Genomic DNA, 54,898 nt, shown 5'->3' on the forward strand with positions numbered 1-54,898 from the left:
CGCCGTGAGCAAGACCAAGCCTGCCGAGGCCTTGCGCGAAGCGTACGCCGCCGGCCTGCGTGACTTTGGCGAGAATTACCTGCAGGAAGCCTTGGGCAAACAGCTCGACCTGGCCGACCTGCCCTTGATCTGGCACTTCATCGGCCCCATTCAATCGAACAAGACTCGGGCGATTGCCGAGCATTTCGACTGGGTGCACTCCGTGGATCGCCTGAAAATCGCTCAACGCCTGTCCGAACAGCGCCCGGCCGAGTTGCCGCCGCTGAACATCTGCATTCAGGTCAACGTCAGCGGTGAAGCCAGCAAATCTGGCTGCACCCCGGCCGATCTGCCGGCATTGGCCGAGGCCATCAACGCGTTACCGCGCCTGAAGCTGCGCGGCTTGATGGCGATTCCCGAGCCGACTGAAGACCGCGCCGAGCAAGACGCGGCCTTCGCCGCCGTGCAGAAATTGCAGGCGAGCCTCGGCTTACCACTCGACACACTGTCCATGGGCATGAGCCACGACCTTGAGTCGGCCATTGCCCAAGGCGCCACTTGGGTTCGTATCGGTACGGCCCTGTTTGGCGCCCGTGATTATTCCCAGTCTTGAACGTTTCCAGATAAGGACCACACATGAGCAACACACGTATTGCGTTTATCGGTGCGGGCAACATGGCGGCCAGTTTGATCGGCGGCCTGCGCGCCAAGGGTCTGGAAGCGGCGCAGATCCGCGCCAGCGACCCGGGTGTAGAAACCCGCGCCAAGGTCAGCGCCGAACACGGCATCGAAACCTTTGCCGACAACGCCCAGGCCATCGACGGCGTCGATGTGATTGTGCTGGCAGTCAAGCCGCAGGCGATGAAAGCCGTGTGCGAGGCGCTTCGCCCAAGCCTGAAGCCGAATCAACTGGTGGTCTCCATCGCTGCCGGCATCACTTGCGCGAGCATGACCGCCTGGCTCGGCGAGCAGCCGATCGTGCGCTGCATGCCGAACACCCCGGCGCTGCTGCGTCAGGGCGTCAGCGGTCTGTACGCGACCAGCGAAGTGACTGCCGAGCAGCGTCAGCAAGCCGAAGAGCTGTTGTCCGCCGTTGGCATCGCGCTGTGGCTCGACGAAGAGCAGCAGCTCGACGCGGTCACCGCGGTGTCCGGTTCCGGCCCGGCGTACTTCTTCCTGCTGATCGAAGCGATGACCGCCGCCGGCGTCAAACTCGGCCTGCCGAAAGACGTCGCTGAACAGCTGACCCTGCAGACCGCACTCGGCGCCGCACACATGGCTGTTTCCAGTGATGTTGATGCTGCCGAACTGCGTCGTCGCGTGACCTCGCCAAATGGCACCACAGAAGCTGCGATCAAATCATTCCAGGCCAATGGCTTCGAAGCCCTGGTCGAAACCGCACTCGGCGCCGCCGCGCACCGCTCGGCCGAAATGGCCGAACAACTGGGCAAATAAGGAGCCTTACATGATTGGATTGAACACTGCAGCGGTTTACGTGCTGCAAACCCTCGGCAGCTTGTACCTGCTGATCGTGCTGCTGCGTTTCGTGCTGCAATTGGTGCGGGCGAACTTCTACAACCCGCTGTGCCAGTTCATCGTCAAAGCGACCCAGCCACTGCTCAAGCCGCTGCGTCGAATCATCCCGAGCCTGTTCGGCCTCGACATGTCGTCGCTGGTATTGGCGATTCTGGTGCAACTGGCGCTGATGGCGCTGACCCTGCTGCTGACTTACGGCACCACCGGTAACCCGCTGCAACTGTTCATCTGGTCGATCATTGGCGTGACCGCGCTGTTCCTGAAGATTTTCTTCTTCGCCCTGATCATCAGCGTGATCCTCTCGTGGGTCGCACCAGGCAGCCACAACCCGGGTGCTGAGCTGGTCAACCAGATCTGCGAGCCAGCGCTGGCACCGTTCCGCAAAATTCTGCCAAACCTTGGCGGTCTGGATCTGTCGCCGATCTTCGCCTTCCTCGCGCTGAAGCTGATCGACATGCTGGTGATCAACAATCTGGCGGCGATGACGATGATGCCGGAAATCCTCCGCCTGCTGATGTGAGCTGGTTCCGTTGGGACGGTGACGACTTGATCCTCGAGTGTCACCTGCAACCGGCAGCCCGCAGCGATGACTTCGCCGGGCTGCACGGTGATCGTTTGAAGATCCGCCTGACCGCGCCGCCGGTCGAGGGCAAGGCCAATGCTTGTCTGATGGGCTTTCTGGCCAAGGCGTTTGGCGTTTCGAAAAGCCAGGTCAGTTTGCTCAGTGGCGAGCTGAACCGGCAGAAACGGGTGAAGATCTGCTCGCCGAAGAAGTTGCCGGATTTGCCTGACCTAATGCGCTGATCGTTCCCACGCTCCGCGTGGGAATGCATCCCGGGACGCTCCGCGTCCCCCGCCGAAGCGGACGCGGAGCGTCCAATGAGGCATTCCCACGCAGAGCGTGGGAACGAGCGCAGGTAGTTGCTTGCCGCTAACCCCCCCGGTCTTTAGACTTACGCCTCATTTCAACGAGAGCAGGGTCGATGCCAACTGCCTTTCCCCCCGATTCTGTTGGTCTGGTGACGCCGCAAACCGCGCACTTCAGCGAACCGCTGGCGCTGGCCTGTGGCCGTTCGCTGGCCGCCTATGACCTGATCTACGAAACCTACGGCACGCTGAACGCGCAAGCGAGCAACGCCGTACTGATTTGCCATGCCTTGTCCGGCCACCACCACGCTGCCGGCTATCACAGCGTCGACGACCGCAAGCCCGGTTGGTGGGACAGCTGCATCGGCCCCGGCAAACCGATCGACACCAGCAAGTTCTTCGTGGTCAGCCTGAACAACCTCGGCGGCTGCAACGGCTCCACCGGCCCGAGCAGCATCAACCCGGAGACCGGCAAGCCGTTCGGTGCCGACTTCCCGGTACTCACCGTGGAAGACTGGGTGCACAGCCAGGCGCATCTCGCCGACCTGCTCGGCATCGGCCAGTGGGCGGCAGTGATCGGCGGCAGTCTCGGCGGCATGCAGGCGTTGCAATGGACGATCACCTATCCAGATCGCGTGCGTCACTGCCTGGCCATCGCCTCGGCGCCGAAGCTGTCGGCGCAGAACATCGCTTTCAACGAAGTCGCGCGTCAGGCGATCCTCACTGACCCGGAATTCCACGGCGGCTCGTTCCAGGAAGCGGGCGTGATTCCCAAGCGCGGCTTGATGCTGGCGCGCATGGTCGGCCACATCACTTACCTGTCCGACGATTCGATGGGCGAGAAATTCGGCCGTGGCCTGAAGAGCGAGAAGCTCAACTACGACTTCCACAGTGTCGAGTTCCAGGTCGAAAGTTACCTGCGTTATCAGGGCGAAGAGTTCTCCGGACGCTTCGACGCCAACACTTATCTGTTGATGACCAAGGCGCTGGATTACTTCGATCCGGCGGCGAACTTCGACGATGACCTGGCGAAAACCTTTGCAAACGCCACGGCCAGGTTCTGCGTGATGTCATTCACCACGGACTGGCGCTTTTCCCCGGCACGTTCGCGAGAGCTGGTGGATGCGTTGATGGCCGCGCGCAAAGACGTCAGCTATCTGGAAATCGACGCACCGCAGGGCCACGACGCCTTCCTGATTCCGATCCCGCGCTACTTGCAGGCGTTCGGCAATTACATGAACCGCATCACGTTGTGAGAAAGCCATGAGAGCTGATCTGGAAATCATCCAGGAATGGATCCCCGCCGGCAGCCGCGTCCTCGACCTCGGTTGCGGTGACGGCGAGCTGCTGACCTGGCTGCGCGACAACAAGAACGTCACCGGTTATGGCCTGGAAAACGACGCCGACAACATCGCCGAGTGCGTGGCCAAAGGCATCAACGTCATCGAGCAGGATCTGGACAAGGGGCTGGGCAACTTCGCCAGCAACAGTTTCGACATCGTCGTCATGACCCAGGCCCTGCAAGCCGTGCACTACCCGGACAAGATCCTCGACGAAATGCTCCGGGTCGGCCGCCAATGCATCATCACTTTCCCCAACTTCGGCCACTGGCGCTGCCGCTGGTATCTGGCGAGCAAGGGCCGCATGCCAGTTTCCGAGTTTCTGCCATACACCTGGTACAACACGCCGAACATCCACTTCTGCACCTTCGAAGATTTTGAAGAACTTTGCCGCGAACGTGATGCGAAGGTCATTGATCGGCTTGCCGTGGATCAACAGCACCGCCACGGGTGGGCCAGTAAGCTATGGCCTAATCTGTTAGGTGAGATCGGTATCTACCGCGTCAGCAGCCCGCAGCTTGCAGACCACAAAGTCGCGGTCTGAGCCACGTCATTTCGAGGAGCACGATCATGGGTCGTTTAGCGTTGTTGTTATTGACTGCCTGCCTGAGCGCCAGCGCGCTGGCGGCCGACGTCATCAAAGGCGAGCGTCAGGAAACCTTTGGCGACGTGACGGTGCACTACAACACTTTCAACTCGACGTACCTGCAACCGGACATCGCCAAGGCCGCAGAGCTGATCCGCAGCAAGAATCAGGGCGTGATCAATGTCTCGGTGATCAAGGACGGCAAACCGCTGGTCGCCAGCGTCACTGGCACGGTCAAAGACCTGACCAGCCAGAGCGTGACGCTGAATTTCCGCCAGGTGACCGAACAAGGCGCGGTGTACTACATCGCCCAGTATCCGGTGGAACAGCAGGAAACCCGCACCTTTGAAATCAAGGTGCAGAACGGCGACAAGATCAATACCATCAATTTCAACCAAGAACTCTTTCCCGGCGAATGATGAACATCAAGCAGCTTGTACTGGCCAGCCATAACGCCGGCAAACTCAAAGAACTCCAGGCCATGCTCGGCGAATCGGTGCAACTGCGCTCGATTGGCGAGTGGAGCAAGGTCGAGCCGGAAGAAACCGGCCTGTCGTTCGTCGAGAACGCCATTCTCAAGGCGCGCAACGCCGCACGTATTTCCGGATTGCCGGCGCTGGCCGACGATTCCGGTCTGGCGGTGGACTTTCTTGGCGGTGCGCCGGGCATCTATTCGGCGCGTTATGCCGACGGCAAAGGCGATGCGGCGAACAACGCCAAACTGCTCGATGCGCTGAAAGATGTCCCGGAAGCCGGGCGCGGTGCGCAGTTTGTTTGCGTGCTGGCGCTGGTGCGTCACGCCGATGATCCGTTGCCGATCCTCTGCGAAGGCCTGTGGCACGGGCGCATCCTTACCGCTGCCAGCGGTGAGCACGGTTTTGGTTATGACCCGCTGTTCTGGGTGCCGGAACGTGACGTGTCCAGCGCCGAACTGAGCCCGGCCGACAAGAACCAGATCAGCCACCGCGCCCGTGCAATGGATCTGCTGCGCCAGCGTCTGGGCTTGAAATGACCCGTGATTCTTCTGCGTCGTCGCTGATCGTCGGCGGCGCCGCCTCTTCGCCTCGGGCGCCGTTGCCGACGCTGCCGCCCTTGGCGCTGTACATCCACATCCCGTGGTGTGTGCGCAAATGCCCTTATTGCGATTTCAACTCGCACACCGCCAGCCCGGTGCTGCCGGAGCAGGAATACGTCGACGCCTTGCTGGCCGATCTCGATCTGGACCTGCATGCGGTTTACGGCCGTGAAATCAGCTCGATCTTCTTTGGCGGCGGTACGCCAAGCCTGTTCAGTGCAGAAGCACTTGGGCGTTTGCTCGAAGGCGTCGAGCAGCGCATTCCGTTTGCCCACGACATTGAAATCACCCTGGAGGCCAACCCGGGCACGTTCGAGCAAGAGAAGTTTGTCGCCTACCGCAAGCTGGGGATCAATCGCCTGTCGATCGGTATCCAGAGCTTCCAGCAGGAAAAGCTCAAGGCGCTCGGGCGGATTCACAACGGTGACGAAGCCGTGCGCGCCGCCGGCATGGCGCGGCAGGCCGGGTTCGATAACTTCAACCTCGACTTGATGCACGGCTTGCCGGATCAGTCGCTCGACGATGCCTTGAGCGATCTGCGCCAGGCCATCGAACTGAATCCGACGCACATCTCCTGGTATCAGCTGACACTGGAGCCGAACACAGTGTTCTGGAATCAGCCGCCGGTGCTGCCGGAGGACGATACGTTGTGGGACATTCAAGAAGCTGGGCAGGCGTTGCTGGCCGAGCACGGTTACGCGCAGTACGAAGTGTCCGCGTATGCACAGGCCAGTCGCCCGGCGCGGCATAACCTCAATTACTGGAGTTTTGGCGACTTCATCGGCATTGGCGCGGGTGCGCATGGCAAGCTCAGCCATCCCGACGGGCGCATCGTGCGCACTTGGAAAACCCGTTTGCCGAAGGACTATCTGAATCCGGCAAAAAGCTTCCAGGCTGGCGAAAAGGCGCTGACCAATGACGAGATGCCGTTCGAGTTTCTGATGAACGCTTTGCGCCTGACCGCTGGCGTCGAATCGCGCCTGTATCCGGAGCGTACCGGGCTGTCGCTGGAAAGCCTCGCCGAAGGCCGGGCAGCGGCAGAACAAAGCGGTCTGTTGCAGGTCGAACCGTCACGTCTGGCGGCCACCGAGCGCGGACAGCTGTTCCTCAACGACTTGCTGCAACAATTTCTGAACTGATTTCAGTGCTAAGGGAAAACGCATGGATTTGATACTCGACCTGCTCGCCACCGTATCCCGCTGGAGCCGCAGCAACCTCTCGGAAATCGCCCTGGCGCTGGTCGGCTGCCTGCTGGTGCTGTTCGGCGCCGACTTCAAAGGCTGGGTCGAGCAACGCCTGGGCAGCATCGCCGGCGCTTTGCGCATACCGCTGATGTCGCTGCTGTGCGTGATCGGCAGCGGCGCAGCACTGATCTACGCCACGCCGTGGGTGATCAAGGGCTTGAGCCAATTCAACAACTACAGCCTGGCGCCAGTGTTGTTGGTAGTCCTCGTCCTCATCGGCGTAGTCGCCGACCGCCGCTAACCCCAAGAAAAAACTGTTTTGATCGTTCCCATGCTCCGCGTGGGAATGCCTCAATGGACGCTCTGCGTCCGCTGTGGGACGCAGAGCGTCCCGGGCAGCATTCCCACGCAGAGCGTGGGAACGATCATAGCGTGATGTTTAAGCGAGTTTTTCGAACTTCAGGTCCCAGACGCCATGGCCAAGACGTTCGCCGCGGCGTTCGAACTTGGTGATCGGGCGTTCGGCCGGGCGTGGCACGCACTTGCCGTCTTCGGCGAGGTTGCGGTAGCCCGGGGCGACGTTCATCACTTCCAGCATGTATTCGGCATACGGTTCCCAGTCGGTGGCCATGTGCAGAATGCCGCCAACCTTCAACTTGCTGCGCACCAGTTCAGCGAACGAGGCCTGAACGATACGACGCTTGTGGTGACGGCTCTTGTGCCACGGATCCGGGAAAAACAGCATCAGGCGATCGAGGCTGTTGTCGGCGATGCAGCGGTTGAGCACTTCGATCGCGTCGCAATCGTAGACCCGCAGGTTGGTCAGACCTTGCGTCAGCACGCCATTGAGCAGCGCGCCGACACCCGGACGGTGAACCTCAACGCCAATGAAATCCTGATCCGGTGCCGCCGCAGCCATTTCCAGCAGCGAGTGGCCCATGCCGAAACCGATCTCCAGCGAGCGCGGTGCCGAACGGCCGAACACCTGATCGTAATCCACCGGCGCGTCGGCCAGCGGCAGGACGAACAGCGGCGTGCCCTGATCCAGACCTTTTTGCTGGCCTTCGGTCATGCGCCCGGCGCGCATCACGAAACTCTTGATGCGGCGGTGTTGGCGCTCGTCGCCTTCTTCCGTCTGGATAGGCGTGTCGTTCGATTCAGTCATCAATGGCTCTTACTTGATCAGACCATCCAGCGGCGAAGAGGCGCTGGCATAGAGTTTTTTCGGCATACGGCCAGCGAGGTAGGCTAGACGGCCTGCAACGATGGCGTGTTTCATGGCTTCAGCCATCATCACCGGTTGCTGGGCGTGAGCGATGGCCGAGTTCATCAGCACCGCATCGCAACCCAGTTCCATGGCGATGGTTGCGTCGGACGCAGTGCCGACACCGGCATCGACCAACACAGGGATTTTCGCTTCTTCGAGGATGATCTGCAGGTTGTACGGGTTGCAGATCCCCAGGCCGGAACCGATCAGACCGGCCAGCGGCATCACCGCGATGCAGCCGATTTCCGCCAGCTGACGGGCGATGATCGGGTCATCGCTGGTGTAGACCATCACGTCGAAACCTTCCTTGACCAGCGTTTCCGCGGCCTTGAGGGTTTCGATGACATTGGGGAACAGGGTCTTCTGGTCAGCCAGCACTTCCAGCTTCACCAGGTTGTGGCCATCGAGCAGCTCACGGGCCAGGCGGCAGGTGCGCACGGCTTCGATGGCGTCGTAGCAACCGGCGGTGTTGGGCAGGAAGGTGTAGCGATCCGGCGACAGCACGTCGAGCAGGTTCGGCTCGCCTTCGATCTGACCGAGGTTGGTGCGGCGCACGGCGAAGGTGACGATCTCGGCACCCGAGGCTTCGATGGCCTGGCGGGTTTCTTCCATGTCACGGTACTTGCCGGTACCGACCAGCAAACGCGACTGGTAAGTACGACCGGCCAGCACAAAAGGCTTGTCGCTACGAACGATGCTCATGGGGAATCCTCTTTAGGGGTGAGGGTCTTGCAGAATTCTGTGCCCTTGCGGGCCGCCCGACTAGCCGCCGCCGATGGCGTGCACGACTTCGACGTTGTCACCGTCGTTGAGCGTGGTGTCGGCATGCTGGCTGCGCGGGACGATATCCAGATTGAGTTCGACTGCCACCCGGCGTCCGGTCAGTTCCAGACGGGTGATCAGGGCCGCAACGGTCTCGCCGTCGGGCAGTTCAAGGGATTCACCGTTCAACTGAATGCGCATGCGCAATGCCGCCATCATTTTTAGGGGCTGGCATTCTAGCCCGATCAGTCAGGCTGACCCAAGCCATTCGTCTTGAAAGCGCTTGCTCCGCGCAAATGCCTGTCTACGCGGCCAACTGTAGGAGCTGCCGCAGGCGGCTCCTACCGGGAACAGTTAGATCAGATCAGGCGCCAGGCGGGAACAGTTTCAGATCAGGCCAGGCGCCAGGCGCCAGGCGGGAACAGTTTCAGATCAGGCCAGGCGCCAGGCGCCAGGCGGCGAGGCCCAGGCATAGCCAGCCGATCAGGAATGCCAGGCCACCGAACGGAGTGATGATCCCGAGTTTGCTGATACCGGTGGTGGTCAGCACATACAGGCTGCCCGAGAACAACAGGATGCCGACGGTGAACGACACGCCAGCCCAGGTCACCAGTCGCCCCTGAACGTGCGTGGCCAGCAGCGCGACGCCGAACAGCGCCAGCGTGTGTACCAACTGATAGGTAACGCCGGTATGGAAAATCGTCAGGTATTCGGGGGTCAGGCGGTTTTTCAGGCCGTGGGCGGCAAATGCGCCCAGCGCCACACCGGTGAAACCGAAAAAAGCGGCCAGCATCAAAAAGCCACGCAGCATGGGGAACTCCAGTCAGTCTCGATCGGCAGGGTCTGTATAATGGCCCGCTCCACGGGTTCGGCCAAGCCATCTCTATGCTGCGTACTATTTTCCGTCGTCTCACGAAGGCCCTGCTCTGGTTCGCGGGTGGCAGCGTCTTGCTGGTGCTGGTGTTTCGCTTCGTGCCGCCGCCGGGCACGGCGCTGATGGTCGAACGCAAGGTCGAATCCTGGGTCGACGGCGAGCCGATTGACCTGCAACGCACATGGAAGCCGTGGGACGAAATCTCCGACGACCTCAAGGTCGCGGTCATGGCTGGCGAGGATCAGAAGTTTCCCGAGCACTGGGGTTTTGACTTCAGTGCGATCCAGGCAGCGCTTGCCCATAACGAACTAGGCGGCTCGATTCGCGGCGCCAGCACTTTGAGCCAGCAAGTGTCGAAGAACCTGTTTCTCTGGGCCGGTCGCAGCTATCTGCGCAAAGGCCTCGAAGCCTGGTTTACCGCGCTGATCGAGGTGTTCTGGCCCAAGCAGCGGATTCTTGAGGTGTACCTGAACAGCGTCGAGTGGGATGACGGAGTGTTTGGGGCCGAAGCCGCGGCCCGCCATCACTTTGGCGTGAGCGCGAAGTCGTTGTCACGCCAGCAGGCGAGTTATCTGGCGGCTGTGTTGCCCAATCCGCGTGTCTGGAGTGCCAGCCACCCGACCGCTTATGTTTCGCGCCGGGCCGGGTGGATTCGGCAGCAGATGAGTCAGTTAGGTGGTGACAGTTATTTGCTGGGGCTCAACGATTCGCGGCGGGCACCTTGGTCGCAGTGATTTAACAGCAAAAGATCGCAGCCTGCGGCAGCTCCTACATGGGAATGCGGCCACCTGTAGGAGTTGCCGCAGGCTGCGATCTTTTGATCTTCCAACAAAAACGCCCCGATCATCGCTGATCGGGGCGTTTTTTATTGCCTGCTCGCCGGTTATGCGGCGATCGACAACTTGAGCTTGTTCATCGCGCTCTTCTCGAGCTGACGGATCCGCTCGGCCGACACGTTGTACTTCTGCGCCAGGTCGTGCAGCGTGGCTTTTTCTTCTGCCAACCAACGCTGGTAGAGGATGTCGCGGCTACGTTCGTCCAGCACTTCCAGCGCTTCGTGCAGGTTGTGGTTGGAGTTGTCGCTCCAGTCGGCATCTTCCAGTTGACGGGCCGGATCATACCGGTGGTCTTCCAGATAGTTGGCCGGCGACTGGAAAGCGCTGTCGTCGTCGGCTTCAGCAGCCGGGTCGAAGGCCATGTCATGGCCGGTCAGACGACTTTCCATCTCGCGCACTTCCCGCGGCTCGACGCCGAGGCTTTCCGCCACACGGTGGACTTCCTCGTTGTTCAGCCACGCCAGGCGTTTCTTCTGGCTGCGCAGGTTGAAGAACAGCTTGCGCTGGGCCTTGGTGGTCGCGACTTTCACAATGCGCCAGTTGCGCAGGATGAACTCGTGAATTTCCGCCTTGATCCAGTGCACGGCGAACGACACCAGACGCACACCCATTTCCGGGTTGAAACGCTTCACGGCCTTCATCAGGCCGACGTTACCTTCCTGGATCAGGTCAGCCTGAGCCAGACCGTAGCCGGAATAGCTACGGGCGATATGTACGACAAAACGCAGGTGGGCGAGCACCATCTGCCGAGCCGCCCCCAAATCCTGCTCATAGTAGAGACTCTCGGCCAGTTCACGCTCCTGCTCCGGCGTCAGCAATGGAATGCTGTTGACGGTGTGCACGTAAGCTTCCAGGTTCGCACCCGGAACCAACGCATACGCAGGCTGCAAAGAATTGGTCATACGAAAAAACCTCCCACTTACATACTCGTGCCTCTCGGCACTGCGAAAAATTGACCGGGAATTCAAGTACAAGTTCCCAAAAAAACCGCAAGGCCAATCACGCGCAAAAAAAGATTCTACTTCGGCGCCAGCTCCCTGAGATGGCGTGCGACTGCAATCCATGCACCGATATAACCCAACAGCACCGCGCCAAGCAAGAGCGACAGACCGTCGGCAACTGGCACTCCGGCCAGAGCGAAATCACTGCCGTACAAGCCGGCCAGCCCAACCACTGCATCGTTCAGCCAGTTCAAGCCAAATGCCAACAGACCCCAGGACAGTAGCCCTGCACCGAAGCCATACAACGCGCCCATATAAAGGAAAGGACGCCGCACATAGCTGTCAGTGCCGCCGACGAGTTTAATCACTTCTATCTCGGTGCGGCGGTTTTCAATATGAAGACGAATGGTATTGCCTATCACCAAAAGTAATGCAGAAACCAGCAACACCGTCAGACCGAAGACAAAACGATCGCCAAGCTTGAGGATGGCGGCCAGACGCTCGACCCAGACTAGATCAAGTTGCGCCTGTTGTACCTTCGGCAGCTCGGAAAGTTTTTGTCTTAATGCTTCCAGCGTCGGCTTGTCGACTTCGTTCGGGGTGACCAGCACCACGCCCGGCAACGGGTTCTCCGGCAGCTCGCGCAGGGCTTCGCCCAGGCCTGACTGCTGCTGGAACTCTTCCAGCGCCTGATCGCGACCGACATATTCAGCGTCAGCTACGCCGGGCATGCCTTTGATCTGTTCGCGCAACGCTTCACCCTGCTGCGGGCTGGCGTCGAGTTGCAGATACAGCGAAATCTGCGCCGCACGCTGCCAGGAGCCGCCGAGGCGCTCGACATTGTTGAGCAGCAGTGACAAGCCCATCGGCAAGCTCAGCGCCACAGCCATCACCATGCAGGTGAAGAAACTGCCGATCGGTTGTTTGCCGAGACGACGCAGGCTGTCGAGCAGGCTGGCGCGATGGCTTTCGATCCATGCACGGAACAGCGTGGCGAAGTCCGGGCCGTCGTCATCGTCGTGTTTTTTCTTCTTCGGTGGCTGCGGATCGGCGGCTTTCGGGGCCACGCGCTCGGAAACCTTCGGACTGCGTGTCGCACTCATACGCCGGCCTCCCCGTCGCCGATCAAGCGGCCACGTTGCAGGGTCAGCATGCGATGGCGCATGCGCGCGATCAGTGCGAGGTCGTGACTGGCGATCAGCACGCTGGTGCCGAGACGGTTGATGTCTTCGAACACGCCCATGATCTCGGCCGCCAGACGCGGGTCGAGGTTACCGGTCGGTTCGTCCGCCAGCAGCAAGGCCGGACGGTGGACGATGGCGCGGGCAATGCCGACGCGCTGTTGCTGACCGGTGGACAAGTCGCCCGGGTACAGATCGGTTTTATCCGACAGCGCCACGCGCTCCAGCGCCGAATCGACGCGCTTGGCGATTTCGGCCTTGGACAGCCCGAGAATCTGCAGCGGCAACGCGACGTTGTTGAACACCGTGCGATCGAACAGCAACTGGTGGTTCTGGAACACCACGCCGATCTGCCGGCGCAGGAACGGAATCTGCGCGTTGCTGATGGTGCTCAGGTCTTGCCCGGCCAGCAGCAGTTTGCCGCTGGTCGGACGTTCCATCGCCAGCAGCAGGCGCAACAAGGTGGATTTACCGGCGCCGGAGTGACCGGTGACAAACAAGAACTCGCCACGACGGACTCGAAAGCTCAGCTCATGCAAGCCGACGTGACCGTTCGGGTAGCGCTTACCGACCTGTTCGAAACGAATCATGAACGCTCCCGCTCGGCAAACAGTGCCTGGACAAAGGGTTCGGCTTCAAAGGTACGCAAATCGTCGATGCCTTCACCGACGCCGATGTAGCGGATCGGCAGGCCGAATTGCTTGGCCAGGGCGAAGATCACCCCGCCCTTGGCCGTGCCGTCGAGCTTGGTCAGCGCCAGGCCGGTCAGTTCGACGGTCTGGTTGAATTGCTTGGCCTGGTTGATGGCGTTCTGGCCAGTACCGGCGTCGAGCACCAACAGCACTTCGTGCGGTGCGTCGGCGTCGAGCTTGCCGATCACCCGGCGAACCTTTTTCAGTTCTTCCATCAGGTTGTCTTTGGTGTGCAGACGACCGGCGGTGTCGGCGATCAACACGTCGATGCCACGGGCCTTGGCGGCCTGCACGGCGTCGAAGATCACCGAAGCCGAGTCGGCGCCAGTGTGCTGGGCAATCACCGGGATCTTGTTGCGCTCACCCCAGACCTGCAATTGCTCCACGGCGGCGGCGCGGAAGGTGTCACCGGCGGCGAGCATGACTTTCTTGCCTTCCAGTTGCAGCTTCTTCGCCAGTTTGCCGATGGTGGTGGTCTTGCCAGCGCCGTTGACGCCAACCACCAGAATCACGAATGGCTTGTTCTGCGAGACGATTTTCAGCGGTTGTTCGACCGGTTTGAGCATCGCGGCCAGTTCGGCTTGCAGGGATTTGTACAGGGCGTCGGCGTCGGCCAATTCCTTACGAGCAACCTTCTGGGTCAGGCGCTGGATGATCTGCGTGGTGGCTTCGACACCCACGTCGGCGGTGAGCAGACGGGTTTCGAGGTCATCAAGCAGATCGTCGTCGATGGTTTTGCGGCCGAGGAACAGGCTGGCCATGCCCTCGCCGATGCTGGCGCTGGTTTTCGACAGGCCTTGTTTCAGGCGGGCGAAGAAACCGGCTTTGGATTCTTCGGTGCGCGGGGCTTCGACGGGCGCTTCAGCGAGCACTTCGACCGGCACAACTGGCGTAGCGGCGACAGGTGCAGGTGCAGGCTGTTGAATGACCGGGGCAACAGGGGCGACAACTACTGGAGTAACAGGCTCGGGAACGATAGTTTCAGCGACTACAGGTTCTGCAATAACAGGTGCTGCAGCAACCGGCGCAGGCTCAACAATCGGCTCAACTACACCTGCAACTGCGGGAGCGACTTCGGCCACGAACGCAGGCGCAGGAATCACTGGCGTGATGTGCGGCGCAGCCTCTTCAACCAGTGCCACCGGCTCTTCGGCCACCGGCAATGTCAGCCACGGCGCGGCTGCCGGAGTCAGCGGCAATTCAGCCGCCACAGGCGCTTCAGGCGCAGGCTCGGGCTCAACCGGTTGCAACACCGGCTCGGCAAGCGGCAGCACAATCGGTGCCGGCTCTTCTTCTATTACCGGAGCAGGTTCCGGCGCAGGCTCGGGAATCGCGGGCGGCTGTTCGACGACGGGTTCCTGCGGTTTCTTACGCAGCCATCCGAACAGGCTTTTCTTCTCGCCAGCCGCAGCTGGGGTCTTCTTGTCGTCGTTGGAACCAAACATGGAGGACGGCTATCTCACGGTAGCGACGCGCCATAAGGGCGCCCCGGCAAATAAATATTCGATGCAGAACAGACTGTGTTTCATCCAGCTTGTTCACGCGCAACATTTTGTCGAGGCGCCACAGGCACCTCAAAGGTCGATTAATACGAAGGACTGGAACGGCATCGTCGGCGAAAACGCAGAGTTTAGCTGACAAACTCAAAGCTTCTGCCGGGAACCCATACAACCTATCGACCGATCAGTGGCTTGATAGGCGTGGCCGCCAGTAAAACGGATCAGTATCCTAGCACCTCCTCGCCCGCCTAGGCTAAGACCAAGCGGGCAGCCCAACAGGTTAAAAAACGAATGAATGCTCTAGCCCGCCGCGCCGCAGGCCTGCTGCTCAGCACAGTCTGCCTGCCCCTTTCGGCCCTGGCGGCCGACCCGCAACCGACTCACGAATTCACCCTCGACAACGGCCTCAAGGTCGTCGTGCGCGAAGATCATCGCGCGCCGGTGGTGGTCTCGCAGGTCTGGTACAAGGTCGGTTCCAGCTACGAAACCCCGGGCCAGACCGGTCTGTCTCACGCGCTTGAGCACATGATGTTCAAGGGCAGCGAGAAAGTCGGACCCGGCGAAGCGTCGCTGATCCTGCGCGATCTGGGCGCCGAAGAGAACGCCTTCACCAGCGACGACTTCACCGCTTATTACCAGGTGCTGGCCCGCGACCGTCTGGGCGTGGCGTTTGAACTGGAAGCCGACCGCATGGCTAACCTGCGCCTGCCGGCCGACGAGTTCGCCAAGGAAATCGAAGTCATCAAGGAAGAGCGCCGTTTGCGCACCGATGACAAGCCGATGTCCAAGGCTTACGAGCGCTACAAGGCCATGGCCTACCCGGCCAGCGGCTACCACACGCCGACCATCGGCTGGATGGCTGACCTCGACCGCATGAAGGTCGAAGAGCTGCGCCACTGGTACCAATCCTGGTACGTGCCGAACAACGCCACGCTGGTGGTGGTGGGCGACGTCACCCCGGACGAAGTGAAAACCCTCGCCCAACGCTATTTCGGCCCGATCGCCAAGCGCGATGTGCCGCCCGCAAAAATACCGCTGGAACTGGCCGAACCCGGCGAACGCCAGATCACCCTGCACGTGCAGACGCAACTGCCTAGCCTGATGCTCGGTTTCAACGTGCCAAGCATCGCCACCGCTGAAGACAAGCGCTCGGTCAACGCCCTGCGCCTGATCTCGGCACTGCTCGACGGCGGTTACAGCGGTCGCATCCCGACACAACTGGAGCGCGGCGAAGAGCTGGTCTCCGGCGGCTCCTCGAACTACGACGCCTACACCCGTGGCGACAGCCTGTTCACCCTGTCGGCAACGCCCAATACGCAGAAGAAAAAGACCATGGCGCAAGCCGAGGCTGGTTTGTGGAAACTGCTGAAACAGCTGAAAACCACCGCGCCGTCCGCTGAAGAACTGGAACGCGTGCGTGCGCAAGTGATCGCCGGTCTGGTCTTCGAACGTGATTCGATCACCAGTCAGGCCACGGCGATCGGCCAATTGGAAACGGTCGGCCTGTCGTGGAAGCTGATGGACACCGAACTCGCCGATCTGGAAAGCGTGACTCCGCAAGACATCCAGAACGCCGCCAAGCTGTATTTCACCCGCGAACGTCTCAGCGTCGCCCACGTCCTGCCACTGGAGACGACTCATGAGTGAGCGCAAAACCCCTCGTTTGATGCTGCTCGGCCTGATCGCCATTGCGGTGATCGGCTCGACCGCTCTCTATCTGTCGCCAAGCGCTGACAGCAAGGCCAGCGAAGCCCTCGACAACGCCAAAACCCAGCAGAAGCTGCAATCGCTGGCCGAACTCGACGGCAAGGCCCCGGCCAGCCGCAAGCTTGATGTGCAAACCTGGAGCACCGCCGAAGGCGCCAAGGTGCTGTTCGTCGAAGCCCATGAACTGCCGATGTTCGACATGCGCCTGATTTTCGCCGCCGGCAGCAGCCAGGACGGCAGCGCGTCGGGTCTGGCAGTGCTGACCAACGCGATGCTCAACGAAGGTGTCGCCGGCAAAGACGTCGGCGCCATCGCGCAGGGTTTTGAAGGTCTGGGTGCGGATTTCGGCAACGGTGCTTTCAAGGACATGGCGCTGGCTTCGCTGCGCAGCCTGAGTGCTGCCGATAAACGTGAACCGGCGCTGAAGCTGTTCTCGGAAGTCATCGGCAAACCGACCTTCCCGGCCGACTCGTTCGCGCGCATCAAGAACCAGATGCTCGCCGGTTTCGAATACCAGAAACAGAACCCCGGCAAACTCGCCAGCCTCGAGCTGATGAAGCGTCTGTACGGCGATCACCCGTACGCGCATTCGAGCGACGGCAATCCGCAAAGCGTGCCGAAGATCACCCTCGCGCAATTGCGTGAGTTCCACGCCAAGGCCTACGCCGCTGGCAACGTGGTGATCGCGCTGGTCGGTGATCTGTCTCGCGCAGAAGCCGAGGCGATTGCCAATCAGGTCTCCTCTGCGCTGCCCAAAGGCCCGGCGCTGGCGAAGATCGCGCAACCGCAGGAACCGCAAGCCAGCGTCAATCACATCGAGTTTCCGTCGAAGCAAACCAACCTGCTGCTCGCGCAACTGGGCATCGACCGTGACGATCCGGATTACGCCGCGCTGTCGATGGGCAACCAGATCCTCGGTGGCGGCGGTTTCGGCACACGCCTGATGAGTGAAGTGCGCGAGAAACGCGGCCTGACTTACGGCGTGTATTCGGGTTTCAGCCCGATGCAGGCGCGCGGCCCGTTCATGATCAATCTGCAGACCCGCGCAGAAATGAGTGAAGGCACCCTGAAACTGGTGCAGGACGTACTCGCCGAGTATCTGAAAACCGGGCCGACACAGAAAGAACTCGACGACGCCAAACGCGAGCTCGCCGGCAGCTTCCCGCTGTCCACCGCGAGCAATGCCGATATCGTCGGCCAACTCGGCGCGATGGGCTTCTATAATCTGCCGCTGAGCTATCTGGACGACTTCATGCGTCAGTCGCAAAGCCTGACCGTGGAACAAGTCCGCGACGCCCTGAACAAACATTTGAGCACGGACAAAATGGTCATCGTCACCGCTGGCCCGACCGTGCCGCAAAAGCCGTTACCGGCCCCATCTGATAAACCTGCCGAGCAACCGCTCGGGGTTCCGGAGCATTAATGGCAACTCGTCCCCCTAAAAAGCCTGCGCATAACGTCCACAACGGTGTGAACCAGTTGCGCATCATTGGCGGCCAATGGCGCAGTCGCAAGCTGAGCTTCCCCGATGCACCGGGCCTGCGCCCGACGCCGGATCGCGTGCGTGAAACCCTGTTCAACTGGCTCGCGCCGTACGTTGAAGGGGCCAAGGTGCTTGATCCGTTCGCCGGCAGCGGCGCGCTGTTTCTCGAAGCGCTGTCCCGTGGCGCGGCCATGGGTCAGGCGCTGGACTCCAGCAACATCGCGGTGTCCAGCCTGAAAGAACACCTCGGCACGCTGCGCTGCACCAACGGCCAGGTGCAAACTGCTGACGCCCTGCGTTATCTGGAAACCCAGACCGCCAGCGCGTACGACCTGGTGTTCCTCGACCCGCCGTTCAACCAGAACCTGCTGCCGGTGGTTTGCGCCCTGCTGGAAGAACGTCAATGGCTGGCGCCCGAGTCGTGGATCTACACTGAAAGCGAAACCGCGCCGTCGACGCTGGGCCTGCCGGGCAACTGGCGCCTGCACCGCGAACAGAAATCCGGTCGGGTTTACTACGCGCTGTGGCAACGTACGGCAGAGATCGCCGGTTAATCGACCGGTCTGAATAAGCGGCGGCCCTTCCCACAGGGTCGCCGCGCTGCATCGAGAACCATCGTGTCCGCCTCTTCAGAACGTTTCATCCCCGCCTTCGGCCTCAGCAATCCGCACCTGCAAACCTTGTGGGGGCCGCTGTGGCGCAAAACCGTGCATATCCAGCGTGAGCGCGAGCGCCTGTGGCTTGAGGATGGCGACTTCCTCGATCTCGACTGGCACGGCCCGCACACCGCCGATGCGCCGTTGGTGCTGGTGTTACACGGGCTGACCGGCTCTTCCAACTCGCCTTACGTCGCTGGCGTGCAAAAAGCCTTGGCCGACCAAGGCTGGGCCAGCGTTGCGCTGAACTGGCGCGGCTGCTCCGGCGAACCCAACCTGTTACCGCGCAGCTACCACTCCGGCGCCAGCGAAGACCTCGCCGAAACCATCAAGCACCTGCGCGCGAAACGCCCGTTGGCGCCGTTGTACGCCGTCGGTTATTCCCTCGGCGGCAATGTGCTGCTCAAGCATCTGGGTGAAACCGGCAGCGCCAGTGGCGTGCTCGGTGCAGTCGCGGTGTCGGTGCCGTTTCGGCTCGATCAATGCGCCGACCGGATCGGCCAGGGATTTTCCAAGGTCTATCAGGCGCACTTCATGCGCGAGATGGTCGCCTACATCAAGAACAAGCAACGGCAGTTCCAGCACGACGGACGTGAGGACGGGCTCGCAGCACTGGCAGCCCTCGGCTCGCTGAAAAACATGCGTACGTTCTGGGATTTCGATGGCCGGGTGACGGCGCCGCTGCATGGTTTCAACGATGCCGAGGATTATTACCGTCGCGCATCGAGCCGCTACTTCCTCGGCGAGATCCGCACGCCGACCCTGATCATTCAAGCGGCAGACGATCCGTTCGTGTTCCCGCACAGCTTGCCCCAGGCTGAAGAACTGTCGACCTCGACCGCATTTGAATTGCAGGCTCGCGGCGGGCACGTCGGATTTGTCGACGGCTCAGTGCGCCAGCCCGGCTACTACCTCGAACGCCGTATCCCGCAATGGCTGGCCAGCGTGTCCGCATGAACGATCAGGGCGAGTCGATCCGATTCTGGCAAACCGCGCCGCTGGCCGGTGTCGAATTGTTGTCGGCACGCTACATCGAGCATCGCTTCGCCCCGCATGTGCACGACGGTTTTGTGATCGGCATGATTATGGCCGGCGCCCAGCGCTACCGTTATCGCGGCGCCGAGCATCTGGCCGGCAGCGGCACGCTGGTGCTGATCAATCCGGACGAATTGCACACCGGGCACAAAGGCACTGAGGATGGCTGGCTGTACCGGGCGTTTTATCCGGAGACCGGCAAGATTGTTTCACTGCTGGATGAGCTGGAACTGTCCACCAGCAATCTGCCAGCGTTCGGCGCCACGCTGTACCGCGACCCGGATCTGGTCAGCGGCTTTGCACAACTGCACCGCTTGCTCGAAAGCCCGGCCAGTGCGCTGCAACAACAAACGGTCTGGCGCGAGATGATGTTGTTGCTGTTGCAGCGTCACGCGGCGGTACGAGAAATCGGCAACCCCGGCAAGGAGCACCGCGCGGTGCTGATCGCCAAGGACCTGCTACATACGCACCTGGCAGCGCCGCCGTCGCTGGAAGAATTGGCCGCAGCGGTCAATCTGTCGCCGTTCCATTTTGCCCGCGTGTTTCGCCGCGCGACCGGCATGCCGCCGCACACCTGGCTAATGCAGCAACGCATCGCCCAGGCACGGGCGCTGTTGCAGCACGGCTGCCTGCCGGTGGAGGTCGCCACGCAATTGGGTTTTGCCGATCAGAGCCATTTGAGCCGACAGTTCAAGCAGGCTTATGGCGTCGGACCCGCCGCCTACCGCAGTGCCCGTCTGGAAAGCTGAAAGATCGCAGCCTGCGGCAGCTCCTACAGGAGAATGCATTCCATGTAGGAGCTGCCGCAGGCTGCGATCTTTCGCTCTTATTCGCCGGTGGCAATACCGCGCGAAGGCTCATTGATCCACTCACTCCACGACCCCGCATACAACGAACCCAACGGATAACCTGCCAGGCACAACGCAAACAGGTTGTGACACGCCGTCACCCCGGAGCCGCAATACGCCACCAGATCGGACGGCGAACGCCCACCCAGTTTCGCCGCAAAGCGTTGTTTCAGCTGATCAGCCGGAAGGAATCGCCCGTCGCTGCCAAGGTTGTCGGTGAATGCCGCGCACTGCGCACCGGGTATATGCCCGGCTACCGGGTCTATCGGCTCCACTTCCCCTTTGAAGCGCGGCAAGGCTCGGGCGTCGATCAGCGTCAGCGTCGGCTGGCCGAGGCGCTGTTGCAATTGCCCGGCGCTGAGCAGCAAAGCCTTATCTGGCTGACCACTGAAGTTGCCACGCACAACCGTCGGCGCATCCAGACTCAGCGGCAAACCCGCCGCGTGCCAGGCCTTGAGCCCGCCATCGAGGATGAACACTCCGTCTCGCTTGCCCAGCCAGGCGAGCAACCACCACGCCCGCGCCGCATAGGCGCCCGGGCCGTCGTCATACAGAACCACTTCGCTGTCGTGGTTGATGCCCCAGGCTTGCAGGCGCTCGATCAATGCTGCCGGTTCGGGCAGCGGATGACGACCCGTCACGCCTTTGACCACGTTGCCGCTGAGGTCACGCTCAAGGTCGGCGAAGTTCGCCCCGGCAATGTGCCCTTCGGCGTAGCTGCGCTGGCCGTAATCCGGATCTTCGAGGGCAAAACGACAATCGAGAATCAGCAACCCGGGCTGTTCCTTGCGGGCATCCAGTGCTTGCGGGCTGATCAACTGCGCAATCGGCATAACGGGCTCCTGTGGGATTTCAACAGAACGGTTTATTTCACGTCTTCGAGGGCCTGGGCCAGGGGGACATAGAACTCGTCGAACAGGGCGTTGACCTGGTCGCGCGCCTCATCGGTGACAAACCCGGCTTCGAGCACCAACACCTGATACACGCCGCGTTTAACCGCTTGCTCGCTGAGGTGGTTGGAATTTTCACGGGTGGTGCAGAGGAAACGCACCCACGAGGTCAGGATGATCCAGGCGTTGAGCGTCAGGGATTCAATCTGCACACGGTCCATCTTGAGGATTCCGGCGGCAACAAAGCCTTCGTAGATCGCGGCGCCCTGAATCACGCAGCGCTGCGAGAAGCGCCGATAACGCGCGGCCAGTTCCGGATCGCTGTCGAGCAGATGTTCAAGGTCGCGGTGCAGAAAGCGGTAACCCCACATCGCCGAGAGCAGTTCCTTGAGATAGAAACGCTTGTCTTCAACCGTCGCGGCACGCCCCTGCGGCGGGCGCAGGAAGCTGTCCACCAAGGCCTCGTACTCACTGAACAGCACGGCGATGATCGCCTGCTTGTTGGGGAAGTGGTAGTACAGGTTGCCCGGAGAAATCTCCATGTGCGCGGCGATGTGGTTGGTGCTGATGCTGCGCTCGCCCTGTTGATTGAACAGCTCGAGGCTGTTCTGCACGATGCGCTCGCTGGTTTTTATTCGTGGGGCCATGGCTTGAGCTTTAATTCAGAGTGCGATGAAGGGCATCTTACGACCTATCCGGAAATGGATAAAACAAAGCTGCGCACGGAAGTCATTTGACTTTATAGAGCATAGACTCTAAAAAGTTCATCACTACAATAAATCCGGAGCCTACGATGACTGCCGATATTGCCTACCTGCAAACGCTGCAACAGCCACTGGAAGAGCTCAATCGGCAGTTCAAAGCGCAACGGGCTGCTTACGCCGTCAACCCGATGCCTCCTGCGGCCCAGCGCCAGCAATGGCTGAAGGCTTTGCGCGATGTGCTGAGCAACGAGCGCCAGGCTCTGATCGACGCCATCAGCGCGGATTTCAGCCATCGCAGCGCCGACGAAACCCTGCTCGCCGAACTGATGCCGAGCCTGCACGGCATTCATTACGCCAGCCGCCACCTCAAAGGCTGGATGAAGGCCTCGCGGCGCAAGGTTGGCGTCGCGTTCCAGCCGGCTTCGGCGAAAGTCGTGTATCAGCCGCTGGGCGTAGTCGGCGTCATCGTCCCGTGGAATTACCCGTTGTATCTGGCTGTCGGGCCGCTGGTCGGCGCATTGGCGGCGGGCAACCGGGTAATGCTCAAGCTCAGTGAATCGACGCCGGCCACCGGCCTGCTGCTCAAGGAATTGCTGGCAAAAATCTTCCCCGAAGATCTGGTCTGCGTAGTGCTCGGCGAGGCCGACATCGGCGTGGCGTTTTCCCGCCTGCCGTTCGATCACTTGCTGTTCACCGGCTCCACCAGTGTCGGCAAACATGTGATGCGCGCCGCAGCGGAAAACCTCACGCCGGTGACCCTCGAACTGGGCGGCAAATCCCCGGCCATCGTCTCCCGCGACGTGCCATTGAAGGATGCCGCCGAGCGCATCGCCTTCGGCAAAACCCTCAATGCCGGGCAAACCTGTGTCGCCCCCGATTACGTATTGGTGCCGGAAGACCGCGTCGGCGGCTTCGTCGAAGCCTATCGCCAGGCCGTGCAGGGTTTCTATCCAACCCTTGCCGACAACCCGGACTACACGGCGATCATCAACGAGCGCCAATTGGCTCGACTCAATGGCTACATCAGCGATGCGACCAGCAAAGGCGCGCTGCTGATTCCGCTGTTCGATCAAGGTCAGGGCCGCCGCATGCCGCACAGCGTGCTGCTGAATGTCAGCGACGAGATGACGGTGATGCAGGACGAAATCTTCGGCCCGTTGCTGCCGATCGTGCCGTACCAGGATCTGGAGCAGGCATTTGCCTACATCAATCAGCGGCCAAGGCCTCTGGCTCTTTACTACTTCGGCTACGACAAACGCGAACAGAACCGCGTGCTGCACGAAACCCACTCCGGCGGCGTGTGCCTGAACGACACGCTGCTGCACGTGGCGCAGGACGACATGCCGTTCGGTGGTATCGGCCCGTCCGGCATGGGCCATTACCACGGGCACGAAGGCTTCCTGACATTCAGCAAGGCCAAAGGCGTGCTGATCAAACAACGCTTCAACGCAGCCAGACTGATTTATCCGCCTTACGGCAAATCCATTCAGAAGCTGATCCAGAAGCTGTTCATTCGCTAGATATCTGTCACTGCCGGGTTATAAAAACAATGCACCCAAGCCTGACCGAAACACCTGCCCTGTCGCGCCGTGGCCTGCTGAAATTCAGCCTCGGCGCCACGGCATTTCTCGCCACCGCTGGCCTCGGCGCCAGCCTCAGTGGCTGCTCATCCAGCGTCGCGGCCAATGGCTTCGTCTCGTTGCGCGACGGCGATCTGCTGTTTCTGCGCGCACTGATTCCGGTGATGCTCGACGGCGCCGTGGCCGCCGAGAAAATGCCGACGGCGGTGGATGGCACGCTCAAGTCGCTGGACTACAGCCTCGATCACCTGTCGCCGGAGATGCTCAAGCTCACCCGCCAATTGTTCGACGTGCTAGCTATGGCCGTGACGCGCGGGCCGCTGACCGGGATCTGGGGCAGTTGGGAAAACGCTAGTGCCGAGGCAATGCGCAACTTCCTCGATCGCTGGGAAAACAGCTCATTGAGTTTGTTGAAAATGGGGCACAGCTCACTGCAGCAAATGGTGCTGATGGCCTGGTACACGCGCGCGGAATCGTGGGGGCATTGCGGCTATCCGGGCCCACCTACCGTCTGAAATCAGCGCCGCGCCTTTCGCGAGCAAGCCCGCTCCCACATTTTGAAACGCATTCCTCTGTGGGAGCGGGCCTGGCGAAGGGGCCCGCAAAAACAACAAAAACAAGAGAACCTGACCGATGCCCGTACCCGACCCCTTCCGCGAAGGCCTCGCCCGAGGCTGGAAAACCTTCAACGGCGCGCAACTGACCGACGACCTGACGCTTGAAGCCGATGTCGCCATCATCGGCAGCGGCGCCGGCGGTGGCACCACCGCCGAAATCCTCAGTGCCGCCGGCTACAAGGTGCTGCTGATCGAAGAAGGCCCGCTGAAAACCAGCTCCGATTTCAAGATGCTCGAAGACCAGGCCTACAGCAGCCTTTATCAGGAAGGCATCGGCCGCATGAGCAAGGACGGCGCGATCACCATCCTGCAGGGTCGCGCGGTCGGCGGCACGACGTTGATCAACTGGACATCGAGCTTTCGCACGCCCGAGCCGACGCTCGAGCACTGGGCCAAAGAACACAACGTCAAAGGTCACAGCGTCGCCGAGATGGCGCCATGGTTCGAGAAAATGGAACAGCGCCTCGGCGTCGCCCCATGGATGGTGCCGCCGAACGCCAACAACGACGTGATCCGAAAGGGCTGCGAGCAACTCGGCTACAGCTGGCACGTGATCCCGCGCAACGTGCGCGGCTGCTGGAACCTCGGCTATTGCGGCATGGGCTGCCCGACCAATGCCAAGCAGTCGATGATGGTGACGACCATTCCGGCCACCCTGGAAAAGGGCGGCGAACTGCTTTATCTGGCACGTGTGGAAAAACTGCTGATCAGCGGCGACAAGGTTTCCGGCCTGCATTGCGTGGCGATGGATGAACGCTGCGTCGAAACTACCGGGCGCACCATTACCGTCAAGGCGCGGCATTACGTGCTGGCTGGCGGCGGCATCAACAGCCCGGCACTGCTGCTGCGTTCCGACGCACCGGACCCGCATAAAAACCTTGGCAAACGCACCTTTCTGCACCCGGTGAACATGTCCGCCGCGCGTTTTGATGAGGTGGTCAATCCGTTTTACGGCGCGCCGCAGTCAATCTACTCGGACCACTTCCAATGGAAGGACGGCACCACCGGGCCAATGGCGTTCAAACTCGAAGTACCGCCGCTGCATCCTGCGCTGGCGGCGACTTTGCTTGGCGGTTTTGGCCAGGAGAGCGCGCAACACATGGGCGACCTGCCGCACACCCACGCGATGCTGGCGTTGCTGCGCGACGGTTTCCACCCGGACAGCAGCGGTGGCGCGGTCGAGTTGCGCGGCGACGGTTCGCCGGTGCTCGACTATCAAGTGTCGTCTTACGCCTGGGAGGGTCTGCGTCGGGCCTTTCACGTCATGGCCGAGATCCAGTTTGCCGGCGGCGCGCAAGCGGTTATGCCGATGCATGCTGACGCCCGCTATGTGAAAACCTTGGCTGAGGCCCGCACGCTGATCGATGGTCTGAGCCTCGAGTTGTACCGCACGCGGCTCGGCAGCGCCCACGTCATGGGTGGCTGTGCGATGGGCGAAGAGCCGAAAACCGCGGTCACCGACAGCCTCGGCCGTCATCATCAACTGAGTAATCTGTCGATTCATGACGGCTCGCTGTTTCCCACCAGCATCGGCGCCAACCCGCAGTTGTCGGTGTACGGCCTGACCGCACAACTGGCGACGGCCCTCGTCGAGAGGCTGAAAACCCCGTGAAAACCGTTAATATTCTCATCGTCTATAGTGCTTTCTTACGCAAAAGGCGACTTGGCCGACCGGGACGGCTGCGATACCATCCGACTCCCCAACGGACTCCCGCCAGGACGACGCGATGAACCGAGTGTTGTACCCAGGTACCTTCGACCCTATTACCAAGGGCCATGGCGATCTGGTCGAACGCGCCTCGCGCCTGTTCGATCACGTGATCATTGCGGTCGCCGCCAGCCCGAAAAAGAACCCGCTGTTCCCGCTGGAACAACGGGTCGAACTGGCTCGCGAGGTCACCAAACACCTGCCGAACGTGGAAGTGGTCGGTTTCTCGACGCTGCTCGCGCATTTTGCCAAAGAGCAGAATGCCAACGTGTTTTTGCGCGGTTTGCGCGCGGTGTCGGACTTCGAATACGAATTCCAGCTGGCCAACATGAACCGCCAGTTGGCGCCGGACGTCGAGAGCCTGTTTCTCACACCGTCCGAACGTTACTCGTTCATTTCGTCGACGCTGGTGCGGGAAATTGCCGCGCTCGGCGGCGATATCAGCAAATTCGTCCACCCCGCCGTGGCCGACGCCCTGACCCTACGCTTCAAAAAGTAGGAGCTGCCGCAGGCTGCGATCTTTTGATCTTAAAATGATCGCAGTCCAGTGCCCTTGATCGCACCCGCGTGCACTGCGCTCGCCAATGCGGCACAATTGCGCGCATTGATTTATAGCGCCCGGGCCTGCCGCCCCGGCTGGAGTTAGCATGTCCCTAATCATCACCGACGATTGCATCAACTGCGACGTCTGCGAACCCGAGTGCCCAAACGCCGCCATTTCCCAGGGCGAAGAGATCTACGTGATCGACCCGAACCTGTGCACCCAGTGTGTCGGCCACTACGACGAACCACAATGCCAGCAGGTCTGCCCGGTGGATTGCATTCCACTGGACGAGGCGCATCCGGAGACTGAAGAGCAGTTGATGGAAAAGTACCGCCTGATCACCGGCAAGGCCTGAATCGCTAAAAAGATCGCAGCCTGCGGCAGCTCCTACACAGATCTCATGTAGGAGCTGCCGAAGGCTGCGATCTTTTGATCTTGCCCTTCACTCGCGCTGCTCAAACCCCTCCCCGATACACCCCAGGCACCGAACAAAAGCGGCTTTCGCCGGATCAACCACCAACGCCTGCCCCGCATCGCCAATCCCGCCACCCAGTGCGGTAAACGGCAATGACACGACAAACGCCGCCGTACCGATCACCGTTGCCACCACCAATAATGGTCGGGCAATCAGCAAATCGCCGATCATGGCGTAGGCCGGGGGATTCTGGATGGCATAACGAGGATCGCCGCTGCCGCCTTCCGTGGCCTGAACGGCCAGACTGGAACACAGCAACAGCGTCACCAAGAGAACTTGCAGGCATTTCATGGCACGATCCTTCGGGCTGAACAGTGAGACAACTCACTATAGACCGTAGGACTTTTTCAGCTTTTTGCCTCAGCTCTGGCAGCGCGGGCAGAACACACTGGCGCGCTGCCCCAGCTTCACTTCGCGCAGCCCGGTGCCGCAGACCTTGCAGTGTTCGCCACCACGGCCATAGACGAACAGCTCTTGCTGGAAATAGCCCGGCTGCCCGTCGCCACCGATGAAATCACGCAACGTGGTACCGCCGCGCTCAATGGCAGCGGCAAGGATGCGTTTGATCTCGATGGCCAGCTTCAGATAACGCGCACGGGAGATGCCACCGGCCTCGCGACGTGGATCAATCCCGGCAGCGAACAGCGCTTCGGTCGCGTAGATGTTGCCAACGCCAACTACCACCGCGTTGTCCATGATGAACGGCTTCACCGCCATCGACCGCCCGCGCGACAGCTGGAATAAACGTTCGCCATCGAACAGATCGGTCAATGGCTCCGGCCCGAGACGAATCAGCAATTCGTGATTGAGCGGATCGGTACTCCACAACATCGCACCGAAACGTCGCGGGTCGGTGTAGCGCAGCGCCAGCCCCGATTCCAGTTCGATATCGACGTGTTCATGCTTCAACGCCGGCAGCCCGACCTCGACCAGACGCAAATTGCCCGACATGCCCAAATGGCTGATCAGCGTGCCGACTTCGGCATTGATCAACAGGTACTTGGCGCGTCGTTCGACCAGCACGATGCGCTGCCCGGACAGACGCACATCGAGGTCTTCGGGGATCGGCCAGCGCAAGCGCCGATCACGCACGATCACCCGGCTGACCCGCTGGCCTTCCAGATGCGGGGCAATGCCGCGGCGGGTGGTTTCGACTTCCGGCAATTCAGGCATGGTGTTCTCGAATCAATGCGCGCCGAGGTCGCGGATCGTTTGTTTGAGGGTTTCGAAGTCGTAATCCGACAGCCCTACGTAATCGAGTACCAGTGGCCCGACAGCGTTCCATTCGAAATCTTCGGTCTGATTGCCCAGCACTCGATAGGACGCGCAAATGTGCTCGGCCATCTTCAGGATCGCCAGCAGGTTTTTCAGCTGACTGTTGCGCGATGATTCATCGCTGAAAATCGCCAACGCATTGTGGTGATTGGCAATCGCGGCGCTGACGTGTTCAGGCAGACGCCAGGATTTGGCGGTGTAGTAACCGACTACCGCATGGTTGGTATTGAACTCGCTGTTTTCAGTGTCGACCACGCGACATTCAGCACTGGCATTGGCGTAAGCCTTTTCCAGCACCGACATGTAATTGGGGAAACGCTGCAACATCAACGGCACGCCGCAATCGTGGAACAGGCCCAAGGCATAAGCTTCGTCACCGGCCTGAGTACCGATGCGCTTGGCCAGGGTCAGGCAAGTCATCGCCACGTCCTGGGCCGTGTCCCAGAACCGGTTGAGGGTGACGATAGTGTCGTCGTTCATCTCGCCCTTGATCGACTGCGCATTGATCAGGTTGATGATCGAACGGCTGCCCAACAGGTTCACCGCACGCTGGATCGAGGTGATCTTGTTGCTCAAGCCGTAGTAGGGCGAGTTGACGATTTTCAGCAGCGAGCCGGACAAGCCAGGATCCTGGGCGATCAGCTTGGCGATCACCTCCAGGTCCGGGTCGGGCATGTACTGCTCCATTTGCAGATCCACCATGATCTGCGGTTGCGCGGGCACACTGATGCCTTGCAGCGATTGTTGAATCTGTTCGGTGGTCAGCTCTTGGGACATAAGTACACACTCTGGGACAGGCGGCGATTCTAACCCCGGAAACTGCAGGGCGACACACCGATGGGCATATCGGAGGAACTTTCATTCAAGCTCAGGCTTCGGATTTCGTAAGGCGCAATGGCCAGTTTCTGTCCGTTGAGCCAGCAAATTCCCGCAGACTCAGGAGCTTATCGATGGCCACCTCACTTAATGGCAAGCGCGTCGCTTTTTTGGTAACCGATGGTTTCGAACAGGTTGAATTGACAGGTCCCAAGCAGGCGCTGGAGCAGGCTGGCGCGCAGGTCGACATCCTCTCGGCCGAGGCCGGCAAGGTCAAAGGCTGGAACCACGACAAACCGGCCGACGACTTCAAGGTCGACCAGACTTTCCAGGCCGCCAGCATTGAACAGTACGACGCTGTGGTGCTGCCGGGCGGCGTGCAGAACTCCGATACCATTCGCATCGACCAGGATGCCCAGCATCTGGTCAAGACCGGCGCGTCTGCCGGCAAGCCGATTGCAGTGATCTGCCATGGCAGTTGGCTGCTGATCTCGTCAGGGCTGGTCAACGGCAAGACCATGACCAGCTATAAAACCGTCAAGGATGATCTGGTGAACGCCGGCGCGCACTGGGTGGATAAGGAAGTGGTCAAGGATGGCAACCTGATCAGCAGCCGGCAGCCGGATGATATTCCGGCGTTCAGCAAAGCGCTGATCGATACACTGTCTGCCTAGCTTTCAAGGCTGTCTTCGCGAGCAAGCCCGCTCCCACATGGGAATGCATTTCAAATGTGGGAGCGGGCTTGCTCGCGAAGAGGCCATCAGCGTTTCATCGCACGCCAAACCCGACACCACACTCAACACGCTATACTCCCGCTCTTTTTTCCGGAGCGACGTCATGTCCCTGCCAAGCCTGCGCCTCAAAGCCAATGCCGACCGTCGCCTGCGCAACGGCCACTTGTGGGTCTACAGCAACGAAATCGATGTAGCCGCCACCCCGTTGCACGGCTTCAAGGCCGGCGATCAGGCGATTCTCGAAGCCGCCGGCGGCAAGACCCTGGGCATCGTGGCGATGAGCCCGAACAACCTGATCTGCGCCCGTCTGGTGTCGCGCGACATCAAACTGCCGCTGGACAAATCCCTGCTCGTGCATCGCCTCAACGTCGCCTTGTCGCTGCGCGAGCGTCTGTTCGACAAGCCGTTCTATCGCCTGGTTTACGGTGATTCCGACCTGTTGCCAGGCCTGGTTGTCGACCGTTTCGGTGACATCCTCGTCGTGCAGATCGCTTCCGCGACCATGGAAGCGCACAAGGATGACGTCATCGCAGCACTGACCCAAGTGCTCAAGCCAAGCGGTATTCTGTTCAAGAACGACTCCGCCGCGCGTGACGCCGAAGGCCTCAACCGCTACGTCGAAACCGTGTTCGGCCTGGTGCCGGAGTGGGTTGCGCTGGAAGAGAACGGGGTGAAGTTCGAAGCACCGGTCATCCAGGGCCAGAAAACCGGCTGGTTCTACGACCACCGCATGAACCGCGCACGCCTGGCGCCTTACGCCAAAGGCAAACGCGTCCTCGACCTCTATAGCTACATCGGTGGCTGGGGTGTGCAGGCAGCGGCATTCGGCGCCAGCGAAGTGTTCTGCGTCGACGCTTCGGCCTTCGCCCTCGACGGCGTCGAGCGTAACGCGGCACTGAACGGTTTCGCCGACAAGATGACCTGCATCGAAGGTGACGTTTTCGAAGCCTTGAAAGAGCTGAAAGCCAGCGAAGAGCGCTTCGACGTGATCGTTGCCGATCCTCCGGCGTTCATCAAACGCAAGAAGGACATGAAAAACGGCGAAGGCGCCTACCGTCGCCTGAACGAGCAAGCCATGCGCCTGCTCAACAAGGACGGCATTCTGGTCAGCGCTTCGTGCTCGATGCACCTGCCGGAAGATGACCTGCAGAACATCCTGCTGACCAGCGCCCGTCACCTGGATCGCAACATCCAGATGCTCGAGCGCGGCGGTCAGGGCCCGGATCACCCGGTGCACCCGGCCATCGCCGAAACCCGCTATATCAAGAGCATCACCTGCCGTCTGCTGCCTAATAGCTGATCGGCCTGAAAGCGCGGAGCCCACGGGCTCCGCGCTTGCTTTCAGGCGGTGCAATGCCGTCGACAATACCCTTCAGACTTTCAACTCCTACAAATAACTTCCTGTGACCTTGCAGGAAATTTCCGCGCATCTTAAATCCTGCGATATATAACTTACACAGTTTGCGTCTTGACGCGATGACTCCGACAACATTACTGGATTTTTCCTACTTAACATTCGCTTGCCAATAATCAATTACAAACTATGATTAAGTTGTCACCACGAGGTGGCATCAATCTTGATGAACAAGGAGTTCACACTATGAAAGCAATTACTCTGGAAACCAACAAAATCGCAAACCTGGCTTTTCTGGTTGCACCTAAAGTCCGATAAGTAAGTCAGGACGCCGGGGAGTGCCGGCCCCCCAGCGTCCTTCCGACATTATTCCAGAGCGAAGCGTTGATCATGCACATCAATCCGTACCTATTCATATTGCCGCGCACACCCGGACTGATAGTCTGGAACTACAAAGACCACGTCCAACACGAACTTGATCTTGGTTATGCAACTCGCCTTGCCAAACTTATATCAAACCCGAACGCATTTGATAATTGCAACATAATAGACACGCAACTTCTGAACGCAGGAATACTGACCACTTCAAAAATAGACAGCCCAACATGGGGATGGGATGAACTGTCGAAGATTTACCATATCGGTACGCAAAACATCCCCTGCGAACACCCCCCACAGAATATCCAGGAGTGGTCCAGTCAATACCTGAGCCATTGCAACGAAGTACTGAGCAAACCCTGCCCCGAAGATGAACGCCCTATGCTGGCCGCCGATCAACGCATCGCGTTGCCCGCTCCCGGCGTGCTGACCGATACCCGACTCGGCAGCGTACTGTTGCAGCGTAAAACCTGCCGATCCTATACCGGTGAAGCGATCACCCTGAATGACCTCGCCACCCTGCTCTACCTTTCCCTGGGCTTTCTGCACGAACGTGAACATGACCGCGACGACAACATTGCCGCCGGGCTCGATGCACGTCGCAGCAGTCCTTCGGGCGGAGGCCTGAATGCCTGTGAGGGTTTTGTCCTGGCACAGAATGTCAGCGGTCTTGAGCCCGGCATCTACGCCTATCACCCGGCTGAACACTGCCTGAGCCTGATCAACCCGCTGCCTGAAGCGGCGCTGGGTCATCTGCTCGGCGGTCAGCATTTCATCAACAACCTGCCGCTGGGACTGTTCATCACCGCACGATTCGACAAGCTCTGGTGGAAATACGAACACTCGCGCGCCTACCGCATGGCGTTCGTCGAAGCGGGTCACCTCTCGCAGTCGTTTCAATTGGTTGCCACTGCACTGGGTCTTGGTACCTGGCTGACGGGCGCCTTTGCTGATGAGCAGGTCGAGACACTGCTGAAGATTGCAGGCAGCGCGGAACAACCGCTGTTCTTCGTCGGCTGCGGCGCCAGTGATGGTCAGGCCATGTGTGAGGAAATTCAGGCTCTGTTGCAGGAGGCCAGCACATGAGTGCGCTGACGTGCGCTCCAATGGAGGCACCTGCTGCCTGGGCACTGCGCTTCACCCTTGGCGACTGGAACAACCGTGCCTCGGTACGCACCAGCCAGCACGACTTCCTGTTGCCGGAAGACGTTGAACAACAACTGGAGACCCGCCACTGGTTTCCGCCGGCATTTCTGCCATACCTGGCGCATCCGGCCATTCAGGCTGCGGGCGCCGCTGTCCGGCACCGGTTGGCAGCCAACCATCTGGTGCACTTTCTCGACTACACCACGCTGCTCGAACACCGCATCGTCAACCGCGCCGTCGAAACCATCATCCACGGTGAGTTGCCGGCCTACATTCCCGCGCGGATGAAAAATGCTGCCCTGCAGCTATATACCGATGAGGGCTACCACGCACTGTTCTCCAACCGACTCGCCGAACAGATAGCCAGCCGGTATGCCATCGTCGATCGCCCGGTGATGCCGCTGCGCATCAGCCGATTGAATTCCCTGATCGCCCGCACACCTCAAGGCAACCGCCCGCTGGCCTGGTTTCTGCTTGGCTTCGTCTCGGAAACCATCATTGCGCGGGAGCTGCTGGATGCCTGTCGTGACAGCCTGGTCTCCAGCGTGAGTGACATGTTGCGCGACCATCTCGCCGACGAGGCGCGCCACAGCCGCTACTTCGCCGAAGTGTTCCATTACTTGTGGCTGACGCTGAACAGCCGTCAACGCACCTTCAGCGCCAAGCTGCTACTGGAGGTCATCGGCCTGTTCTTCGAAGTCGACCCACGCTGGTTGCAACAAAGCCTGCGCGGCGCCGGTATCGCCGAAAGCACTATCAAGGAAATAGTCGACGGTCTGGCCGATGCACAAGCCAGCCGGCAACGCGCCAAAACGGGGGCGACGGCAACACTCGACGCACTGAAAAACGCCGGATTCTTTGCACTTCCCGACAACCAGAAACTTTTCGCCAAGGCAGGACTGATCGATGGATGAAGGAAAATCTGCGGCAAGCGTCCGCCAACAACGCGCTGCCGTAAGTCTGCTGATGGCGATGGTGCTGCTGGGGGTTTTTCCGCTGGATGTTTTGCTGCCTTCCTTTCCAGCCCTGGCCGAACATTTCGGCAATACGCCAACGGACATCGCACTGTCGATCAGTCTGTTCGCCATGGGCATCGCCTTTGCGCAGTTGCTGATCGGGCCGTTATCGGACGTGATCGGGCGTAAGGGCCTGCTGCTTGCCGGCATGATGATCTCGATGCTCGGCGCCCTCGGTTGCGTACTCACCGCTGATTACACGCTGTTCCTGATCTTCCGGGTCATGCAGGCATTGGGCTGTGGCTGCTTCGTACTGTCTCAGGCGCTGGTCCAGGATCTGTTCGAAGGTGAACAGCGTGATCGCCTGCGTATCCTGATGGTGACCGCCACGGGAGTTTTCATTTCGCTGTCACCTTTAGCCGGCACCTTCCTGCAAGCCACCCTTGGCTGGCGCGGCAGCTTCTGGGTGTTCATCGCCCTGGCAGGCGTGGTGCTGATCAAGGCCTGGCTATTTCTGGACGGCAGTCGCCCGATCCACAATGGCCCACGTCCGGGCTTCGTTCAGTCCTATCGACGGGTATTGGGGGATGTCGAGTTCGTCAGCTATTGGCTCATATCGGCGTTCGCTTTCGCCTGCCATTTCTCGTTCATCGTGATCTCGCCACTGATCTTCATGGATCGCCTGCAACTCGCGCCCTATGACTTTTCGCTGATCCTGCTGATCTACGGCGCCGCCTATATCGTTGGCGGCATAGTTGCCACGGTCCTGAGCCGAAGGATTTCGCCCGGTAAGCAAATCACTGTGGGCCTGAGCCTGATTCTGCTGTCGGGACTGGCGATGCTTTATCTGTCGTCGAACTTTGCGCTGGCGCCTGCCACCGTACTGATCCCGATGCTGATCTGTACCGCCGGCACCACCATTGCGCGCCCGGCCGCCACTTCTGGCGCCATGCGTCTGTTCCCGGAAATCGCCGGGACCTCGGCTTCGGCGGGCAGCACGATCATCTTTATCTGTGGCGGATTGATCAGCGCGTTGATCAGCCTGAGTCCGGCCAACCTGCAATCGACGCTGGGTTACAGTTTTGTTCTGTTGAGCAGCGTTGCGCTGGCACTCAACAGCTGGATTCGGCGGCGTGCCACGATCCCCGGCGCCGAGGCCATGACCCAACCCGGCAGCGAATAAACCTGCCGGTCGTCATCCCGCACGCTTCGTTGGCACTGCAACAACGCTTTGCGCCATTCCCTCCAGACGCCAGCGGTGTAGAATCGGCTGATTCATCGCCATTCATCCCCCGGCGGGTTTATGAGCTCGGGCTGAGACCAGCGGCGATCCCGCAACGTCATCGGCAACTTCCGGACACCCGGTCATTTTCTGAGTGTTCCAGACGTCAATAGAAGCTCACTCCCCTTTTGCACCTGATTAGTAAGTGATTAGCCGCCCGGAGTGCTCCATGCCAGATTATCGTTCGAAAACATCCACCCACGGCCGCAACATGGCCGGCGCCCGCGCATTGTGGCGCGCCACCGGGATGAAAGATGACGACTTCAAAAAGCCGATCATCGCCATTGCCAACTCGTTCACCCAGTTCGTACCGGGCCACGTGCACCTTAAAGACCTGGGCCAACTGGTCGCCCGTGAAATCGAACGCGCCGGCGGTGTAGCGAAAGAATTCAACACCATCGCCGTGGATGACGGCATCGCCATGGGTCACGACGGCATGCTCTATTCGCTGCCGAGCCGCGAGATCATCGCCGACTCCGTCGAGTACATGGTCAACGCCCACTGCGCCGACGCCATCGTCTGCATCTCCAACTGCGACAAGATCACCCCGGGCATGTTGATGGCTGCCTTGCGCCTGAACATTCCGGTGATCTTCGTTTCCGGCGGCCCGATGGAAGCCGGCAAGACCAAACTCGCCTCCCACGGCCTCGACCTCGTCGACGCCATGGTGATCGCCGCCGACGAAAGCGCTTCTGACGAGAAAGTCGCCGAGTACGAGCGTAGCGCCTGCCCGACCTGTGGTTCGTGCTCCGGCATGTTCACCGCCAACTCGATGAACTGCTTGACCGAAGCACTGGGTCTGGCATTGCCGGGCAACGGTTCGACCCTCGCCACCCACAGTGATCGCGAGCAATTGTTCCTGCAGGCCGGCCGCACCATCGTCGAGCTGTGCAAGCGTTACTACGGCGAGAACGACGAGTCGGTATTGCCGCGCAACATCGCCAACTTCAAGGCGTTCGAGAACGCGATGATGCTCGACATCGCCATGGGCGGTTCGACCAACACCATCCTGCACTTGCTCGCGGCCGCCCAGGAAGCCGAAATCGATTTCGACCTGCGCGACATCGACCGCCTCTCGCGCACCGTTCCACAGTTGTGCAAGGTCGCGCCGAACATCCAGAAGTACCACATGGAAGACGTGCACCGCGCCGGCGGCATCTTCAGCATCCTCGGTTCGCTGGCCCGCGGCGGTCTGCTGCACACCGACCTGCCGACCGTGCACAGCCGCAGCATGGAAGAAGCCATCGCCAAATGGGACATCACCCAGACCGACGATGAAGCTGTGCATCACTTCTTCAAGGCCGGTCCTGCCGGTATCCCGACGCAGACCGCGTTCAGCCAGTCGACTCGTTGGGAAACCCTCGATGACGACCGTGAGAACGGTTGCATCCGCAGCTTTGAACACGCCTATTCGCAAGAAGGTGGCCTGGCCGTGCTGTACGGCAACATCGCCCTCGACGGCTGTGTGGTGAAAACCGCCGGCGTCGACGAGTCGATCCACGTCTTCGAAGGCAACGCGAAGATCTTCGAAAGCCAGGACAGCGCCGTACGCGGCATCCTCGCCGACGAAGTGAAGGCTGGCGACATCGTCATCATTCGCTACGAAGGCCCGAAAGGCGGCCCGGGCATGCAGGAAATGCTCTACCCGACCTCGTACCTGAAATCCAAAGGTCTGGGTAAAGCCTGCGCCTTGCTCACCGACGGGCGTTTCTCCGGCGGTACGTCGGGCCTGTCCATCGGTCACGCTTCGCCAGAGGCAGCAGCCGGTGGCGCGATCGGTCTGGTGCAGGATGGCGATAAAGTACTGATCGACATTCCGAACCGCTCGATCAACCTGTTGGTCAGCGATGAAGAACTGGCGGCACGCCGCGCCGAGCAGGACAAGAAAGGCTGGAAACCGGTCGAGATCCGTCCACGCAAAGTGACCACCGCCCTCAAGGCCTACGCCCTGCTGGCGACCAGCGCCGACAAAGGTGCGGTGCGTAACAAAGCGATGCTTGACGGGCTGTAAGTCTTAGCTGTCGAAAAAAAATGCCCCGCCAAGTGCGGGGCTGATCGTTCCCACGCTCTGCGTGGGAATGTCTCAAGGGACGCTCCGCGTCCAGTGACGCGGAGCGTCACGGGCTGCATTCCCACGCAGAGCGTGGGAACGATTAACCCGATCCCTTCCGGGGGTTACTGAATTTCTTCTGGTTTGACGATCACCCAGTTCTTGTCCGCAGTCACCGGTAACCCTTCTTTTGCCTGCGCCGCCGCATGCTTGGCCATCATGCCGTTCAACTGCGTCATGTACTTGTCCTTGCGGTTGATCCACAAGTGAATCCCGCCCTTGGCCACGTCTACATCGTGGAACAGCATGTAACCGTCGCTGGTCGGAGTATCGCCACCGACCAATACCGGTTTTTTCCATTCGTCGATGTAAGTCAGGATCGCTGCGTGTTTGCCGGCCATCCAGGTCGCTGGCGTCCACAGATATGGCGTCAGTTCCAGGCCAAGGTTGGCCTTCTCGTCATATTTGCCTGCCGTGATCTGTTTGCGCGCGGTGGTCAATTCGTTGGTCTCGCGGTTTTTCAGCAGCGTGGTCACGCCGATGACGTTCTGCGGTTTGACGTTGTAGCCATACTTCGGATCCGCCGCGACCATGCGCACCAGTTCTTCCGAGGCAGCGGTCATCACGTAGACCTCGATGCCGTTCTCCATCAGCTTGTTGTACAGCTCAACCTGGCCGGTGAAGATTTTCGGTGGCTGAACGTCGAGGTTCTTCACCACATCGCCTTCGTAGTATGTGGCCGGCACCGGTTTGCCCGAGGCCATCAGTTCATCAACGTAGCCTTTGAGTTCCTTGAGGGTAAAACCCGAGAACACCTGCGCCACCCACGGGTAGCAGACCATGTCGTCGACTTCGCAGAGACGGTAGTAGTAACTGAACAGGCTTTCCTTGTGGTCGGCAGTGTCCTTGAACGGCATCAGTTTCAGGGAGGGATCGAGTTTGTCGCGGGTGATCAGGCCCTTGTTTTCCATGAACGGCAGCAAGGACTCTTCGAGGTCGTAACGGTAACTGGTGTTGTCCATGTCGAACACCGCGTAGTTACCCTTGTTGGCGTTGGCCGCGATCATTGCGTCCAGCGCCTTGGCCTGATCCGCCGGCCAGTGTTTCAGGTCGGTGGCGAAAGCCTGAGTAGCCAGGCCCATCCCCACAGCCAGTGCGACAGCCAGAAATTTCGGTGCGAACTTCATCGACGTTTTCTCCCTGATGTAAAAGCATCGACGCTAACAAATGTGTGTGACAGTCCTCGTCTGTCAGCGACCGCTGATGCCGCTATTTGCGCCAGATGCATTACCGAGAACGACACGCGCTTATTCCAAAAACGACGGACAACCTGCAATTTCGGTATTAAATCATTGGAAATCAAACTGTTAGGCTTGCCGGTTCGCAGCAGCCCCGGAAGGCTGTTGGCACAGTCTTTCCTGGAGTTCTCATGAACCTACCGTTGATTCTCAACCTGCTGGTGTTCCTCGCCTTGCTCTTCGGTCTGGCACAAACCCGCCACACCACGTGGAGCCTGGCGAAAAAAGTCCTGCTGGCACTCGCGCTGGGCGTAGCGTTCGGCGTGGCCCTGCACACCGTTTACGGTGCCGGTAACCCGGTGCTGAAAGCGTCGATCGGCTGGTTCGATCTGGTCGGTAACGGCTACGTGCAGTTGCTGCAAATGATCGTCATCCCGCTGGTGTTCGCCTCGATCCTCAGCGCCGTGGCACGTCTGCACAACGCGTCGTCGCTGGGCAAGATCAGCTTCCTGACCATCGGCACGCTGCTGTTCACCACCGCAATTGCGGCACTGATCGGCATCGGCCTGACCAACCTGTTCGGCCTCACCGCTGAAGGTCTGGTCGCCGGCACCCAGGAAATGGCCCGTCTGCAAACCATTCAGACCGACTACGCCGGCAAAGTCGCCGACCTGAATGTGCCGCAACTGCTGCTGTCGTTCATCCCGCAAAACCCGTTCGCCGATCTGGCGCGGGCCAAGCCAACGTCGATCATCAGCGTGGTGATCTTCGCTGCATTCCTCGGGGTTGCCGCACTGCAACTGCTCAAGGATGACGTCGAAAAAGGTCAGAAAGTGATCAACGCCATCGACACCCTGCAAGCCTGGGTGATGCGTCTGGTGCGTCTGGTGATGAAGCTGACCCCGTACGGTGTGCTGGCGCTGATGACCAAAGTGGTCGCCGGTTCCAACCTGCAAGACATCATCAAGCTCGGCAGTTTCGTTGTGGTGTCGTACCTCGGTCTCGGCCTGATGTTCGTCGTGCACGGTTTGCTGGTGTCGGCGGCCGGGATCAACCCGCTGCGTTTCTTCCGCAAGATCTGGCCGGTGCTGACGTTCGCGTTCACCAGCCGTTCGAGCGCGGCGAGCATTCCGCTGAGCATTGAAGCGCAGACCCGGCGTCTGGGGATCCCGCAATCGGTGGCGAGTTTTGCGGCGTCGTTCGGTGCGACCATCGGCCAGAACGGCTGCGCAGGTCTGTACCCGGCGATGTTGGCGGTGATGGTTGCGCCAACCGTAGGCATCAACCCGCTGGATCCTTTGTGGATCGCGACGCTGGTGGCGATTGTGACGTTGAGTTCGGCCGGTGTGGCCGGTGTCGGTGGCGGCGCGACGTTCGCGGCGCTGATCGTGCTGCCGGCGATGGGCTTGCCGGTGTCACTGGTGGCGTTGCTGATTTCGGTAGAGCCGCTGATTGATATGGGTCGCACGGCGTTGAACGTGAGCGGTTCGATTACCGCTGGTGCGATTACCAGTCAGGTGATGCAGCAGACCGATAAAGCACTGCTGGATGCCGATGAGCATGCAGAGTTGGCGCAGGCTTAAGTGCAACACATACTTGTGGCGAGGGGATTTATCCCCGTTGGGTTGCGTAGCGACCCCATTATTTTGGGGCTGCTGCGCAACCCAACGGGGATAAACCCCCTCGCCACAATTTAGGCTTTTTCCCAGACTTCGAAGTTGTACGCGGGTTTATCGCCCTCAGCTGGATTCGGTACATTCGACACCAGCTTCCACTGGTTCAAATCAAACTCCGGAAACCACGCATCCCCTTCCGGGTTCAGCGCCACTCGGGTCAGATACAGACGATCCGCCTGCGCCAGCCCTTGCGCATACAACTGCGCGCCACCAATCAGCATCAGCTCATCGACGCCCTGCGCCTTCGCCCATTCCTCGGCGCGAACCACGGCAGCTTCCAGCGACGGATAAACTTCCGCACCTTCCAACACCAGATCGGCCTGACGGCTGACCACGATGTTCAAGCGCCCCGGCAATGGCCGACCGAGCGAATCCCAGGTCTTGCGACCCATGATGATCGGCTTGCCCAAGGTCGTGGCCTTGAAGTATTTGAAGTCCCCCGGCAGGTGCCAGGGCATGCTGTTGTCGACGCCGATCACGCGGTTTTCACCGAGGGCTGCGATCAGGCTGAGGGGGAGTGATTTAGTCATGCCGGCGAGGATACCAGAGCCGCGCTTACCCCGATAAGCGCCACAGCGGTTATGCTCATTGCTCAATCGAGCAACGGAATGGCGCGTGACTGAACTGACTCCACTGCAAAACCTCTGGCTCACCGAGACCGTGCGCCTGCGCGAAGAACACGCAGGCCCGCTTGATGATCTGGAAGCCAATCGACTGGCGCGCGCGGCTGGCGGCGATCTGCCGGGTCGCATTCAGCGCCGGGCACTATGGCTGGCTGAACGTGACGGGCTGACCCATGCCCTGAAACACTGGCTGCAAGGCGCGCGACTGGCGCTGGTGCTGCTGATGATATTCGCGGTGCTGAGCGGCGCCGGTCTGGCCTTCGCTGCACTCGGGCAAACGCCAGTCAATGTGTTCTGGGCCTTGGGCAGCCTGCTCGGGCTGAACCTGATTCTGTTGTTGAGCTGGTTGCTGGGATTGATCTTTGCCGGCGAACACGGCGCCACACTCGGACGATTGTGGTTATGGCTCAGCGAAAAAATGGCCCGCGATGCCAAAGCCGCGCAACTGGCACCTGCCCTGCTGCTGATGCTGCAACGCAAGAAACTCAATCGCTGGGCGCTCGGCACACTGGTCAACGGCTTGTGGTTGCTGGCGATGCTCAGCGCACTGATTCTGCTGCTGACGCTGATGGCGACCCGGCGCTACGGCTTCGTCTGGGAAACCACGATTCTCAGCGCCGACACCTTTATCCACGTCACTCATGCGCTCGGCTATCTGCCGTCGCTGCTCGGTTTCAACGTACCGACGGTGGAGATGATCCGCGCCAGCGGCGACGCTGCGCTCGACATCGAAAGCGCTCGCCAGGCCTGGGCGACCTGGCTGGTCGGCGTGTTGATGGTGTATGGCGTGCTGCCGCGCTTGCTGCTGACGTTGTTGTGTTTCTGGCGCTGGAACAGCGGTAAAACCGCGCTGCGTCTGGACCTGAATCTACCCGGCTACGCGCAATTGCGCGAACGTCTGATGCCGACCAGCGAACGCCTCGGCGTCAACGATCCTGCGCCTGCGCAACTGCATCGCGTCGAAAGCAGCGTCGGCGAACTCGCCAGCGAAGGCGCGTTACTGGTCGCCATCGAACTCGATGAACAGCGTCCATGGCCACCCGCGTTGCCGGAGAACGTCAGCAACGCCGGTATCCTCGACAGCCGCGAATCACGTCACAAGCTCCTCGAACAATTGAGCCGTTTCCCGCCGGCACGTCTGGCGATTGCCTGCGATCCACGGCGTTCACCGGATCGCGGCAGCCTCGCTTTGATCGCCGAACTGGCGCGCAGTGCGGGAGAAACCCGCGTCTGGCTGCTGCAAGCGCCGCCCGGCGAAGCACTGGATGCCGAACGCCTCGGCGACTGGCACGTCGCGCTGCAACAGCTTGATCTGAAGTTTGCCGATTGCGCGCCGTTGAACTGGCTGGAGACGGGTCATGACTGATGCCTGGAAAGCGCCGCTGAAACTCGCGGTGGTCGGCCACACCAACGTCGGCAAGACTTCGCTGCTGCGCACGCTGACCCGCGACGTCGGTTTCGGCGAAGTCTCTCATCGCCCGAGCACCACACGGCATGTCGAAGGCGCGCGGTTGTCGGTGGACGGCGAGCCATTGCTCGACCTCTATGACACGCCGGGATTGGAAGACGCCATCGCGCTGCTCGACTTTCTCGAACGCCTGGAACGCCCCGGCGAACGCCTCGATGGCCCGGCCAGACTGGCAAGATTTCTCGACGGCAGCGAGGCGCGCCAGCGTTTCGAGCAGGAAGCCAAAGTGCTGCGGCAACTGCTCGCTTCCGACGCCGGTTTGTATGTGATCGATGCGCGCGAACCGGTGCTGGCCAAGTATCGTGATGAGCTGGAAGTGCTCGCCAGTTGCGGCAAACCGCTGCTGCCGGTGCTGAATTTTGTCAGCAGTGCCAACCATCGCGAGCCGGATTGGCGTGAGGCGTTGGCGCGGCTCGGGCTGCATGCGCTGGTGCGTTTCGACAGTGTGGCGCCGCCCGAGGATGGCGAACGACGGCTGTATGAAAGTCTCGCGCTGCTGCTGGAAAACGCCCGGCCGCAACTGGAGCGATTGATTGCCGATCAGCAGGCTCAGCGCCTTGCGCGGCAGCAAAGTGCGGCGCGGTTGATTGCTGAATTATTGATCGACTGTGCGGCGTGTCGGCGCAGTGTGGTCAGTGAAGCTGTGCAGGAACAGCAGGCCATCAGCGAATTGCGCAAGGCTGTCCGTCAGCGTGAGCAGAAGTGTGTTGAGGCGCTGCTCAAGCTGTATGCGTTTCGTCCGCAGGATGCGGCGGCGAGTGATTTGCCGTTGCTCGATGGGCGTTGGGGTGATGACCTGTTCAACCCGGAAACGTTGAAGCAACTCGGTGTACGCGTGGGCGGCGGAATTGCTGCCGGTGCGGCGGCGGGGGCTGGTGTGGATTTGCTGGTCGGCGGGATCACCCTTGGCGCGGCGGCATTGGCCGGCGCGATTGCCGGTGGCGCGCTGCAAACGGCGCGCAGTTATGGCAGTCGGTTGCTCGGCAAGATCAAAGGGCAGCGTGAGCTGACGGTGGATGATGGGGTGTTGCGGCTGTTGGCGTTGCGCCAGCGACAGTTGGTGTTGGCGCTGGATCAGCGCGGGCATGCGGCGATGGACAGCATTCAGGTGGCGACACCGCAGGATAAGACCTGGCGCGAGGGCAAATTGCCGGAGGCGCTGAACAAGGCGCGGGCGCATCCGCAGTGGTCGTCGTTGAATCCGCAGGCGAAGTTGAATCAGGCGGAAAGGCAGGAGCAGGTTGAGGTGTTGGTGGGGAAGGTGCTTGAGCTGTAGATCGAACCCCCTCACCCCAGCCCTCTCCCCCAAGGGGTAGAGGGGGAAGGGAGCAGATCTTCTGGCTTTTCAAAACCTGAGTTCGACTGGATATTTCAGGTCGATGTATCACCTGAGATCAACTCCGTAGGCCCCCTCTCCCTCCGGGAGAGGGCTGGGGTGAGGGTTGCAATTATCTGGCCGACAACAAAACCTCAGCCTTACGCTTCAGCACAGCCAAATCAATCACCGGCACCGCCATCTCCTTGGCCAACTCATCCCACTGGCGCATCCGCAGACTGACGGCACACAACGGATCCCGCTCAAACACATCCGCCTCCGCCTCGGTCATCACCCCGCCCTGATACGCCAGCGTCCGCCGACTCGCCTCACTCAATCGTTCGTAGTAACCCGGCTCACGCAACGTCAGATACCGCTTGGCCTGCACGTGATATTCCACCAGCCGCGCCATGCGTTCGCTGAATCCCGCCTCACGCAAATAATCCGCGCCGAGGCGTTCATGGCTGACCACGCCATAACCGCCCATGTTCTCTGCGCCTTCGGCACACAAATGACCGATGTCATGAAAGAACGCCGCCAACACCACTTCATCATCAAAGCCTTCGGCTATCGCCAGTTCGGCGGCCTGGGACATGTGCTCGATCTGCGACACTGGCTCGCCGATGTAATCGCTGGTGCCGAAGCGTTCATACAACCCGAACACGCGGGCAAGCACTTGCTCGTGACCTGTCATCAAACTTCCCCCAGTAATTGCGCAATGTTGCGCTCGGCCATCGCCGGGCCAACGCTCATGCCCACGCCGGTGTGCATTAGCGCCACGCTCAGGCCCGCTGCCGGACGCAGCAACGAAAACGGCCCCGGCCCCCGAGAACCATAGACGCCCTGCCAGCGCTCGACCACTTGCACCTTGCAGCCCAGGGTCTGCTCGGCCAGTTCGAGCATCCAGTTGTCCACTTGCTCGGCGTTGAACGGTGAAGGGTCGCTGCCGTAGTGGTGCGAGTCGCCGATGATCAGTTCGCCATAAGGCGTCGGGCTGATCAGCAGGTGAATGCCGTTGTCGTGCAGGTGCGGTTGTTCGCGGAGGATCTGCGCATGCACCGCCGCCGCTTCCGGCAGATCGGCGAAGGCGCCGTAGTGCACGCAACTGAGGCCGGTGAGCAAGGCGTGTTGCAGATTCAGATCGATCTGCGGTTTGCCGCGGAGCATTTGCAGGCGGCAGATTTGCGGGTCGAGGGCAGCAATTGGCTCGGCCAGCAACGTCTGATAATCGTGACCGGAGCAGACGATGATCTGTTTGCCGGTAAAACTGCCTACGGTGCTGTGCAAGCGACCGGGCTCGACGTCGCGCACCAGTGTGGAGAAGTGAAACTCGACGCCGAGGTCGCGGCGCAGATAGTCGATCAGCGCCGGGATCGCTTCACGCGAGTACAGCTGTTGATCGTCGAGGCCATGGAGAGCAGCGCGGTGGTGGCTGAACTGGCCGTTATACAGATCGTGCAATGCAGCGCCGCGCAGCAGTTCGACGTTGTAGCCGTGTTCAACCGCACGACCGGCGCAGAAGGTTTCGAGCAGATGTTCTTCGGCTTCGGTTCTGGCGAAAAGATAAGAGCCGTTGCGCTTGATTTGCAGGCCGGCGAGTTGCGCCCAGTCGCCCCAGATCTCGCGGCTGGTTTTGGCCAGTTCGAGCATTGGGCCGGGTGGTTGGCCGGTGACCAGGGCCTGGCCGAAGTTGCGCACCGAAGCGCCGAGGGGTGTGGCGGTGCGTTCGAAAACGGCGACCTTGAGGCCGCGTTTAGCGGCGGCGTAGGCGTGGGACAGGCCGAGAATGCCGGCGCCTACGATCAACAGGTCTTTGTGTTGTGTCATCTGGATCATGTCCTGAATGAAAGACCGCAATCGCGAGCAGGCTCACTCCTACAGTTGGAATGCGTTCCCCTGTAGGAGTGAGCCTGCTCGCGATGAGGCCCGGTCAGACTACGAAGATTTACTTGGCGGCGACTTTTTCGGATTTGCCGTCATAGCGTTTGCGCCATTTGGTGAGGATTTCGTCGCGATTCTTCGACGCCCAGGCAAAGTCGTTCTTGATCAGACGCTGCTCATAATCCGCCGGCAATTCGGTCTGCGGCTTGGCAATCCCCGGCTGCGCAAGAACCGCGAAGTTCTCCTTGTACAGATCCATCGCCTCAGCGCTGGCCGAGAAGTCAGCCAGTTTCTTCGCCGCGTCTTCATGCGGCGTGCCTTTGATCACCGCGGTCGCTTCGATCTCCCAGCCCAGACCTTCCTTCGGCAGGATGATGTCCAGCGGCGCGCCCTGACGCTTCAGCTGTACCGCCGGGTATTCAAAGGAAATCCCGATCGGGAACTCACCCGCCGCCGCCAGTTTGCAAGGCTTGGAACCGGAGTGAACGTACTGGCCGATGTTCTGGTGCAGGCCGTCCATGTAGGCCCAGCCCTGCTTTTCGCCGAAGGTTTGCAACCAAGCGCTGACGTCGAGAAAACCGGTGCCGGACGACGCCGGATTCGGCATGACGATCTTGCCTTTGTACTCAGGTTTGGTCAGATCCTGCCAGCTCCCTGGCTTGGTCAAACCCTGCTTCTCGGCTTCAACGGTGTTGAAGCAAATCGTTGCGGCCCAGACGTCCATACCGACCCAGGCTGGCGGGTTGGCGGCGTCGCGATAATTCGCGCCGATCTTGCCGAGGTCCTTTGGCGCATAGCTTTGCAGCATGCCTTGCTGATCGAGGATCGCCAGGCTCGAAGCCGCCAGGCCCCACACCGCATCAGCCTGCGGACGGGCCTTTTCGGCGAGCAGTTTGGCGGTGATGATCCCGGTGGAATCACGCACCCATTTGATCTCGACGTCTGGGTTAGCCTTTTCGAACGCGGCTTTGTAAGCGGTCAGTTGCTCGGCTTCGAGGGCGGTGTACACCGTCAACTCGGTTTTTGCCGCGAAGGCATTCAGGCTGAAAGTAGCGAGCACAGCAGCGGCCAAGGCCATAGGCTTGAACATGATCGGTATCCTGTCTTTTGAGTTGAGGGTGTGAATCAGTGACCGGGCGCGGTTTGCCGCCAGGCTTGAGAACGGCGCAGCAAGCCGCGCGAAGCCCACGCCAGCAGCAAGGACACGCCCGCCGAGGTGAACAGAATCAGGGTCGACATCGCCGCCGCGCCGCCGACGTTGCCGGCGTCATCCATGTTCAGCACCGCGACCGCCGCAAGGATGGTGTCGGGGCTGTAGAGGAAGATCGCTGCCGACACGGTGGTCATCGCCGAGACGAACAGGTAGCGCACGATGTCGAGCAGCGCCGGCAGGCAAATCGGCACGGTGACGCGCAGGTAGTGGCGGTACAGCGGCGCCTTGAGCGACAGCGCGGCGGCTTCAAACTCGGCGTCGAGCTGACGCAGCGCAGTGGTCGCGGTCATCTGCGCGGTGGTCAGATAGTGCGCAATGGTGCAGACGATCAGCAGCGTCATCGTCCCGTACAGCACGTGCAGCGGGTTGCCGCTGAGGTTGAAGAAGAAAACGTAACCCAGACCGAGCACCAGCCCCGGCACCGCCATCGGCACGAAGCTGAGCATGCGCAACGCCAGGTTGAGGCCGCGCTGATCGCGGGTTTTCTCCATCAGATAAGCGCCGGTGAAAATCAGCACGCTGCCGATCAACGCCGTGCCCAGCGCCATCTTCAAACTGTTGCTGTAGGCCAGCCAGCCACCGCCGGCGGTTTCGTTGAACTGGTAGTGGTTGAGTGACAGCGACAGGTTGTACGGCCAGAACTTCACCAGCGACGAAAACACCGCCATGCCGAACACCAGAATCAACGCCGCGCTGATCAGCAACACAATCGCCAGATAGCAGCCATCACGAAGTTTCGACGGCGCCGGTTTGAACACCTGCGCCCGACCGCTCATGGAGTCGCCGTGACGTCGACGCAGCCAGGCATCGACGCCGAAGCTGAACAGCGCCGGCAGCAACAGCACCATGCCAATCAACGCGCCGCGACCGAATTGTTGCTGGCCGACCACGGCTTTGTAGGCTTCCAGCGCCAGCACTTGATAGTCGCCACCGACCACCACCGGCACACCGAAATCAGTGATGGTCAGGGTGAACACCAGACAGAACGCGGCGAACACAGCCTGACGCGTTGCCGGCCAGGTGATACTGCGAAACGCCTTGGCCGGACTGGCGCCCATGCTCGACGCAGCATCGAACAATCGCGCATCGGCCAGCGACAACGCCGACAGCAAAATCATCAGCGCATGCGGGAAGGTGTAGATCACCTCGCCCAGCACTATCCCCCAGAACCCGTAGATGTTGTCCGAGAGCAGCCCGCGCAACATGCCCTGATTGCCGAACAGATAGACCAGTGCAATTCCCGGCAGCATCGACGGCGCCATCAGCGGCAACAACGAAATCCCGCGCCAGATGCCCTTCGCCGGAATCAGCGTGCGCTGCAGCGCGTAGGCAAACAGGTACGCCAGCGGTACGACGATGGCCGCAACGCTGAGGGACACTTTCAGGCTGTTGCCGAGCAGCCAGTGGAAATTCTCGCTGGTCACCAACTCCTTCGCCGCGACCCAGCCACCGCCCTGCCCGGCCTCGCTGCTGAAACCACGCCAGAAGATCGCCAGCAACGGCAGCAACACCGCGACGCCGAGCAAGACCAACAGGAGAAGTTTGCCGCCGACAACAAAAATGCGGTCGCCGATCTCGGCTTTCGATGACTGTCGCACCTGCTTGTGCGGTAGCGGCAGCGCGAGGTTGCTGTTCATCAGGCAAACACCTGCAGGCTGCGCGGCGGCAAGGCGACCATGATTTGCTGGGCGCCGAGGCGCGGCATGGCTTCCGGGGCGAGTTCGGCGAGCAAGGCGTGGCCCGGCAGTTGATCGAGTTCGAAGCTCATGCGGCAGCGGTTGCCGAGGAAGGTGATCTCGCGGACTTTGGCCGGGAACAGGTTTTCTTCGTGCACCGGCGGATTGACGTTGATCGCTTCCGGGCGGCAGAACAGTCGACCCGAGGCGCGCTGGACGCTGCCGTCGCTGAGGCGCAGGTTCATTCCGCCAACCTGTGCGTGACTGTCGCTGCTGCGCTGGAACGGCAGCCAATTGCCCTGACCAACAAACTCGGCCACGAACGGCGTGGCCGGGCGGTTGTAGATTTCCTGCGGGGTAGCGTACTGCTCGACGCGGCCATTGTTCATCACGGCGATGCGGTCGGCCATCAGCATGGCTTCGTCCTGATTGTGCGTGACCATCAGCGTGGTGATGCCGAGGTTGCGTTGCAGTTGGCGCAGCTCGGTGCACAGATGCTCGCGGACGCGGGCGTCGAGGGCCGACATCGGCTCGTCGAGCAACAGCAGCGACGGTGCCGGCGCCAAAGCGCGGGCCAGCGCCACACGTTGCTGCTGGCCGCCGGACAGCTGGCCGGGGTACTTTTTCTCGCTACCGGTGAGGCCGACCAGTTCCAGCATCTGCCCGACGCGGCGGCGCACCTCATCGCGACCGCTGCCGGCGAGGCCGTAGGCAATGTTCGCCTCGACCGTCAGATTGGGGAACAGCGCGTAGGACTGGAACAGAATCCCGTAATCGCGAGCCTGCGGGGCGAGGTGCGAGACGTCGCGGTCACCGAGGTACAGCTCGCCGCTGTCCTGTTTTTCCAGACCGGCGATGCAACGCAGCAAGGTGGTTTTGCCGCAGCCCGAGGGGCCAAGCAGGCACACCAGTTCACCGGCAGCGACGTCGAGGGAGACGTTATCCAGCGCGGTGAACGCGCCGAAGCGTTTCTGCACGCCGCGCACTTTCATCGGCGCACCGGGGTTGGTCAGGGCAGTTGCGATGGCAGGATTCATGGAAAGACCTCATCAAGCAGATGAGGCCAATCCTAGAGTTGTAATGCGTCCGTCATGTGGCAACGAGGCAAAAACTGCTGATAGTGGTATTCGGGGATTTGGGTTACCAGAGATCGTTCCCACGCTCTGCGTGGGAATGCCTCATCGGACGCTCCGCGTTCGGCTCTTGGGACGCAGAGCGTCCCGGGCTGCATTCCCACGCGGAGCGTGGGAACGATCATTACGCAGGGGACATTTCCTGCGCCAAGCCGAGAAACGCCGCCGGCAACCGCGCGCCCTTGCGCTCTTTAAGGCAATACAGATACTCCGGAATCTGCGGCGCATTCTCGATCGTCAGCACGCGCAACTGCGGATCATGCGGCACTTCCTGCCGCGCAATGATGCTGATGCCGATATTGCGCAGCACCGCCTCACGGATCGACTCGCGGCTGCCAATCTCCAGCAACGTGCCGTAACTCACCCCGGCAGTCGCCAACAACTCTTCAGTCAATCGTCGCGTGGTCGAACCGGATTCACGCATCAACAACGTATGCCCGGCCAAAGCGCTCAACGCGACATGCTCCTGCGCCGCCAGCGGATGATTGCGATGCACCGCCAGCACCAGTGGATCAGTGCCCAGCACGCGACGAATCAACCGCGCGTCATCGAGCAATTGCGACGACGCGGCGATATCCACCCGATAGTCCTCCAGCGCCTCCAGCACCTGTTGCGAGTTGCCGATTTCCACCGACACTTCCACCTGCGGCAAACGCTCGCGAAAGGTCTTCACCAGATCGAGGATGTAATACGGCGCCGTCGCGGCGATGCGCAAAGTGCCCTGCACCTGACCGCTGTTGCGCAGGAAAAACTCGATGTCGGCTTCCTGCTGCAACAGCGTCTTGACCATCGGCAACAGCCGCGCGCCCTCGTCACTGACACTCAAGCGTCGGCCGCCGCGATAAAACAGCTCCACCGAATACTGACTTTCCAGATTGCGGATCTGCGTGGTCACGGTCGGTTGGCTGAGGCCGAGTTTTTTCGCCGCCAGCGTGATGCTGCCCAGGCGGGCGACCATGTAAAACGCTTTCAGCTCGGCACTCAGCACAACCATCCCTCATCGTTATTTGCGCAGCAGGCGCAAACCGTTGAACACCACCAACAGGCTCACGCCCATGTCAGCGAACACCGCCATCCACATGGTGGCAAGTCCGGCGAAGGTTACCGCAAGAAAGATAGCCTTGATCACCAGGGCCAAGGCGATGTTCTGTTTCAGGATACTGGCAGTATTGCGCGACAGGCGGATGAACGCGGGGATCTTGCGCAGATCGTCGTCCATCAGGGCGACATCGGCGGTTTCAATCGCGGTGTCGGTGCCGGCGGCGGCCATGGCGAAACCGATCTCGGCGCGAGCCAGTGCCGGCGCATCGTTGATGCCGTCGCCGACCATGCCGACTCGCCGACCCTGTGCATAAAGGTCTTCGATGGCTTGCAGTTTGTCGGTCGGCAGCAAGTCGCCTCGGGCTTCGTCGATACCGACCTGCGCGGCAATCGCCTGAGCGGTGTGGACGTTATCACCGGTGAGCATCAGGGTTTTCACCCCGAGTTCATGCAGTTGGCGGATCGCTTCGCGGCTGGTTTCCTTGACGGTATCGGCCACTGCGAACAGCGCCAGCGGGCCGGAACTGTCGAGCAGCAGCACCACGGATTTGCCCTGTTTTTCCAGCGCGAAGAGTTTTTCTTCCAGCGCGGGCGAGCACAGGCCGAGTTCTTCGACCAGACGATGGTTGCCCAAGTGGTAGGTCTGGCCGTTGATGTCGCCTTTAACGCCACGCCCGCCCAACGCTTCGAAGTTATCCACAATCAGCGCGGCGAAGTTTTTATCCACAGCGGCGTTGGCAATGGCCAGCGACACCGGGTGATCAGAACGACCGGCCAAGGCAGCGGCGATTGCCGGTGCGGTGGCATCGGCGGTTGGGTCGAGGGACAGGTAATCGGTCTGTACCGGTTTGCCGTGGGTGATCGTGCCGGTTTTATCCAGCGCCAGATAATCAAGTTTGAAACCGCCCTCCAGATACACGCCGCCCTTGACCAGAATGCCTTTGCGCGCCGCTGCCGCGAGGCCGCTGACGATGGTCACCGGGGTGGAAATCACCAGTGCGCATGGGCACGCGACCACCAGCAACACCAGCGCGCGGTAGATCCAGTCGAACCACACGGCGCCCATGAACAACGGCGGAATGATCGCCACGGCCAAGGCAAACACGAACACCACGGGCGTGTAGATTTTCGAGAACTGATCGACGAAACGCTGAGTCGGTGCGCGTGCGCCTTGAGCCTGTTCAACGGCGTGAATGATCCGCGCCAAGGTCGAGTTATTCGCCGCTGCGGTAACCGCGTACTCCAACGAACCGGCCTGATTGATGGTGCCGGCGAAGACTTTGTCGCCGACGGTTTTTTCCACCGGCAGGCTTTCCCCGGTGATCGGCGCCTGGTCGATGGTCGAACTGCCGCTAACCACTTCGCCATCCAACGCGATGCGCTCGCCGGGCTTCACCCGTACGCGGGCGGCGAGTTCGACGTTTTTCACGTCTTGCTCAATCCACGAACCGTCAGCCTGCAACACCGTGGCTTGCTCCGGCGTCATCTGCATCAGCCCGCTGATCGCATTACGCGCACGGTCGAGCGAACGCGCTTCGATCAGCTCGGCGACGGTGAACAGGAACATCACCATCGCCGCTTCCGGCCACTGGCCGATGAGGATCGCACCGGTCACGGCAATGCTCATCAGCGCGTTGATGTTGAGGTTGCGGTTCTTCAGGGCGATCCAGCCCTTTTTATAAGTGGTCAGGCCACCGCTGAGGATCGACACCAGCGCGATGATCGCCACCACCCAGGTGGGTGCGGCGTTGGTGAAGTGGATAACTTCGGCGGCAAGTGCGCCGATGCCGGACAGTGCCAACGGCCACCAGTGTTTTTTCACTGGCGCCGGGGCCGGCGCTTCGACGCCCGCCTCCATCGGTTCGGCGTGCATGCCGAGGGATTTGATCGCTTCGGTGATCGGCGCGGTGTCCGGCAGATTGTGGGTTACGCCGAGTACGCGGTTGATCAGATTGAATTCGAGCTGCTGCACGCCGGCGAGTTTGCCGAGCTTGTTCTGGATCAGCGTCTGCTCGGTCGGGCAGTCCATCGCTTCGATGCGGAAACTGCTCAGGCGCGCATCGGCGCTGGTCTTTTCGCTCAGCTGCACCAACGCAGGCGCGGCCGCTGTCGACGAGCAGCAGGAATCCTCGTGCGCATGAACCGGTGCCGGCGCTGCGACTTTCGACCCGCAGCAAGAATCGCCGCCATGGGAATGCTTGTGCACAGGCTGCAATTTATGACTGTGATCGTGGCCATCGCCGGGCTTGTGGGTGTGCTGGGAATCGCTCATTGGTCGCGTCCATGAAGGTGCCTGTTGCCAAGTAAAGACCCTGTAGCCACTATAGGGTCAAGCACCCTTTTGGAGATTGCCGTCATGAAGATCGGAGAACTGGCCAAACTCACCGACTGCGCCGTGGAAACCATCCGCTATTACGAGCGCGAAAACCTCCTGCCGGAACCGGCCCGCAGCGACGGCAACTACCGCGTCTACACCCAGGCGCACGCCGAACGCCTGACCTTCATCCGCAACTGCCGCACCCTCGACATGACTCTCGAAGAGATTCGCAGCCTGCTGACTTTGCGCGACAGCCCGCAGGATCAATGCGAAAGCGTCAATGCGTTGATCGACGAACACATCCAGCATGTGAAGGCGCGTATTGATGGGTTGTTGGCGTTGCAGACGCAGTTGCTTGACCTGCGCCAACGGTGTGGCGAAGGGCCGATGGCCGATCAATGCGGGATTTTGCAGCGGCTGGAAGTCAGCGGCGGAGTCGTCGCAACCGAAGTCGAACACTCCCACGTAGGCCGCAGCCACGGCCACTAACCACATACCCTTCCTGTAGGAGCGGCCGCAGGCTGCGATCTTTTGACCTTGCTGTTTATAAGATCAAAAGATCGCAGCCTGCGGCAGCTCCTACAGGGGTTTAGATCACCTTGAAACTCACTTCCGTGATAACGCCAGGGTTCCAGAAGAAGTTGGGACTCAGGCGAGCGCCCAGATAAATGAAGTATTTAACCGTGACGCTGTGGCCAACATGCGGCTGATAAACCTCAGGCGCGATGTGAAACGCCATCGTCTGCTTTGGATTAACCGCCAATCGACGCTGACGCTCGACCCAATGATCCGGCGATTGCGTCCAGAGAATTTCAATGCCGTAACAGGCGCGCAGGTTCTCAATTGGCGCCAGTCTTACGGTAATGCCATCAGGAAACGCGGCAGCTTCCAGCATTTCATTGACCACGCCTTCCACCTTGAGCACGGGCTTGCGGCCCAGCTCTGGGGCGACAAAGACTTTCTGCGCAGGGAAAGGTTTTGCACCACCGGCTTGCGGAAGATGAAAGAAAGTCACCTCGACATCAAGACCTTCCAAGCGCTTGAGCTCGCTGTCCGGGATGGCAATCGGGATCCAGTAGTCCTTGCTGTACACCACAACATCCGCCGATTGAAACGACGGAGAACCGTTCATTGGCAACCACTCCACGCGAAGCATGTCGCCAATGCTGATCTGCGGCGCGGAAGGATCCAGCAGGGCGTGCGCCGAATTGCTAAACGGCGAGCCCGGGCCAATGATTTCCAGGGGAATGACAGCGCCTTCCGGCTCGGTTTTACCGAACTCGAAATAACGGTTTTCCTTTAAATAGAAATAGGCGATCAGTGGCGGCTGTAATGTCGTTGCTGTCGCTGTCAGGGGCGTCTCTGTCGATAAACCTGAGTCAGTATTGCCGCCATCGAAAAACCCGCTTGCGCCTGCCATGACCGTTACCTCGCTTTGGAGGCCGTCAGCTAATCACGGGGCGCGGCACGTCGGCTACTGTCAGAAATGACAGTGGAAATGCATCTGCAGATATCCAACCTACTTTGTAGGAGCTGTCGCAGGCTGCGATCTTTTGATCTTATAAACAGCAAGATCAACAGATCGCAGCCTGCGGCAGCTCCTACACAAGGGTGTTGCGTATTGTTTGTCAGACCGCCATCGGCGCAGTCATTGGCGCGTGGTGTTCGTAACCTTCCAGCGAGAAGTCGCTCGGTTCGACCAGTTCCAGCCATTCCGGCTGATACACGCCAGTCTTGGCAAACTCCGGTACACGATCCGAGATTTTCAGTTTCGGCATGGCGAACGGCTCGCGCTTGAGCTGTTCGTTGAGCATGTCCAGGTGGTTCTCGTAGACGTGCGCATCACCGATGAAATAGGTGAACCAGCGCGGCGTGTAGCCGGTCAGGCGACCGATCAGGCTCAGCAGCGCGGCGCCTTCGGTGAGGTTGAACGGCGTGCCCAGACCCAGATCATTCGAACGAATGTAGAGGGTCAGTGAAATCTCTTTGGTCTCGACGTTCGGATGGAACTGATACAACAGGTGGCACGGCGGCAGGGCCATTTCATCCAGCTGAGCGACGTTCCAGCCGTGGAACAGGATGCGACGGCTGCCCGGATCCTTGATGATCGTGTCGACGCACTGGCGCACCTGATCGATGGCTTTGTACAGCACCACGTAGGCCTGGCCGTCTTCTTCGCCCTGAGCGATCTGCTTGTAGCCGTTGCTCAGGGTTTGTTCGATGGCGGCGGTATTGCTCAGCGGGATCTGCTTGTACGCCGGCCATTTGCGCCATTGCACGCCGTAGATTTCGCCGAGGTCGTCGTCGCCCTGGCGGAACGGGTTGGCCAGCCACTGTGCGTTTTCGTTGGCGTTCTGGTCCCAGACCTTGCAGCCCAGCGCACGGAATTCAGCGGCGTTATTGACGCCACGGAGGAAACCGCACATCTCGCCGATGGCCGATTTGAAGGCCATCTTGCGC

At 60.6% G+C, this 54,898-nt stretch carries 56 protein-coding genes (2 of these 56 running past the window's edge); 32 read left to right on the top strand and 24 right to left on the bottom strand.

The features are described from left to right. The 10 genes from ACIPZE_RS13700 to ACIPZE_RS13745 form a co-directional block, all read left to right on the top strand. Nucleotides 1-592, top strand: partial view of a YggS family pyridoxal phosphate-dependent enzyme gene (locus tag ACIPZE_RS13700; RefSeq protein ID WP_400773279.1) — the 3' portion only. Its footprint begins 95 nt before the window's first position; only the last 592 of its 687 coding nucleotides appear in the window; its start codon lies off the left edge, out of view; it ends in the stop codon at nucleotides 590-592. Nucleotides 593-615: 23 nt separating this feature from the next. Beyond that, nucleotides 616-1,434, top strand: coding sequence for a pyrroline-5-carboxylate reductase (gene proC, locus ACIPZE_RS13705; protein WP_400773280.1), 819 nt, complete (start codon nucleotides 616-618; stop codon nucleotides 1,432-1,434). 10 nt (nucleotides 1,435-1,444) lie between these two features. Beyond that, nucleotides 1,445-2,035 (top strand): YggT family protein, encoded by a 591-nt coding sequence (locus ACIPZE_RS13710; RefSeq protein WP_129395902.1) that lies wholly within the window; start codon nucleotides 1,445-1,447, stop codon nucleotides 2,033-2,035. Beyond that, entirely contained in the window at nucleotides 2,032-2,319 is a 288-nt protein-coding gene (locus ACIPZE_RS13715) for a DUF167 domain-containing protein (protein WP_400773282.1), read from the top strand. The genes ACIPZE_RS13710 and ACIPZE_RS13715 overlap by 4 nt, the downstream gene beginning before the upstream one ends. A 179-nt stretch (nucleotides 2,320-2,498) precedes the next feature. Beyond that, complete coding sequence (locus tag ACIPZE_RS13720; RefSeq protein ID WP_400773284.1) at nucleotides 2,499-3,638, top strand: homoserine O-acetyltransferase; 1,140 nt, start codon at nucleotides 2,499-2,501, stop codon at nucleotides 3,636-3,638. A 7-nt stretch (nucleotides 3,639-3,645) separates the two neighbouring features. Continuing rightward, the gene (gene metW, locus ACIPZE_RS13725) at nucleotides 3,646-4,266 is read left to right on the top strand and encodes a methionine biosynthesis protein MetW (protein WP_008083798.1); all 621 of its coding nucleotides are present in this window, start codon (nucleotides 3,646-3,648) and stop codon (nucleotides 4,264-4,266) included. A gap of 26 nt (nucleotides 4,267-4,292) precedes the next feature. Next, entirely contained in the window at nucleotides 4,293-4,727 is a 435-nt protein-coding gene (locus ACIPZE_RS13730; RefSeq protein ID WP_400773286.1) for a DUF4426 domain-containing protein, read from the top strand. Next, a complete protein-coding gene (rdgB, locus tag ACIPZE_RS13735; RefSeq protein WP_400773288.1) occupies nucleotides 4,724-5,320 on the top strand; it encodes an RdgB/HAM1 family non-canonical purine NTP pyrophosphatase in 597 nt (198 codons plus the stop codon). The genes ACIPZE_RS13730 and rdgB overlap by 4 nt, the downstream gene beginning before the upstream one ends. Beyond that, a complete protein-coding gene (gene hemW / locus ACIPZE_RS13740) occupies nucleotides 5,317-6,522 on the top strand; it encodes a radical SAM family heme chaperone HemW (protein WP_400773290.1) in 1,206 nt (401 codons plus the stop codon). Before rdgB ends, hemW begins: the two co-directional genes overlap by 4 nt. A gap of 22 nt (nucleotides 6,523-6,544) precedes the next feature. Then, entirely contained in the window at nucleotides 6,545-6,868 is a 324-nt protein-coding gene (locus tag ACIPZE_RS13745) for a DUF3392 domain-containing protein (protein ID WP_034153666.1), read from the top strand. Nucleotides 6,869-7,006: 138 nt separating this feature from the next. On the opposite strand, the gene trmB is transcribed toward ACIPZE_RS13745, so the two are convergent. From trmB to ACIPZE_RS13765, 4 genes are all read right to left on the bottom strand, one after another. Further along, entirely contained in the window at nucleotides 7,007-7,732 is a 726-nt protein-coding gene (trmB, locus tag ACIPZE_RS13750) for a tRNA (guanosine(46)-N7)-methyltransferase TrmB (protein ID WP_283438471.1), read from the bottom strand. Nucleotides 7,733-7,741: 9 nt separating this feature from the next. Continuing rightward, entirely contained in the window at nucleotides 7,742-8,536 is a 795-nt protein-coding gene (locus ACIPZE_RS13755) for a thiazole synthase (RefSeq protein ID WP_129395908.1), read from the bottom strand. 60 nt (nucleotides 8,537-8,596) lie between these two features. Further along, nucleotides 8,597-8,797: a sulfur carrier protein ThiS gene (gene thiS / locus ACIPZE_RS13760; RefSeq protein ID WP_122604433.1), complete on the bottom strand. Its 201-nt coding sequence runs from the start codon at nucleotides 8,795-8,797 to the stop codon at nucleotides 8,597-8,599. 226 nt (nucleotides 8,798-9,023) lie between these two features. Further along, a complete protein-coding gene (locus ACIPZE_RS13765) occupies nucleotides 9,024-9,407 on the bottom strand; it encodes a DUF423 domain-containing protein (protein WP_400773293.1) in 384 nt (127 codons plus the stop codon). Between the two features lie 74 nt (nucleotides 9,408-9,481). Between ACIPZE_RS13765 and mtgA the strand changes: the two genes are divergently transcribed. Next, on the top strand, nucleotides 9,482-10,204 hold the full coding sequence (mtgA, locus tag ACIPZE_RS13770) for a monofunctional biosynthetic peptidoglycan transglycosylase (protein ID WP_283438469.1): 723 nt from the start codon (nucleotides 9,482-9,484) through the stop codon (nucleotides 10,202-10,204). Between the two features lie 149 nt (nucleotides 10,205-10,353). Here the strand turns inward: mtgA and rpoH are convergent, their stop codons facing one another. The 4 genes from rpoH to ftsY all read right to left on the bottom strand — a co-directional run bounded on the left by rpoH (nucleotide 10,354) and on the right by ftsY (nucleotide 14,565). Next, nucleotides 10,354-11,208 carry an RNA polymerase sigma factor RpoH gene (gene rpoH, locus ACIPZE_RS13775; RefSeq protein WP_003229146.1) on the bottom strand — a complete coding sequence of 285 codons (855 nt, stop codon included), beginning with the start codon at nucleotides 11,206-11,208 and terminating at the stop codon, nucleotides 10,354-10,356. A 116-nt stretch (nucleotides 11,209-11,324) separates the two neighbouring features. Further along, nucleotides 11,325-12,350, bottom strand: a complete 1,026-nt coding sequence (ftsX, locus tag ACIPZE_RS13780) for a permease-like cell division protein FtsX (protein ID WP_283438468.1) — start codon at nucleotides 12,348-12,350, stop codon at nucleotides 11,325-11,327. Continuing rightward, nucleotides 12,347-13,018: a cell division ATP-binding protein FtsE gene (ftsE, locus tag ACIPZE_RS13785; RefSeq protein ID WP_003229148.1), complete on the bottom strand. Its 672-nt coding sequence runs from the start codon at nucleotides 13,016-13,018 to the stop codon at nucleotides 12,347-12,349. The genes ftsX and ftsE overlap by 4 nt, the downstream gene beginning before the upstream one ends. Further along, nucleotides 13,015-14,565, bottom strand: coding sequence for a signal recognition particle-docking protein FtsY (ftsY, locus tag ACIPZE_RS13790; protein ID WP_400773294.1), 1,551 nt, complete (start codon nucleotides 14,563-14,565; stop codon nucleotides 13,015-13,017). The genes ftsE and ftsY overlap by 4 nt, the downstream gene beginning before the upstream one ends. On the opposite strand from ftsY, the gene ACIPZE_RS13795 reads away from it, so the two are divergent. The 6 genes from ACIPZE_RS13795 to ACIPZE_RS13820 all read left to right on the top strand — a co-directional run bounded on the left by ACIPZE_RS13795 (nucleotide 14,564) and on the right by ACIPZE_RS13820 (nucleotide 20,249). Then, nucleotides 14,564-14,758: a hypothetical protein gene (locus ACIPZE_RS13795; RefSeq protein WP_025112092.1), complete on the top strand. Its 195-nt coding sequence runs from the start codon at nucleotides 14,564-14,566 to the stop codon at nucleotides 14,756-14,758. The two genes, ftsY and ACIPZE_RS13795, sit on opposite strands and share 2 nt — an antisense overlap. 152 nt (nucleotides 14,759-14,910) lie before the next feature. Beyond that, a complete protein-coding gene (locus ACIPZE_RS13800) occupies nucleotides 14,911-16,266 on the top strand; it encodes a pitrilysin family protein (RefSeq protein ID WP_283438466.1) in 1,356 nt (451 codons plus the stop codon). Then, complete coding sequence (locus tag ACIPZE_RS13805) at nucleotides 16,259-17,749, top strand: pitrilysin family protein (RefSeq protein WP_283438465.1); 1,491 nt, start codon at nucleotides 16,259-16,261, stop codon at nucleotides 17,747-17,749. The genes ACIPZE_RS13800 and ACIPZE_RS13805 overlap by 8 nt, the downstream gene beginning before the upstream one ends. Further along, nucleotides 17,749-18,363, top strand: coding sequence for a 16S rRNA (guanine(966)-N(2))-methyltransferase RsmD (rsmD, locus tag ACIPZE_RS13810; RefSeq protein ID WP_400773296.1), 615 nt, complete (start codon nucleotides 17,749-17,751; stop codon nucleotides 18,361-18,363). Before ACIPZE_RS13805 ends, rsmD begins: the two co-directional genes overlap by 1 nt. 63 nt (nucleotides 18,364-18,426) lie before the next feature. Beyond that, nucleotides 18,427-19,422 carry a hydrolase gene (locus ACIPZE_RS13815; protein ID WP_400773298.1) on the top strand — a complete coding sequence of 332 codons (996 nt, stop codon included), beginning with the start codon at nucleotides 18,427-18,429 and terminating at the stop codon, nucleotides 19,420-19,422. Further along, nucleotides 19,419-20,249: an AraC family ligand binding domain-containing protein gene (locus ACIPZE_RS13820; RefSeq protein WP_400773300.1), complete on the top strand. Its 831-nt coding sequence runs from the start codon at nucleotides 19,419-19,421 to the stop codon at nucleotides 20,247-20,249. Before ACIPZE_RS13815 ends, ACIPZE_RS13820 begins: the two co-directional genes overlap by 4 nt. Before the next feature lie 77 nt (nucleotides 20,250-20,326). Here ACIPZE_RS13820 and ACIPZE_RS13825 read toward each other — a convergent pair whose 3' ends face one another. Next, nucleotides 20,327-21,181, bottom strand: coding sequence for a sulfurtransferase (locus ACIPZE_RS13825; RefSeq protein ID WP_400773302.1), 855 nt, complete (start codon nucleotides 21,179-21,181; stop codon nucleotides 20,327-20,329). A 32-nt stretch (nucleotides 21,182-21,213) separates the two neighbouring features. Beyond that, nucleotides 21,214-21,885 (bottom strand): TetR/AcrR family transcriptional regulator, encoded by a 672-nt coding sequence (locus ACIPZE_RS13830; protein WP_129395919.1) that lies wholly within the window; start codon nucleotides 21,883-21,885, stop codon nucleotides 21,214-21,216. 146 nt (nucleotides 21,886-22,031) lie between these two features. Between ACIPZE_RS13830 and ACIPZE_RS13835 the strand changes: the two genes are divergently transcribed. The 5 genes from ACIPZE_RS13835 to ACIPZE_RS13855 all read left to right on the top strand — a co-directional run bounded on the left by ACIPZE_RS13835 (nucleotide 22,032) and on the right by ACIPZE_RS13855 (nucleotide 26,746). Next, a complete protein-coding gene (locus tag ACIPZE_RS13835) occupies nucleotides 22,032-23,462 on the top strand; it encodes a coniferyl aldehyde dehydrogenase (RefSeq protein WP_400773304.1) in 1,431 nt (476 codons plus the stop codon). A gap of 29 nt (nucleotides 23,463-23,491) precedes the next feature. Continuing rightward, nucleotides 23,492-24,037, top strand: a complete 546-nt coding sequence (locus ACIPZE_RS13840; RefSeq protein WP_400773305.1) for a twin-arginine translocation pathway signal protein — start codon at nucleotides 23,492-23,494, stop codon at nucleotides 24,035-24,037. 118 nt (nucleotides 24,038-24,155) lie between these two features. Beyond that, nucleotides 24,156-25,751, top strand: a complete 1,596-nt coding sequence (locus tag ACIPZE_RS13845; protein WP_400773307.1) for a GMC family oxidoreductase N-terminal domain-containing protein — start codon at nucleotides 24,156-24,158, stop codon at nucleotides 25,749-25,751. A 115-nt stretch (nucleotides 25,752-25,866) separates the two neighbouring features. Continuing rightward, on the top strand, nucleotides 25,867-26,346 hold the full coding sequence (gene coaD, locus ACIPZE_RS13850; protein WP_003229157.1) for a pantetheine-phosphate adenylyltransferase: 480 nt from the start codon (nucleotides 25,867-25,869) through the stop codon (nucleotides 26,344-26,346). Between the two features lie 148 nt (nucleotides 26,347-26,494). After that, the gene (locus ACIPZE_RS13855; RefSeq protein ID WP_003213796.1) at nucleotides 26,495-26,746 is read left to right on the top strand and encodes a YfhL family 4Fe-4S dicluster ferredoxin; all 252 of its coding nucleotides are present in this window, start codon (nucleotides 26,495-26,497) and stop codon (nucleotides 26,744-26,746) included. 87 nt (nucleotides 26,747-26,833) lie between these two features. On the opposite strand, the gene ACIPZE_RS13860 is transcribed toward ACIPZE_RS13855, so the two are convergent. From ACIPZE_RS13860 to ACIPZE_RS13870, 3 genes are all read right to left on the bottom strand, one after another. Continuing rightward, nucleotides 26,834-27,157, bottom strand: coding sequence for a multidrug transporter (locus tag ACIPZE_RS13860; RefSeq protein ID WP_129395923.1), 324 nt, complete (start codon nucleotides 27,155-27,157; stop codon nucleotides 26,834-26,836). Nucleotides 27,158-27,226: 69 nt separating this feature from the next. After that, nucleotides 27,227-28,039: a bifunctional DNA-formamidopyrimidine glycosylase/DNA-(apurinic or apyrimidinic site) lyase gene (gene mutM, locus ACIPZE_RS13865; RefSeq protein WP_129395924.1), complete on the bottom strand. Its 813-nt coding sequence runs from the start codon at nucleotides 28,037-28,039 to the stop codon at nucleotides 27,227-27,229. Nucleotides 28,040-28,051: 12 nt separating this feature from the next. Continuing rightward, nucleotides 28,052-28,864: an HDOD domain-containing protein gene (locus tag ACIPZE_RS13870; RefSeq protein ID WP_174823985.1), complete on the bottom strand. Its 813-nt coding sequence runs from the start codon at nucleotides 28,862-28,864 to the stop codon at nucleotides 28,052-28,054. Between the two features lie 227 nt (nucleotides 28,865-29,091). On the opposite strand from ACIPZE_RS13870, the gene ACIPZE_RS13875 reads away from it, so the two are divergent. From ACIPZE_RS13875 to ilvD, 6 genes are all read left to right on the top strand, one after another. Beyond that, nucleotides 29,092-29,631 (top strand): type 1 glutamine amidotransferase domain-containing protein, encoded by a 540-nt coding sequence (locus ACIPZE_RS13875; protein ID WP_283438458.1) that lies wholly within the window; start codon nucleotides 29,092-29,094, stop codon nucleotides 29,629-29,631. Between the two features lie 163 nt (nucleotides 29,632-29,794). Continuing rightward, on the top strand, nucleotides 29,795-30,991 hold the full coding sequence (locus ACIPZE_RS13880; protein WP_064116292.1) for a class I SAM-dependent rRNA methyltransferase: 1,197 nt from the start codon (nucleotides 29,795-29,797) through the stop codon (nucleotides 30,989-30,991). 444 nt (nucleotides 30,992-31,435) lie between these two features. Continuing rightward, nucleotides 31,436-32,509, top strand: coding sequence for a SagB family peptide dehydrogenase (locus ACIPZE_RS13885; RefSeq protein WP_283438457.1), 1,074 nt, complete (start codon nucleotides 31,436-31,438; stop codon nucleotides 32,507-32,509). Then, a complete protein-coding gene (locus tag ACIPZE_RS13890) occupies nucleotides 32,506-33,483 on the top strand; it encodes a diiron oxygenase (protein ID WP_400773310.1) in 978 nt (325 codons plus the stop codon). Before ACIPZE_RS13885 ends, ACIPZE_RS13890 begins: the two co-directional genes overlap by 4 nt. Beyond that, entirely contained in the window at nucleotides 33,476-34,708 is a 1,233-nt protein-coding gene (locus ACIPZE_RS13895) for an MFS transporter (RefSeq protein WP_400773312.1), read from the top strand. Before ACIPZE_RS13890 ends, ACIPZE_RS13895 begins: the two co-directional genes overlap by 8 nt. 268 nt (nucleotides 34,709-34,976) lie before the next feature. After that, nucleotides 34,977-36,818, top strand: coding sequence for a dihydroxy-acid dehydratase (gene ilvD, locus ACIPZE_RS13900; RefSeq protein WP_129395930.1), 1,842 nt, complete (start codon nucleotides 34,977-34,979; stop codon nucleotides 36,816-36,818). Nucleotides 36,819-36,982: 164 nt separating this feature from the next. Here ilvD and ACIPZE_RS13905 read toward each other — a convergent pair whose 3' ends face one another. After that, nucleotides 36,983-38,044 (bottom strand): haloacid dehalogenase-like hydrolase, encoded by a 1,062-nt coding sequence (locus tag ACIPZE_RS13905; RefSeq protein WP_283438454.1) that lies wholly within the window; start codon nucleotides 38,042-38,044, stop codon nucleotides 36,983-36,985. A 242-nt stretch (nucleotides 38,045-38,286) separates the two neighbouring features. Here ACIPZE_RS13905 and ACIPZE_RS13910 point away from each other — a divergent pair, with 242 nt between their 5' ends. Continuing rightward, nucleotides 38,287-39,678 carry an L-cystine transporter gene (locus ACIPZE_RS13910; RefSeq protein WP_122660184.1) on the top strand — a complete coding sequence of 464 codons (1,392 nt, stop codon included), beginning with the start codon at nucleotides 38,287-38,289 and terminating at the stop codon, nucleotides 39,676-39,678. 110 nt (nucleotides 39,679-39,788) lie between these two features. Here the strand turns inward: ACIPZE_RS13910 and ACIPZE_RS13915 are convergent, their stop codons facing one another. Beyond that, nucleotides 39,789-40,301, bottom strand: coding sequence for a dihydrofolate reductase (locus tag ACIPZE_RS13915; protein WP_283438453.1), 513 nt, complete (start codon nucleotides 40,299-40,301; stop codon nucleotides 39,789-39,791). An 85-nt stretch (nucleotides 40,302-40,386) separates the two neighbouring features. On the opposite strand from ACIPZE_RS13915, the gene ACIPZE_RS13920 reads away from it, so the two are divergent. Next, nucleotides 40,387-41,760, top strand: a complete 1,374-nt coding sequence (locus ACIPZE_RS13920) for a DUF2868 domain-containing protein (protein WP_283438452.1) — start codon at nucleotides 40,387-40,389, stop codon at nucleotides 41,758-41,760. Further along, the gene (locus tag ACIPZE_RS13925; RefSeq protein ID WP_400773315.1) at nucleotides 41,753-43,138 is read left to right on the top strand and encodes a GTPase/DUF3482 domain-containing protein; all 1,386 of its coding nucleotides are present in this window, start codon (nucleotides 41,753-41,755) and stop codon (nucleotides 43,136-43,138) included. Before ACIPZE_RS13920 ends, ACIPZE_RS13925 begins: the two co-directional genes overlap by 8 nt. 172 nt (nucleotides 43,139-43,310) lie before the next feature. Here the strand turns inward: ACIPZE_RS13925 and ACIPZE_RS13930 are convergent, their stop codons facing one another. The 7 genes from ACIPZE_RS13930 to ACIPZE_RS13960 form a co-directional block, all read right to left on the bottom strand. Continuing rightward, the gene (locus ACIPZE_RS13930) at nucleotides 43,311-43,871 is read right to left on the bottom strand and encodes a phosphonate degradation HD-domain oxygenase (RefSeq protein ID WP_283438450.1); all 561 of its coding nucleotides are present in this window, start codon (nucleotides 43,869-43,871) and stop codon (nucleotides 43,311-43,313) included. Further along, nucleotides 43,871-45,004, bottom strand: a complete 1,134-nt coding sequence (locus tag ACIPZE_RS13935) for a TIGR03364 family FAD-dependent oxidoreductase (protein ID WP_400773317.1) — start codon at nucleotides 45,002-45,004, stop codon at nucleotides 43,871-43,873. The genes ACIPZE_RS13930 and ACIPZE_RS13935 overlap by 1 nt, the downstream gene beginning before the upstream one ends. 118 nt (nucleotides 45,005-45,122) lie before the next feature. After that, the gene (locus ACIPZE_RS13940) at nucleotides 45,123-46,148 is read right to left on the bottom strand and encodes a putative 2-aminoethylphosphonate ABC transporter substrate-binding protein (RefSeq protein WP_400773318.1); all 1,026 of its coding nucleotides are present in this window, start codon (nucleotides 46,146-46,148) and stop codon (nucleotides 45,123-45,125) included. A 35-nt stretch (nucleotides 46,149-46,183) separates the two neighbouring features. Beyond that, nucleotides 46,184-47,908: a putative 2-aminoethylphosphonate ABC transporter permease subunit gene (locus ACIPZE_RS13945; RefSeq protein ID WP_400773320.1), complete on the bottom strand. Its 1,725-nt coding sequence runs from the start codon at nucleotides 47,906-47,908 to the stop codon at nucleotides 46,184-46,186. Next, on the bottom strand, nucleotides 47,908-48,984 hold the full coding sequence (locus ACIPZE_RS13950) for a putative 2-aminoethylphosphonate ABC transporter ATP-binding protein (protein ID WP_016983207.1): 1,077 nt from the start codon (nucleotides 48,982-48,984) through the stop codon (nucleotides 47,908-47,910). The genes ACIPZE_RS13945 and ACIPZE_RS13950 overlap by 1 nt, the downstream gene beginning before the upstream one ends. A 220-nt stretch (nucleotides 48,985-49,204) precedes the next feature. Continuing rightward, nucleotides 49,205-50,068, bottom strand: a complete 864-nt coding sequence (locus tag ACIPZE_RS13955; RefSeq protein WP_400773330.1) for a LysR family transcriptional regulator — start codon at nucleotides 50,066-50,068, stop codon at nucleotides 49,205-49,207. Between the two features lie 15 nt (nucleotides 50,069-50,083). Continuing rightward, nucleotides 50,084-52,393, bottom strand: coding sequence for a heavy metal translocating P-type ATPase (locus ACIPZE_RS13960; protein ID WP_400773322.1), 2,310 nt, complete (start codon nucleotides 52,391-52,393; stop codon nucleotides 50,084-50,086). Between the two features lie 84 nt (nucleotides 52,394-52,477). Here ACIPZE_RS13960 and cadR point away from each other — a divergent pair, with 84 nt between their 5' ends. Then, nucleotides 52,478-52,927: a Cd(II)/Pb(II)-responsive transcriptional regulator gene (cadR, locus tag ACIPZE_RS13965; protein ID WP_034153703.1), complete on the top strand. Its 450-nt coding sequence runs from the start codon at nucleotides 52,478-52,480 to the stop codon at nucleotides 52,925-52,927. 100 nt (nucleotides 52,928-53,027) lie between these two features. Here cadR and ACIPZE_RS13970 read toward each other — a convergent pair whose 3' ends face one another. Then, complete coding sequence (locus ACIPZE_RS13970) at nucleotides 53,028-53,858, bottom strand: hypothetical protein (RefSeq protein WP_400773324.1); 831 nt, start codon at nucleotides 53,856-53,858, stop codon at nucleotides 53,028-53,030. A 208-nt stretch (nucleotides 53,859-54,066) separates the two neighbouring features. Beyond that, nucleotides 54,067-54,898 carry the 3' portion of a thymidylate synthase gene (locus ACIPZE_RS13975; protein WP_283438443.1) on the bottom strand. Its footprint extends 140 nt past the window's final position, so the window shows 832 of its 972 coding nt (coding positions 141-972); its start codon lies off the right edge, out of view; its stop codon occupies nucleotides 54,067-54,069.

It is taken from the genome of Pseudomonas sp. NPDC089741, from assembly GCF_044748825.1.
Lineage (GTDB): Bacteria > Pseudomonadota > Gammaproteobacteria > Pseudomonadales > Pseudomonadaceae > Aquipseudomonas > Aquipseudomonas helmanticensis.

What these genes read in the sequence shown, in the direction of transcription:
- ilvD (WP_129395930.1), top strand. Translation starts at nt 34,977, where the DNA reads ATGCCAGATTATCGTTCGAAAACATCCACCCACGGCCGCAACATGGCC.
- ACIPZE_RS13755 (WP_129395908.1), bottom strand. Translation starts at nt 8,536, where the DNA reads ATGAGCATCGTTCGTAGCGACAAGCCTTTTGTGCTGGCCGGTCGTACT.
- ACIPZE_RS13840 (WP_400773305.1), top strand. Translation starts at nt 23,492, where the DNA reads ATGCACCCAAGCCTGACCGAAACACCTGCCCTGTCGCGCCGTGGCCTG.
- ACIPZE_RS13905 (WP_283438454.1), bottom strand. Translation starts at nt 38,044, where the DNA reads ATGAAGTTCGCACCGAAATTTCTGGCTGTCGCACTGGCTGTGGGGATG.
- ACIPZE_RS13745 (WP_034153666.1), top strand. Translation starts at nt 6,545, where the DNA reads ATGGATTTGATACTCGACCTGCTCGCCACCGTATCCCGCTGGAGCCGC.
- ACIPZE_RS13950 (WP_016983207.1), bottom strand. Translation starts at nt 48,984, where the DNA reads ATGAATCCTGCCATCGCAACTGCCCTGACCAACCCCGGTGCGCCGATG.
- proC (WP_400773280.1), top strand. Translation starts at nt 616, where the DNA reads ATGAGCAACACACGTATTGCGTTTATCGGTGCGGGCAACATGGCGGCC.
- ACIPZE_RS13845 (WP_400773307.1), top strand. Translation starts at nt 24,156, where the DNA reads ATGCCCGTACCCGACCCCTTCCGCGAAGGCCTCGCCCGAGGCTGGAAA.
- ACIPZE_RS13960 (WP_400773322.1), bottom strand. Translation starts at nt 52,393, where the DNA reads ATGAGCGATTCCCAGCACACCCACAAGCCCGGCGATGGCCACGATCAC.
- ACIPZE_RS13730 (WP_400773286.1), top strand. Translation starts at nt 4,293, where the DNA reads ATGGGTCGTTTAGCGTTGTTGTTATTGACTGCCTGCCTGAGCGCCAGC.
- ACIPZE_RS13925 (WP_400773315.1), top strand. Translation starts at nt 41,753, where the DNA reads ATGACTGATGCCTGGAAAGCGCCGCTGAAACTCGCGGTGGTCGGCCAC.
- ACIPZE_RS13915 (WP_283438453.1), bottom strand. Translation starts at nt 40,301, where the DNA reads ATGACTAAATCACTCCCCCTCAGCCTGATCGCAGCCCTCGGTGAAAAC.
- ACIPZE_RS13855 (WP_003213796.1), top strand. Translation starts at nt 26,495, where the DNA reads ATGTCCCTAATCATCACCGACGATTGCATCAACTGCGACGTCTGCGAA.
- metW (WP_008083798.1), top strand. Translation starts at nt 3,646, where the DNA reads ATGAGAGCTGATCTGGAAATCATCCAGGAATGGATCCCCGCCGGCAGC.
- ACIPZE_RS13820 (WP_400773300.1), top strand. Translation starts at nt 19,419, where the DNA reads ATGAACGATCAGGGCGAGTCGATCCGATTCTGGCAAACCGCGCCGCTG.
- ftsE (WP_003229148.1), bottom strand. Translation starts at nt 13,018, where the DNA reads ATGATTCGTTTCGAACAGGTCGGTAAGCGCTACCCGAACGGTCACGTC.
- coaD (WP_003229157.1), top strand. Translation starts at nt 25,867, where the DNA reads ATGAACCGAGTGTTGTACCCAGGTACCTTCGACCCTATTACCAAGGGC.
- ACIPZE_RS13800 (WP_283438466.1), top strand. Translation starts at nt 14,911, where the DNA reads ATGAATGCTCTAGCCCGCCGCGCCGCAGGCCTGCTGCTCAGCACAGTC.
- ACIPZE_RS13885 (WP_283438457.1), top strand. Translation starts at nt 31,436, where the DNA reads ATGCACATCAATCCGTACCTATTCATATTGCCGCGCACACCCGGACTG.
- ACIPZE_RS13805 (WP_283438465.1), top strand. Translation starts at nt 16,259, where the DNA reads ATGAGTGAGCGCAAAACCCCTCGTTTGATGCTGCTCGGCCTGATCGCC.
- ACIPZE_RS13880 (WP_064116292.1), top strand. Translation starts at nt 29,795, where the DNA reads ATGTCCCTGCCAAGCCTGCGCCTCAAAGCCAATGCCGACCGTCGCCTG.
- ACIPZE_RS13825 (WP_400773302.1), bottom strand. Translation starts at nt 21,181, where the DNA reads ATGCCGATTGCGCAGTTGATCAGCCCGCAAGCACTGGATGCCCGCAAG.
- ACIPZE_RS13895 (WP_400773312.1), top strand. Translation starts at nt 33,476, where the DNA reads ATGGATGAAGGAAAATCTGCGGCAAGCGTCCGCCAACAACGCGCTGCC.
- ACIPZE_RS13835 (WP_400773304.1), top strand. Translation starts at nt 22,032, where the DNA reads ATGACTGCCGATATTGCCTACCTGCAAACGCTGCAACAGCCACTGGAA.
- ftsY (WP_400773294.1), bottom strand. Translation starts at nt 14,565, where the DNA reads ATGTTTGGTTCCAACGACGACAAGAAGACCCCAGCTGCGGCTGGCGAG.
- mutM (WP_129395924.1), bottom strand. Translation starts at nt 28,039, where the DNA reads ATGCCTGAATTGCCGGAAGTCGAAACCACCCGCCGCGGCATTGCCCCG.
- rdgB (WP_400773288.1), top strand. Translation starts at nt 4,724, where the DNA reads ATGATGAACATCAAGCAGCTTGTACTGGCCAGCCATAACGCCGGCAAA.
- ACIPZE_RS13945 (WP_400773320.1), bottom strand. Translation starts at nt 47,908, where the DNA reads ATGAACAGCAACCTCGCGCTGCCGCTACCGCACAAGCAGGTGCGACAG.
- ACIPZE_RS13765 (WP_400773293.1), bottom strand. Translation starts at nt 9,407, where the DNA reads ATGCTGCGTGGCTTTTTGATGCTGGCCGCTTTTTTCGGTTTCACCGGT.
- ftsX (WP_283438468.1), bottom strand. Translation starts at nt 12,350, where the DNA reads ATGAGTGCGACACGCAGTCCGAAGGTTTCCGAGCGCGTGGCCCCGAAA.
- ACIPZE_RS13930 (WP_283438450.1), bottom strand. Translation starts at nt 43,871, where the DNA reads ATGACAGGTCACGAGCAAGTGCTTGCCCGCGTGTTCGGGTTGTATGAA.
- ACIPZE_RS13795 (WP_025112092.1), top strand. Translation starts at nt 14,564, where the DNA reads ATGGAGGACGGCTATCTCACGGTAGCGACGCGCCATAAGGGCGCCCCG.
- cadR (WP_034153703.1), top strand. Translation starts at nt 52,478, where the DNA reads ATGAAGATCGGAGAACTGGCCAAACTCACCGACTGCGCCGTGGAAACC.
- ACIPZE_RS13710 (WP_129395902.1), top strand. Translation starts at nt 1,445, where the DNA reads ATGATTGGATTGAACACTGCAGCGGTTTACGTGCTGCAAACCCTCGGC.
- ACIPZE_RS13860 (WP_129395923.1), bottom strand. Translation starts at nt 27,157, where the DNA reads ATGAAATGCCTGCAAGTTCTCTTGGTGACGCTGTTGCTGTGTTCCAGT.
- hemW (WP_400773290.1), top strand. Translation starts at nt 5,317, where the DNA reads ATGACCCGTGATTCTTCTGCGTCGTCGCTGATCGTCGGCGGCGCCGCC.
- ACIPZE_RS13935 (WP_400773317.1), bottom strand. Translation starts at nt 45,004, where the DNA reads ATGACACAACACAAAGACCTGTTGATCGTAGGCGCCGGCATTCTCGGC.
- ACIPZE_RS13910 (WP_122660184.1), top strand. Translation starts at nt 38,287, where the DNA reads ATGAACCTACCGTTGATTCTCAACCTGCTGGTGTTCCTCGCCTTGCTC.
- ACIPZE_RS13970 (WP_400773324.1), bottom strand. Translation starts at nt 53,858, where the DNA reads ATGGCAGGCGCAAGCGGGTTTTTCGATGGCGGCAATACTGACTCAGGT.
- rsmD (WP_400773296.1), top strand. Translation starts at nt 17,749, where the DNA reads ATGGCAACTCGTCCCCCTAAAAAGCCTGCGCATAACGTCCACAACGGT.
- thiS (WP_122604433.1), bottom strand. Translation starts at nt 8,797, where the DNA reads ATGCGCATTCAGTTGAACGGTGAATCCCTTGAACTGCCCGACGGCGAG.
- trmB (WP_283438471.1), bottom strand. Translation starts at nt 7,732, where the DNA reads ATGACTGAATCGAACGACACGCCTATCCAGACGGAAGAAGGCGACGAG.
- ACIPZE_RS13890 (WP_400773310.1), top strand. Translation starts at nt 32,506, where the DNA reads ATGAGTGCGCTGACGTGCGCTCCAATGGAGGCACCTGCTGCCTGGGCA.
- mtgA (WP_283438469.1), top strand. Translation starts at nt 9,482, where the DNA reads ATGCTGCGTACTATTTTCCGTCGTCTCACGAAGGCCCTGCTCTGGTTC.
- ACIPZE_RS13830 (WP_129395919.1), bottom strand. Translation starts at nt 21,885, where the DNA reads ATGGCCCCACGAATAAAAACCAGCGAGCGCATCGTGCAGAACAGCCTC.
- ACIPZE_RS13875 (WP_283438458.1), top strand. Translation starts at nt 29,092, where the DNA reads ATGGCCACCTCACTTAATGGCAAGCGCGTCGCTTTTTTGGTAACCGAT.
- rpoH (WP_003229146.1), bottom strand. Translation starts at nt 11,208, where the DNA reads ATGACCAATTCTTTGCAGCCTGCGTATGCGTTGGTTCCGGGTGCGAAC.
- ACIPZE_RS13720 (WP_400773284.1), top strand. Translation starts at nt 2,499, where the DNA reads ATGCCAACTGCCTTTCCCCCCGATTCTGTTGGTCTGGTGACGCCGCAA.
- ACIPZE_RS13940 (WP_400773318.1), bottom strand. Translation starts at nt 46,148, where the DNA reads ATGTTCAAGCCTATGGCCTTGGCCGCTGCTGTGCTCGCTACTTTCAGC.